Below are 57,671 nucleotides of genomic sequence, written 5' to 3' on the forward strand. Positions count from 1 at the left end.
CTGGTTAAGGAAGGTAAACTGGGTGGAACGAATGGCGTTCTTCCAGGTAGAAATGTGGGCCGTTACACCCGCCAAATGCAAAAACTGGCGATGCAGTCGCGGCTGAAGATTCCGTTGCTGTTCATGGGGGATGTCATCCACGGTTTCCAGACAGGTTTCCCGGTTCCGTTGGCGTTGGCTGCTTCGTGGGACCCCGACTTAACCCGAAAAACCGATAGTATTTCGGCCGTTGAGGCAACGGCATCGGGTGTGAGCTGGACGTTCAACCCGATGATTGACATAGCCCGCGATCCGCGTTGGGGCAGAATCGTAGAGGGTGCCGGCGAAGATCCGTATCTCGGTTCGTTAATGGCAGCGGCTGCAGTAAAAGGATACCAGGGTGAAAGTCTGGCTTCACCGCATACCATGATGGCTACTGCGAAGCATTTCGTGGGATATGGCGCAGTGCAAGCCGGCCGCGACTATAACACGGTGAATATGCCGGAACGCGAGCTTCGGGAAGTTTACCTGCCTCCGTTCGAAGCGGCTGTTAAAGCTGGAATTGGAGCCGTAATGCCAGCCTTTGTATCATTCAACGGTGTGCCTGTAACGGCCAACCACTTTTTGCTGCAGGATATTCTCCGCAAAGAACTAGGCTTTAATGGAATTGTAGTTTCGGATTACGATGCGGTGACAGAACTTCAGGAGCATGGTGTAGCGGCTTCTCCTGCAGCAGCCGACGAACTGGCGATGAAAGCGGGTGTAGATATGGATTTACACAGCGGTTCGTACCTGCAGAATTTGCCAAAGTTGGTAAAAGAAGGAAAAATACAGGAATCGGTGGTTGACGATGCAGTGCGAAAAGTGCTGACCATGAAGTTCGAACTGGGATTGTTCGATAATCCGTTCCGCTATAGCGACTCCACATTGGTGGCCAATAATGTTCTGCCGGCAAGCCATCGCGAAGCAGCGAGGAAAGTGGCTTGCAAGACATTTGTATTGCTGAAAAACGAAAAAAATATTTTACCGCTAAGCAAGAAACTTCAGTCTATTGCTGTGATTGGTCCCGCTGCTGATACTCAGGATAACTTATTAGGGCCGGTTCATGCACTGTCCCGGCCGGAAGATGTGGTGACCGTGCTGCAGGGAATTAAGAAAGCTGTTTCGCCATGGACGAAAGTGACTTATGCAAAAGGAACTGATTACAATACCAAATCGGAAAGCGGTTTCCAGGAAGCTGTTCGGGCAGCCCGAAACGCTGATGTGGTCGTGATGGTAATTGGCGAAAACAACAGCATGTGCGGAGAAGGCGACAGCCGGGCTTCGTTACACTTGCCCGGTAACCAGCTCGATTTGGTGAAAGCTGTCGTGAAAACCGGAAAACCAGTGGTGGCAGTATTGGTGAATGGAAGGCCATTGGCTGTAAACTGGCTGAATGACCATGTGCCGGGCATTCTGGAAACCTGGTTTCCGGGTACCGAAGGCGGAAATGCGATTGCTGACGTGCTGTTTGGCGATTACAATCCGTCAGGGAAATTGCCGGTTACTTTTCCGAGAAGTGTCGGGCAGGTGCCCATCTTTTACAGTTATCTGAATACCGGACGGCCGTTCAATCCGAATGATAAATACACGACTCGTTACGTGGACATGCCCAATACACCGCTTTATCCGTTTGGTTACGGATTGAGTTATACGAATTTTTCTATTTCGCCGGTAAAACTGAATACACAAAACCTGAATTGGAATGATACGCTTAAAGTATCGGTTTCTGTTATCAATACCGGAGAACGGGCAGGAACGGAAGTGGTACAGCTTTATACACATCAGCAGGTGGCCGATGTAAGTCTTCCTGTTAAGCAATTGAGGGCGTTCCGGCGTGTCCGGCTCGTTTCCGGAGAGGTTAAGGAAATTACTTTCCGGCTAACGCAAAAAGATTTGGCAATTCTGGATAAAGATATGAAGTGGAAGACCGAACCGGGTACATTCGACGTGATGGTAGGAAGCAGTTCCGAAGTGACCAATTCGGCCGGTTTTACACTGAAGAAGCCGTGATATTCCTGGTAAGTAGACAACGATACATTATGAACCTGAAATTAGAATAGTAGTGAAAAAGATGACACAAAAACTGACGATGTTACTGACTGCGGGAGCGGTTCTGTTCCTGTCGTCCTGTCAGCAGCCTGTTAATAATAAGGTTGCGAAAAAAGACGAAGCATCGAAGTATTTCGACGAGCCGGTGATTACGCACAAGGTCGACTCGGTACTATCGATGATGACGCTGGACGAGAAGATCGGACAGCTAACGCTGTACTCCAGCGGTTGGGACAAAACCGGGCCGAGCATGAACGAGAATTACATTAATGACATAAAAGCCGGAAAATGCGGAAATATCTTTAACGCTTTTTCGCCGGATTACAACCGGAAATTGCAGAAGATTGCGATGGAACAGACACGGATGAAAATTCCGTTGCTGTTTGGTTACGATGTTATCCACGGACAGAAAACCATCTTCCCGATTCCGTTGGGTGAAGCGGCTTCGTGGGATTTAAAATCGATTCAGAAAACGGCATCTGCCGCTGCCGCCGAAGCTGCTGCTGCCGGTATTCAGTGGACTTATGCCCCGATGTGTGACATTGCTCGTGACCCTCGCTGGGGACGCGTATCCGAAGGTGCTGGTGAAGATCCGTACCTCGGAAGTAAAATTGCTGCCGCGCGTGTGCATGGTTTCCAGGGAACTGATTTGGCGTCGGATACAACCGTTGTGGCTTGCGTGAAGCACTTTGCGGCTTATGGTGCCCCGGAAGCCGGTCGCGATTACAATACCGTTGATATGTCGGAACGGAAACTCCGGGATGTTTATCTGCCTCCTTACAAGGCCGCAGTTGATGCCGGTGCCGGTACAGTGATGACTTCGTTTAATGATTTGAACGGTGTTCCGGCGACGGCCAATCATTTCCTGATGACCGATATCCTGCGCAAGGAGTGGGGCTTTAATGGCTTCGTGGTAACAGACTATACGGCGATTAACGAGCTGGTGCCTCACGGCATTGCCAAAAATGAGAAAGATGCAGCTGCCTTGGCGATGAACGCCGGTGTAGACATGGATATGCAAGGCGGAACTTATTCCAAATACCTGAAAGAATTGCTGAAGGAAGGCAGCGTGACGCAGCAGGAAATTGACAATGCCGTTCGTCGTGTCCTTCGGATTAAATTCCGTTTGGGATTGTTCGCCGACCCGTATAAATATTTCAGCAACAAGCGTGAGAAGAAGCTGACTTATTCGAAATATCATATGTCGCTGGCCCGCCAGATGGCCCGTGAGTCAATGGTATTGCTGAAGAATGATAAGGAAACACTTCCGTTGAAAAAAGGTCAGCGAATTGCGTTGATTGGCCCGTTGGCTAATTCACAGCGCGACCTGCTGGGCTCGTGGCATGCAGCCGGCGACTGGAAAATCAACAAGACCGTGAAGGAAGCCATGGAAGACCAGTTTGGCAGGCAGAATATCCGGTATGCTAAGGGGTGTGAACTGCGTGGCGATAACCGTTCCGGATTTGCAGCTGCGGTTTCGGCTGCCCGTCATTCCGACGTGGTGGTGATGGTATTGGGCGAATCGGCCGAATGGAGCGGCGAAGCGGCGAGTCGCGCGCACATCAATCTGCCGCATATTCAGTCCGAATTGCTGGAAGCGATCCACAAAACCGGCAAGCCTGTAGTGGTCGTGCTGATGAGCGGTCGTCCGCTGGCGCTCGACAAAGAGGTGCCCATGACCGACGCGATGCTGGAAGCCTGGTTCCCGGGAACAGAAGGAGCGCCTGCTTTGGCCGATGTCCTTTCGGGAAAATATAACCCGTCGGGTAAACTGCCGATGACTTTCCCGCGGATTACCGGTCAGATTCCGATTTATTACAGCGCGAAAAATACCGGTCGTCCTTATACCAAAACAGGTAAAGAACAGAAATACCGCTCGCGCTACCTGTTTACACCGAATACGCCAGAGTTCGCTTTCGGTCACGGATTGAGCTATACGACGTTTAGTTATTCGGCACCGAAGTTGAGTACAACGAAACTGGAAATGGGCGATACGCTTCATGTGAGTGCTACGATTACCAACACCGGTAACTACGACGGAACCGAAGTGGCTCAGTTGTATATTCGCGACATGGTGGGCAGTGTCACTCGTCCTGTTAAAGAACTGAAGGGTTTCCGGAGAATATTCCTGAAAAAGGGTGAAAGCAAAACGGTCCATTTCGATTTGACGATGAACGATCTTTCTTTCCACCGTAAGGATATGACCTGGGGTACCGAGCCCGGCGACTTCAAGGTATTTGTCGGCGGTGCTTCGGACGATGTGAAGGAAACCGCTTTTACGTTAGTGAAATAGGTTGGATTTAATATCATAGACTACTAAACACCGAACCGGTTGGCGTTATGTCAGCCGGTTTTTTCGTATTACGAAGTTATTGTGTCGGCCATGTTTTTGCCGTAATCCGCTGAAAAAAAGCGAACAGATCCTCTGTCGGTGCATTCAGGAGGGCCAAAAAAGTTTTAAGCGTTCAATCTGTATTGCTCAGGGCTGCTTTCGTTATCTTCAGGACAACCTGAAATACCTTCAGGACGAAACGGCGAGAATTCAGGAGTAGTCAGAAACAGTTAAGAGTCCGTTATGATGCATTAAGGGCTGTTTTAGGATGGTTCAGGTGAACTTATCCAACTAACCTGAACCTGTCCTGAACACCTTGAGACATGTCCTGACGGTCTGCTTATCATCCCTTAAGACTTTTCATCTTTTCCTGAATACCTCATCGTCACTCCTGACGGCCGGTCTTTAATCCCTTACGACCTTCTTGCCTGTCCTTATTACTTTTGATGTTGCCCTGAAGAGCTATTAAGTTGTACTGACGGTTCCGGAAGTTGTCCTTAATGTTTCCGGGATAGTCCTGACGCGCCATGCCTGTTTGGTACAAGTTTAGGTAATACTTGAAGAATGTACTAAACACTCTTTCCATCCGGGAGACATCACAACCCATCCCTATATGCTGGTTCAACGACTGCGCCAAAGGTGCTCACCTTCTTATTTCGTATAAAATGTAAGGGGCGAAACAGGGCCTCTACCTGATGAGTAATCGAATAAAATGGAAGTTGGAAAAACAACGGGGTATGCAGTCTGAGATTAAAAACCGGTCAATAGTTGTAATTTTAGCATCAGCTAATCTACTTATCGGGTATTTACAGGGATATTATTAATCTGCTTATATATATGAGAAAACGCAATGTTGCTTACTTGTTTATTGGTGTGATGGTCATGGGACTGGCAGCGTGTCAGCCTAATGTATCCTCATCCAAAAGCGATGCCCTGGTGTCGCACATCGACTCGACCGTGAAGCCGGGCGATGACTTTTTTATGTTTGCCAACGGAAAGTGGTTCAAAGAGCACCCTATTCCGGCCAGCGAACAATACAACGGCATTTTCCAGATTATTCAGGATACCGTCAGTGCCCAGGTTCGTGATGTCTGCGAGTCGTCTGCGGCGATGACCAACGCAGAGAAAGGAAGTAACCGCCAAAAAATCGGCGATTTCTTCTATTCAGGAATGGATAGCGTGTCGCTGAACAAGAACGGAATCAAGCCACTTAAGGCCGATTTCGAACGCATTGACAACATCAGTAACGGCAAGGATTTGTTTAAAGAGCTGGCTTATATTCAAACGGTGGCCGGTTCGCCGATGTTTGGTTTTTACGTAGGCCAGGACGATAAAAATAGTAGCAAGAATGCCATCTTTATTTCGCAGGGCGGATTGAGTTTGCCTGATCGCGACTACTATTTTGCTACCGACGACCGGGCTAAAATGATCCGGGAGAAGTTCGTTGCTTATCTCGACAGCATGTATACCATCATGGGATATGATAAGGCCGAAGCGGCGAAAGCAGCTGACAATACGATGAAGCTGGAAACGGCGCTGGCTAAATCTTCGCGTAAGCGGGAAGATACCCGTGACCCGTTGAAGAATTACAATAAAATGTCGTTCGCACAGCTGAATCAGGATACACCGAATATTGACTGGCCCGTTTTCACGGAAGATATGGGCCTGGCGAAGGTCGATTCGGTGATTGTTGGTCAGCCGGAATTCCTGACAGCATTGAACGGCTATCTGAAGAGCTTCCCAATGAGCGTTTGGAAGGATTACCTGAAATTTCACTTACTGAATGGACTGGCTTCCTATTTGGATGACCATACTTATATGACGGCTTTCAATTTCTATTCGAAAACCTTACGGGGAATTCAGGAGCCGCGGCCTCGCTGGAAACGGGTGGTTGGCCGTACCAATCGTGCGTTGGGCGACCTGGTTGGACAGGTGTACGTAAAAGATTATCTACCGGCCGGAACCAAAGAAAAACTGCTGGAAATTGGTCACGCCATCAAGAAGGTATATGCCGAGCGCATCAAAAATCTGGACTGGATGACCGAAGGCACTAAAAAGAAAGCGCTGCACAAGCTGGACGTGATGATCATGAAAGTGGGTTATCCTGATAAGTGGAAAGACTTGAGCTCATTGCATGTCGATCGCACTTCCTACGTGCAGAATGTGATCAACGCCAACAAGTGGTACACGAATTACATGATCTCGAAATATGGTAAGCCGGTCGATCGGACAGAGTGGGGCATGGAACCGCAAACCTACAATGCTTATTACAATCCGTCGAACAACGAGATTGTGGTTCCGGGTTGTAACATCATGGTTCCGGGCTACGAGCGTAAAATGGCTGACGATGCGATTCTGTATGCTATCATCGGTGGTTCTACTTTTGGTCACGAGATGACGCACGGCTTCGATGACCAGGGGAGCAAGTACGATGCGCAGGGAAACCTGAATAACTGGTGGACGCCTGAAGACAGTGTGAAATTCTACGCCAAAACCCGGATGATTGTGAAGCAGTTCGATGGCTATGTAGCAGTTGATAGTCTACACATCAACGGTTCGATGACGCAGGGCGAGAATATTGCCGACCTGGGCGGTATCATGATGGGATATCAGGCTTTCCAGCAGACCAAACAGTATAAGGACAATGAAAAGATTGCAGGCTTAACGCCTGACCAGCGTTTCTTCCTGGGATATGCCATGGCCTGGATGCTGAACATGCGTCCGGAAGCAATTGCCAATCAGGTGAGAAGCGATGTGCATTCGCCAGCTAAATTCCGTGTGAACGGCCCGTTGTCGGATATGACTGCATTCTATAAAACTTTCAATGTGAAGGAAGGCGACGCTATGTGGCGGCCTGACAGTTTGCGCGTGCAAATCTGGTAAACACATTTCGGTAAAAAATGAAAGCCCGCTGGTAATTTCCGGCGGGCTTTGTTTTTGGGTTGCATTTTTTTCATCTTTTTCGCTATGTTTATGTTTTACAACATCGAATGTATCCAATGTGGCTAAAAAAGCGACTAGTAAGTTACTTTTGCTAAAATACATGTGCTTATTGGGGAAGCATGCGCATTTATTTTTGATTTCAGAAGAGGGGAATTTCATCTATTTCTAAAATAATATTTTTGGTTTTATGCAGCTGATTAAGGGCATACAAGAGAAAGATATTATCGAACGGTTACGGAGCGGGGACCGAACCGCTTTTGAACTGTTGTTTCAGTTTTATTATCCGGGTCTGGTTATCTATGCCACTCAGTTTGCTGTTGACAGGGGGCAAGCCGAAGATATTGTACAGAATATGTTTGTAAAGCTTTGGGAAAAGCGTCAACGTGTGCAATTGGTTGATTCGTTGAAAGGTTATTTTTTTACATCGGTACGGAATAGTTGCCTGAATTCATTGAAACATCAAAAGGTCGAGAGCAAATACATCGGGCAGCTGTACGAGATGTCGGAAAAGAGCCTGCTATACCAGCCCAACCTTTACATCGCATCGGAACTTCAGGACATTATTCGCCAGGCTATTGACGAACTACCGGAACGGTGCCGGGAAGTCTTTGTTTTGAGTCGCCTGGAGCAACTGAAGAATGATGAGATTGCTGAAAAGTTAAATCTATCCAAAAGGACAGTTGAGACGCATATCAGTCATGCGCTAAAAGCCCTCCGCGTAAAGCTCAAGGATTACCTGCCTTTGCTCATTCTACTTGGTTTTAGACTTTAGTTTCAATAATCCTCTTAAACTTTTTTTGTCTTTTATTACGTGTGCCCCCAGAGTTGATTGTATTTGATATAAACGATACAAGAAGAGGGAATCGCATTCGTATGCATATAGAAGATAAAAAGAAAGAAGTTGTTGCCTTGCTCGAAGAGCGTGAGCGCATGGATACGCTGGAGCAGGTGTCTGAGGCGGTCAATGTTATCGACCTGGTAGATCATGTCGATGTTTCAGGCGCTTTTGTCAAGGTTAACAATCGGTTGCCGGGGAACAGCAAGTGGAGACTTTATGTTGGGTACCTGAGCAAAGCTGCCGCAATTTTGTTTCTTCCGGTACTGTTATTTGCCCTTTGGCAATATTATTTTTCGCAGGGAGGAATTTCCGGAGACCAGATTTCAATGCAACAGATAACCAGTCCGCCCGGAACCCGTTCTCAAATTATTCTACCCGACGGTAGTAAAGTGTGGCTTAACGCCGAGAGTACCATTCGCTTTCCTATACCATTTTCCAGAAAAACACGAAATGTTTCGCTGATTGGACAAGCATTTTTCAGTGTGCAGAAAAACCCCGAAGTTCCTTTCATCGTAAAGGCAGACAATGTCCAGGTAAAAGTTCTGGGAACCCGGTTTGATGTGAACGCCTACCCGGACAGGGAAAAGGTTGGGGTTGTACTGGCCCGTGGGAAAATCAGTTTGACAACAGAAAATCAAGATCATACTTCGTCGAAGTCGGTAATTCTACATCCGGGTGAACGCGCTGTTGTCGATCGTCAGCAGGGCGATATTCAACTCTCAGAAGGAAATATTGAAAAATACATCGCCTGGCATAACGGTCGCCTGGTATTTGATGAAACGCCGATGAGGGAAGTCGCCCGGCAGTTGGAGTTATGGTATGGGGTAAAGGTCGTTATTGAAGATCCGGAAATTCTTAATTACCATTTTTCTACCACGTTCGAGAATGAATCGCTTTATCAGGTGCTTGAGTTGCTGAAGCTTTCTTCGCCTATTGAAATTGACTATCAACCTGCTCATTATGATGAGGGAGGTAAAAAAACATATTCAAAATCAATCGTCTATATCAAAAAGAAAACAAAATAGATTTTGCCAATGAGAAACAACTTGTAAAGAAGAAAGGAAGTGCGCCAACACTCCCTTTCATACCCGGTTAAGGGTTAAATTATTGAAAAGTAATAATCTAAAGGATTCAAATCTATGAAAAAAAAAGCTAACAAATTGCCGTTGTGGTATCACAGCTGCAAAAAACTTCTTGTTATCATGAGGCTTACAGCAGTAATACTATTGCTTACAACGTTGCAGACCTTTGCTCTTGAAGGTTATGCACAGTCAGCCCGTCTCTCTCTTGATATGAACAATGCTACTGTTAAGCAGGTATTGTCGGAAATTGAATCGCAGAGTGAGTTTTATTTCCTGTACAACAGCGATTTGATTAATGTCAACAGAAGGGTAAGTATTTCAGCCAGCAATGAGCGTATCGATCGGGTTTTGAACCAGCTGTTCAACGGGGAGAAAATTAATTATACCATTAAAGACCGGCACATTGTATTAAGTCCGGCAACAACCTCCGGCGTTCAGCAAGATATGAGCATAAAAGGTCACGTAGTCGACAAGACGGGTGGGCCGCTGCCCGGTGTGACCATTGTGATTAAAGGTACATCGAAAGGTACCATCACCGATGCGGATGGTAACTACGAGATGGATGATGTTCCGGCCAATGCAACGCTTGTTTTTTCCTTCGTTGGTATGAAACCACAGGAAATCAGCGTTCAGGGCAGGAACAATATCAATGTTACGATGGTAGAAGAATCGATTGGTGTGGGTGAAGTCGTTGTAACAGCACTTGGTATCAAGCGTGAAGAGAAAGCGCTGGGGTATTCAGTTCAGACTGTCCAGGGACAGAGCTTACAAAAAGTTTCCGGTGTCGATGTAGGAACATCGTTGACCGGTAAAGTAGCCGGGGTTTTGGTTCAAAACTCAACCGACTTTAACGTAGCACCTACCATCTCAGTCCGCGGTGAAAGTCCGTTGATTGTGATCGACGGGGTTGCTTACGCCAATAAATCCCTCAATGATATCGCAGCAGATGATATTCAGTCAATGAGCGTTCTGAAAGGAGCGACCGCTTCCGCTCTTTACGGTTTCCGTGGAGAAAACGGTGCGATTCTGATTACAACTAAAAATGGTAGCACCAATAATTTGGGAGTATCTGTTGATGTCTCCTCGAACACCATGTTTAGTGCCGGCTTCCTGGCCATTCCCGAAAAGCAGAGTGTGTATGGTCGTGGTACGGCTTATGTTTATAATATCAACTCCGATCAGTCCTGGGGAACCTTTATGGACGGAACCGTTAGAACACAATGGGATCCAATTGCTAAGGAATTCCGGGATTATCCATATCTGCCTGTTGGGAAAAACAATTTTAAAAACTTCCTGGAACCAGGTTATGTTACCAATAACAACGTAAGTGTCGCTTTTAAAACAGACAAAATAGCGTTGAGGAGTTCGTTGAACTGGACCCAGAATAAGGGTCAGTATCCTAATTCGATGTTGAATAAGTACACCTATACACTGGGTGGCGATATTACACTCGATAAGTTTAAATTTTCATCGAATATGTCGTATACCAAACGGGAAACGCCTAACATGGGTTCCAATGGTTATACTTCATACGACCCGATGTATACTCTGCTTATTTGGTCATCCGCCGATTTCAACATTCTCGACTATAAAAACAACTACTGGCTGATACCGGGCCAGCTTCAGAACAACCAGTTCGGATACCATTTTGATACCAATACCTACAGTGGTAAAAATCAAAACGATCCGTATTTTGACCGGTATCAACGTACCAATGAGCAATCGCGTGATATTTTCAACGCCGATCTGACGACAAGTTATGATATTGCCCCATGGTTGACTGCCACGCTCCGTGGAGGTCTCGATTTCTTTATTAACCGTGGGCAGTTGAGGATATCGCAGGGATCATATACTTCTTCAGGTAACACGGGTATTCCCGGAAACCCTTATACCTGGAACGGTAGCCGGACCGGAGCGTATTTGACAGGTCGGACGCAAGGATATAGTATCAACAGTGATTTCCTGTTGACTGGTAGCCGGACTTTCCTGGATAATTTCGATGTGGATTATTTGGCAGGGGGGACCATGTTCTACGACCGCAGCGACAACATCAACGCTGAGACCGTCGGTGGTATCTCAATACCGGAGTATTTCTCGCTGAACGCTTCTGTAAATCCGGCAGCTGTTGGTGAAAGCACCTCGCAGCGACAAGTCAATTCGCTGTTTGGGCGGGTCGCACTTTCGTGGAAGAAAATGCTCTTCGTGGATGTTACCGGTCGTAATGACTGGGTTTCCATGTTGGCCAATCCGAATGTACCGAAAGCGGACCGCTCATATTTCTATCCGTCCATTTCCGGTAGCTTTGTGGTATCTGAGCTTCTGCCGTCTACCAAAAGCTGGTTGGACCTGATGAAATTCAGAGGTTCCTGGACACAAGCCAAAACTCCACCGAATCCGTATGCCATTAACAGTGTTTTCTCGGTTAATCCGGGTACCTGGAATGCTTTGAACGGAGCAACAGCACCGAGTTCGTTATATCTGAATACATACAGCCCGAACTCTTACACCACAACAGAAGTTGGTTTTCAGGCGATGACGTTCAAGAAGCGTTTTACCGTGGATGTGACTTATTATGCGAAGCATATTTTTGATATCCTGAAGCTGGGTCCGTTGTCATCAGCTACCGGATATACCGGTATTTATCTGAATACCGATGAACAACGCTCCAACCGCGGATGGGAAGTCGCTGTTACGGCTACACCGCTGAAGACAAAAGACTGGCAGTGGGACGTCGGTGCCAACTGGTCGACCTATAAACAAGTTTATACGAAGCTCGATTCAACCTATACATCAAACTACGGAAAACCCTGGGTGAAGGTTGGAGAACGCACAGACGCTTTTACAACCAAAGATTACCTCCGCGTTCCTGACGGACCATATGCCGGACAGCTGATTTACAATACCAGCGGCCGGGTCGTGAGGAGCAGCTATACTACCTTGTACGGTTACAGCAACCCGGACTGGATTTGGGGTTTGAACTCCACTTTGCGGTACAAAAACGTAAGCTTGTATATGTCGTTTGATGGGGTTGTCGGTGGTTTAATGCCTACCCGGACCGAAAGTTATATGTGGCAAGCCGGGGTGCATCCCAATTCGGTAACTGAAGCACGCAAACTAGATGTTGAGGATCCGAGTAAGGGACACTACATCGGAGATGGTGTTCAGGTCATATCCGGGTCGGTTACTTATGATCCCAATGGTAATATTCTTACCGATAACCGCCAATATGCTCCCAATGATGTACCTGAAACATACAAGCAGGCAGTACAGGATTTCCATAACTCCAGTGCGTGGGGGGGAAGCGCCAATCCAAATGACATATATGCCAGGACCTTCCTGAAACTTCGCGAGGTGTCGCTGACTTACACCGTTCCGGATAGATTGCTGAATAATTGGGGACGAGGAATTATTAAAGGGGCATCGATTGGTTTTGTCGGACAGAATGTATTATTCTGGGCTAAGGATTTTAAATATTCTGATCCGGATGGCGGTAATGAAGACTTTTCAGACCCGTCAGTGAGATATCTTGGAGGTAATATTAAACTTACATTCTAATAGAACAGAACTATGAAAAATCTAACATATATTTTTCTATTGATCATTTCTCTTTTTACTGCGGTTTCCTGCAGTAACTTCGAGGAAATCAATACAGACCCAAATAAAACGAATCAGGTGACGTCCTCGATGCTTGCAACGCAGGTATTGAAAGATACATACCGGTTTTGGAACCCGAACCCTGCTGATTTTACTTCCGGTAACTTGTTTAACAAACACATTGCCATGCTGGAAACCAATCCCAACCCTGGCCAATATTATTATTCATATTGGCCTTACGGCAGTTTTGGGGCCTATTCCAGACTGACGGATCTCCAGTTTATGACCAAATATGCAGAGGGTTCAAAATTTGAATCATCGTATAAAGGATTGCAGTTGTTCATGAAAGCCTGGTTTGGATTCTCGGCCACGTTGGATATGGGGGATGTGCCGTATTCTGAAGCCGGAATGGCGACGGAAGGTATTACCCAACCAAAATATGACAAGCAGGCCGACGTATTTGCCGAAATCCTAAGTGACCTGCAGAAAGCAGAGGCTGACTTTGCACAAGGCACGAATTTCGATGGCGACATTATGTATGGTGGCGATGTAACCAAGTGGAGAAAGCTTTGTAACGCCATGCAGTTGAAGGTTATTCAAACCATGAGTAAGCAGGCAACTTCAGAACAGAAAGCAAGATTTGCTGCCATTGTCAACGCCGGGAATTTGATGACTGGTAACGACGATAACTTTAAACTAGTTTACTCTGACAATCCAAATGCTACATATCCGATGTATAACGGGGAAGAACGCAGGCAATATACAGGTGTTACGCAGTTGGTTGTTAATTCGCTGAAAAATCTCAACGATCGCCGCTTGTTCTATTTTGCAGAACCGGCACAGGCACAAATTGACGGTGGACTGACTGAGTCGGATTGGGACGCCTATGTAGGAGCTCCTTCATCCATGGCAGCGGAGCAACTCGCGTTGAACAATGCAGACGGTGACTATTCTTTGCTGAATAAACGTTACGTCGCTTTCATGGATAACGATCCGATGCTCTATTTCACTTACTCCGAACAGTGTTTCATTATTGCGGAAGCCATTGAAGAAGGTTGGGTTTCGGGTGATGCTCAGCAGTATTATCAAAACGGAGTGAAAGCCCAGTTGGAATATTACATGAACCTTCCTCACACGGCTGACTACGTGCACGGAATGGCTATCGATCAAAACTACATTGATAACTACTTCACGGGTGCTGCAGCTTATGCCACCAGTGGAACCAAAGAGGATCGCTTGCATCAAATATGGACACAGCGCTGGTTGATTGATTTCTTCCAGGGTAACGGAGGGAACTACCCGCAATTCCTGCGAACAGGCTACCCGGTTTACCCGTTGAATCCTTCGACAAGCCTGAACCCGGAAGATCCAACAGTGTATCCGAAGCGCTGGATGTATCCGACTGACGAACAAACGAAGAATCCGGTCAATTATCAAAAAGCCATTGACGAACAGTATAATGGATACGACGGAATCAACCAGGTTCCGTGGTATTTGAAGTAAAGGGTGAGTTTGATTAGTAAAAATGTGAATCAAATGGGGGAGAGCTAAGCCTCCCCCATTTTTTTACGGTACGTATAAATCATTGGCCGGATGACATTCTGGTACATCGGGTAAAACAAAACACCAAAAGCCATGAAACACAAAATAATATTCTTTTCAGTCATTTTATGTCTTGTTTCTTTCAGTGCATTTTCACAGTCTACTGAAGGCTACAAATTGGTTTGGCAAGACAATTTCGACGGGAATTCGCTCGACACAACATCCTGGAACAATCGGGTAATGAAACCCCGAACCGTGAACAACGAGTTGCAGCGTTACACCGACGGCAAAAACGTGGAAGTAAAAGATGGGAAGCTGATTATCGAAGCCCGGCATGAAAATAACGAATATACTTCCGGAAGAATCAACACGAAAGGCAAGCATACATTTACGTATGGCATTGTTAAAATGAGAGCCAAATTGCCGGCGGGTGTGGGCACATGGCCCGCATTGTGGATGCTGGGAGCAGATGTCAAAGAAGTAGGTTGGCCGGCTTGCGGAGAGCTGGATATCATGGAGCATGTGGGCAAACAACCGGGTTTCATTCATTCTTCCATTCACAATCCGTCGGGTTACGGAGCAACACCCTATACGGGAATTGTGGAAATAAAGGACCCTTACACTCAATTTCATATCTACAGTATGGAATGGACGAAAGATTTCATCACCTTTTACGTGGATGGGACAAAAATCTACCATTATCAGCCAAAGGAAAAAAACATGAAGAACTGGCCGTTTGATAAACCTTTCTACCTGATTTTTAATATCGCGATTGGTGGTAATATGGGAGGTTCGAAAGTCGATAATAGCTGCTTCCCAACCGATATGGTCGTTGACTGGGTGAAAGTATATCAGAAGTGATATCCCTGGGGAAGAAAAACTGAAAATAGTTAACAGAGAATAAGATATTAAAATGAAAAAGCTGTTTTTTCTGATTCTGGTGATAGGTTCTATTCAGGTAGTTCAGGCTCAAGACCTAAAATTAATGACGTACAATCTCCGCCTGGCACTGGCATCTGATGGATTGAATTACTGGGAACACCGGAAGGATTTTATGGTCGACCAGCTGACTTTCTATGCACCCGATATATTTGGAACACAGGAAGGATTACCGAATCAAATAGACTACCTGAATAAAGAATTGAAAGGTTATCAATCGATTGGTCAGGGGCGCGAAGGCGGCAGTAAAGGAGAGCATGTCGCTGTTTTCTACAATGCCAACCGCTTCCAGGTGTTGGTGCATCACACTTTCTGGTTGTCGGAAACCCCCGATAAAGTGTCGAAAGGTTGGGACGCTGCTTATCTGCGAATTTGCACGTATGGCCTTTTCTACGATAAGTTGACGCATGAATCATTCTGGGTTTTCAATACCCATTTGGACAACAAAGGTGAGCTAGCTCGTAAAAACGGTGTGGCTCTGGTGTTGAAAAAGATAAACGAAATCAACACCGCCAATCTGCCCGTGATTTTAATGGGCGACCTGAATTCAACGCCGGAAAGTGATGTTATTCAGGAAATCGACAAGAGCTTCAACCAATCCAAGTCGCTCAGCGAAACCAAGCCGTTTGGTCCTGATGCCACGTTCAATGGTTTTCAATGGGATGCAAAGCCGGCCAACCGCATCGATTACATCTTTATTAAGAAGGATGCGCCCATTGCTGTGAAGAAATATGCCGTATTGCGCGACAGCCGCGATCATCGATTTCCGTCCGACCATTTTCCGGTTTTTGTTGAGGTAGCCTTTACGAACAGTGATAAATAAAACCCGATAGTCGCGTTAGCGCCTTCAATTTTAATTCCCCCATGGAACGCATTATGGGGGATTTTTTTTGCCGGGAAACCCCGTTCTTGTTAAATTCAGACCTTTAATAAAATCAACTTAAATCATGAGCCGACGACTGCTAGGTCTAGCTTTTTTACTGTTTCTGAGCACTTCAATTTGGGCTGCTCCCATCATCAAAACCAGTTTGAACAGTGGCTGGTTTTTCCAACAAACCGATCATCCAGACAGTACAAAATGGGAACCGGTAAATATTCCTCATACCTGGAATGCAAAAGATGCCTTTGACGATCAGCGGGGCTATTACCGCGGAACGGGTTGGTACCGGCGAAATTTATACGTGGATGCGGTATGGAAAGGACAGAAGCTTTTTCTCGATTTTGAAGGAGTCAACAAAACAGCAACCGTCTTTATCAACGGACAGAAAGTTGGTGTACACAAAGGCGGTTACACTGCTTTTAGCTTCGATATTTCTCCGTATGTTCAATACGGTTCGGATAATGACTTGCGCGTAGAAGTGAGCAATGCGCCCGATCCGGAAATTCCCCCGCTGGAAGCTGATTTTACTTTCTATGGCGGCATTTACCGCGATGTGTGGCTCAAAGTGGAGAACCCCATTCATTTCGCTTTCGCGAAATATGCGACGCCCGCGGTTTATGTCAATACGCCGCAGGTTTCTGCTGAATCTGCCCAGGTGAAGGTTCGGGGAGCCGTCCGAAACGAAACCGGTAAAACTAATCGTCTGCTCATTCGTTCTGAGATTTTTTCTCCGGAAGGGAAGATGGTGGATGTATTGAATAAAGTATTCACGGTAAAACGAAACAGCTACCGTGATTTTGAAATACTTTCGAAACCGATTGCAAATCCGCAGCTTTGGTCGCCCGATGCCCCCAACTTATACACCGTAAAAACCACGTTGCAGTTTTACCGCAGCGATAGCGTTCTTGACCGGGTGGAGAGTCCGCTGGGATTCCGGGGGTTTAAAGCCGATCCGAATTTGGGCTTTTTCCTGAATGGAAAACCATTGAAATTGCATGGTCTGAACCGTCATCAGGATTATGCCGGGTTAGGAAATGCTTTGCCCAATGATTTACATAAGAAAGATTTTGAGCTGATAAAAAAGATGGGAGCCAACTTTGTCCGGTTAGCGCACTATCCTCAGGCACCGGAAGTGTATCGCGAATGTGACCGGCTGGGAATTCTTGTCTGGAGTGAAATTCCGGTGGTGAATAGAATTACCGAATCGAAAGAATTTACAGAGAACTGTTTGAATATGCAGCGGGAACAGATTCATCAAACCTACAATCATCCTTCGGTGGTGATGTATGGTTACATGAATGAGGTGTTTATCCGGTTGGCTTATGCTAAGCAACTTTCCGACAGTGTTCGTAACCGAAAAATAGAAAGTACCCTGAAACTGGCGAGAGAACTGGATTCGCTAACCCGAAGCGAGGCGCCCGACCGGCTAACCGTGATGGCCTTGCATCAGAATCCAATCTATAATAAAACGGGGATTGCAGATATTCCGCAGGTAATTGGCTGGAATCTATACATGGGTTGGTACGGCGGTAAATACACCGATTTGGGCGCTTTTCTCGACAAGGAGCATGCTGAACATCCCAACCGCTGCATCATGCTTTCGGAATACGGTCCCGGAAGCGATGTCAGGCTGCATACCGATCATCCTGAAGTGTGGGATTATTCGGAAGAATACCAATTCCTTTCCCATGCCAGCTATCGCTTTCAGGTTGACGAACGCCCATATGTGATGGGAATGGCTGCATGGATTTTTGCCGATTTTGGCTCCGAGGGACGTGCTGACGCTATTCCGCACATCAACCAGAAAGGGTTGGTTACGTATGACCGGAAACCCAAAGATGTTTATCATTACTACGAGGTGATGAATGATAAGATGCCGGATGTGGCTATTGCTGGAACCAATTATACCAACCGGACGTATGTGGCGGATGATAGCGGGAAATCGAAACATGAAGTTTGGATGTTCACCAACTCAGGCCAGGTGACGCTGTACCGAAACGGAGAATGGATCAATTCGCAGAAGCCGGTTGACGGCATCGTGAGGATGGAGGTTCCTTTTGTTTCAGGCCCCAACAAGCTTTTGGCTGTGACTGATATGGCGGAAGATTCGCTGGTGGTTGATGTAAAAATGATTTCGCGAAAGCTGACAACCGGCGAATTCCACACCATCCGGGTTAACGTGGGCAGCAATTGCAATTTCCATGATGAGCTGACCGGCGAAAACTGGATTCCCGACCAACCTTATCAGCCGGGAAGCTTTGGATACGTTGGCGGCGATATTTACCATTCCGTTTCCTGGAAAGCGTTGAGCACACAATCGAACATTAAAGGGACCGATGATGATCCGCTTTATCAAACGATGCGCGAAGGATTGAAGAGCTATCGGTTCGATGTGCCGGATGGCTGTTACAAAGTGACATTGTTGTTTGCCGAACCCAATTCCAAAGCAGGACAGCCGAAGTTGATTTATGATCTGAGCAACGAAGAGAACGAGCAAAAGACTAACGTCAGGAGTTTTGGAATTTCGATCAACGGAGAGAAAGAAATCGGTCATTTCAACCTGGCGCGCGATTATGGTGCTTTACGGGCGGTGCAGAAAACTTTCGTGGTGAGTGTGACCAAAGGAGAAGGTCTTGCAGTTGAGTTTCTGCCTGAGCAGGGAAAAACGCTGCTTAGCGGCATCCGTATCGAAAAACGTTGAATTCAATCATAAATCAGATAAAGTATCGAAGCATGAAGAGAAAAGTATTTGCACTATTGCTAACGTTGTTCATCGCTGTGGGAGTATCGGCACAAACCCGCTACAAAGATGATATCGCGAGTGGTTTTGTCAAGAAAACGTACACCTATGCCGTGAAAGACGGTCAGGATTTGAAAATGGACATCTACTTCCCGGAAGGGGATAAAGCGACTGACCGTGTAGCCTGGATTCATGTTCACGGTGGTGGATTTTCCGGGGGAACCCGGGATGCGAAAGCTGATGTGAACCTGTGTACTCATTTGGCGAAGAAGGGATATGTAACGGCTTCCATTTCGTACCGGTTAACCCGGAAAAAAGATGGCTTCGGTTGCAATGTCCCGGCTGATAAAAAGATGGATACATTCCGGAAAGCTGTAAGTGATTTGCGCAGTGCTACGGCTTTCATGCTGAAGAATCATACAGAATTTGGCATCGATACCAGTCGGATCATTATTTCCGGTAGCAGCGCCGGCGCGGAAACGGTTTTAAATGCGGCTTACCGTCCTGTAACGCAGTGGGTAGAAGGAAAACAGGAATTGCCCACCGGTTTCCGTTACGCCGGAGTCATTTCCTTTGCCGGAGCAATGGTGAATGCTGCCAACATCACTGCCGAGACTGCCATCCCGACGATGATGTTCCACGGAACAGCCGACAACCTGGTACCTTATGCTACGGCGCCTCACCATTATTGCGGCATCGACAGTCCCGGATACATGATGCTGGATGGCTCGTACACCATTGCTAACCGTTTGCGAAAGCTGGGAAAAACATACTGGCTGGAAACGCGTTGCGGTGCCGGTCACGAAATGTCGGGCTTACCTATGACACAATCGGTGGGTGACATCGTCGATTTTGCATACAATTACATTATTCTGGGCAAGAAGGCGCAAATTCACACCATCGACAAAAGTCCGAACTACAAAAAGGGTGATTCCCTTTATGATTTTTGCGACAATTAAGCAGACAAATAGCAAGGCATAAGCAAGGCAGTCTCTCGGAAACGGAGGCTGCTTTTTTTGTTTCTTTATTCGGAAACATTTTAAATAGCGGTCCGTAAACGCTTGTAGTATAAATTCTTAATTAACGCTTATGAAAAAACTGATTTTGTTGATAGCCCTTATTTTTACAGCATCTCTGTATGTTTCAGCGCAGGTCCGTTTACCGGATATGAAGGTTGGATCGAAAGCTGTTCTCACGGATGTGAAAATGAAGGCAGTTTCCGGCAGTGAATACAGCCTGAATGATTTGAAAAAGGCCAATGGTTTGGTCGTCATTTTCTCGTGTAATACCTGCCCGTTTGTGAAAATGTGGGAAGGTCGATACCCGGAAATTAAAAAATGGGCCGATGAACACCAGGTTGGGATGGTGTTGGTGAATTCCAACTATCAAAAGCGGGATGGCGTCGATTCCTTCGAAGCCATGAAGAAACACGCAAAGGAACATAACTACACCATGCCGTACGTGGTGGATAAAGACAGCCGGTTGGCCAACGCTTTTGATGCGAAGACCACACCGCATGTTTTTCTTTTTGACAAAGACTTCACGTTAGTGTATAAAGGCGCAATTGATGATAGCTATCAAAGTGCTGATAATGTGAAAAATCCATACCTGAAAAATGCGATCTCACAACTGGCCGCCGGAAAAATGGTGGCAAAAAATGAAACACCACCCGTTGGATGTAGTATAAAAAGAAAACTTGATTAGTCCACAAGTAGAAAATTGAGATGTTGAGAGAGGGAGAATTGCCATTGGGTAGTTCTTCCTTTTTTGTTTTACGGCATATCGATTTTAGTTTTTAAAGCATTATGAAAAATGGATGAAAACTGCGATCATTGTATGGTTTCCTAAACAAAAATCCATTTTATCATGCGAAAACTCCTGACTTACTTTCTTTTGCTTTTGCTGACCACACCGGTTTTCGGGCAGGAAAGCATGAATATCATTACCTACAATATCCGATATAATAATCCTGATGACGGAGTGAATGCCTGGCCCAACCGGAAAGCGGATGTCATTGCTCTTTTGAAATTCCATAAAGCTGATGTTTTCTGTGTACAGGAAGCATTGCATGACCAGATTGTCGGTTTGAAAGATGGAATGCAGACGTTCGATTATGTGGGCGTCGGTCGTGACGATGGCAAGGAGGCCGGAGAATATTCAGCTATTTTTTATGATACACGCCGATATCGTTTACAAGAGCAGGGGCATTTCTGGTTATCGGAAACTCCCGATAAGCCAGGTTTAGGCTGGGATGCAGCCTGTATGCGGATTTGTTCGTGGGCGAAGTTGAGAGATCAGGAGAACAATAAATCATTCTTCATTTTTACGACCCACTTCGATCACGTTGGGGTAAAAGCCCGCGAAGAGTCGGCAAAACTGATTTATAAGAAGGTGCAGGAGCTTGGAGGCGACCGGCTGCCGGTTTTCCTGACCGGCGATTTTAATCTGACACCCGAAGCGAATGCCATTGCTTTGATTCGTAGTCAGTGGAAAGACTCTCGTCTGGCGACACTTTCGCCACCTTACGGACCGGTTGGTACGTTTGAGGGATTTGATTTCAACTCTCCTTTGAAAAACAGGATTGACTACATTTTTGTCAACGATAAGTTGAGGGTGTTGCGCTATGGTGTTCTCTCCGATTCAAAGGATCAACGCTATCCTTCCGATCATCTTCCCGTACTGGTGGAAGCCAAATTTATTGATTGACGAGTTGATAAGAGATAACAAAAGAGCCGGAATTCCTGTCAAGATTCCGGCTCGTGATTGTTCTGGCTGTAGTTTGATTCGTTTTCGTTATGCCTGAAGCGATTCTAATGTCGCTTTCAGTTGTTTTTTCCCCTGGCCGGTATCGACATGTGCACTCGGTCCGGCGATACATCCGCCCTCGCAAGCCATCACCTCGATAAAGTTACCCGGCGCTTTTCCTCTGCTGTACGCTTTCAGCAAACCAATTGATTTCTTGTTGATGCCATTCACTTCGATGGCGCGAACATCAACGGCCAGGCCTTCGGCTTTTACTGCTTCAACCACGCCTCCCGATTGCGCAAATCCGCGACTTTCGGGTGTGCTGTAGGTCAGTTCAACCGGCTCACAGTTCTCAATGTCAATTTCAAATCCTTTGAAGAAGGAATCCAGTTCTTCAAACGTCATCACATAATCAACGTTGGGATCGTTCATCGCTTCTTTCCGCTTGGCGATACATGGCCCGATAAACACCAGTTTGGCATCGGGATACTTTTCCCGGGCCAATTCTGCCGCATAGTACATCGGTGTTTCGGTATGCGAAACGTATGATTTCATATTAGGAACATGTTTTTCGACCGCTTGCATGTATCCCGGACAGCAGGAAGTGGTCATGAACGACTGGCCGCTTTCCAGCTTCTCTTTTAGCTCGACTGCCTCGTTGGCTGTGGTTATCATTGCTCCCTGGGCGACTTCCATTACGTCATGAAAGCCCAGTTTTTTGATGGCAGCAAATACTTTTCCTGCTTCATAATTATACTGTCCAAATATGGACGGAGCCGGCAGTGCAATTACTTTTTCTCCGGACTGAATGGCCTTGAAAATATCGATGATGTGTGAAATTTCGAAAATCGAACCGAACGGGCAGGCATTCAGGCATTTTCCGCAGTAGATGCATTTTTCGTCGTCGATGTGCTCAACACCTTGTTCGTCTTTGGAAATGGCGCCAACCGGGCAGGCTTCTTCGCACGGAACGGGCACGTGTACGATGGAGTGATACGGGCAGGCATTCTTACAAATACCGCAGTTGACACATTTTTTTGGGTCAATCTGAGCTTGTCCGTTGCAGTTGAAGGTAATGGCATTCTTGGGACAGTTCATCTTACAAGGACTGGCCACACATCCACGGCAAAGATTGGAAACCACATAATTCACCTTTACACATGCTGTGCAGGCTTCGTCCACTACCGTGAGGATTTCCTTGCGGGGAGCTGTGCGTTGACGTGCCTCGTTCGCATAATCGGCGAGTGGCATCAGTTCATCCGTTTCTTCTTCCGGAAGGAGACCCAGAATCGGCATCAGTTTGTATTTCAAAACTGCACGCTCTTTATAGATACAGCAACGACGCTGGGCTCCCCGTTCCCGTGGTGACATTTCTACCGGGATCCGGTCAATCTGGTTCTCTAACTGGTCTTCTTTGATAAGTCCCGCCAATCGGGAAAGGAGCTCCCGCCTGACGATCATGGTGTTGTTGACGTATGCCATTGAGTAAAGCCTGATTAAAGTTTGATTTCGGCGGCAAAAATATACTTTTTCTCAGGCTTGTATGTTTTATAACATATAAATCTATGTTAAGGCACTAATTCAAAATGAGTTTAAAGAAGGGGTTGATTTTTAGATAGATGAATTGATATATCTAGATGTTTTGTACGCTCTGTTTTCTTTTGATAACCTGTTACAACTTCAAGCCATGAAAGTGGGCTAATCCTCCTTCCGATGTCTCTTTGTAGAGATGAGGCAAATCGTGGCCGGTTTGTTTCATCGTCTGCACCACCTTATCAAAACTGATGAGATGACGTCCGTCGGAAAGTAAAGCGTAGTTTTTATGGTTCAACGCACGGGCAGCCGCGAAAGCGTTTCGCTCGATGCAGGGAACCTGTACCAGGCCGGCAATCGGATCGCATGTGAGGCCGAGATGATGTTCCAGTCCCATTTCTGCTGCATATTCAATCTGGAAAATGCTACCACCGCTCAGTTGTGTCACAGCAGCCGATGCCATGGCGCAGGCTGTCCCCACTTCGCCCTGGCACCCCACTTCAGCACCGGAAATGGAGGCGTTGGTTTTCACCAGCGTGCCGATTAATCCGGCGGTAGCCAGTGCATGCAGAATTTTTTGCTCCGAACTCTTGTGGTATTTTTTCATGTAATAAAGAACGGCCGGCAAAACACCACTGGCGCCGCACGTCGGAGCGGTGACAATCTCTCCGCCGGCAGCATTCTCTTCCGAAACAGCTAAGGCATAAGCATACAGCAACGAACGTTTCTTGATAGCTGGTTTGAAATTTCTCGCTTTTGCGTAATAACCGGCGGCTTTTCGCGGATACTTCAGCACACCGGGAAGTGTTCCTTCGGTATCGAGCCCTCTTTTAACAGCGGCTTCCATTATATGCCAGACGTGTGCCAGGTAATCCCAGATTTCCGGTCCTTCGTTGACTTCCACGTATTCCCAAATGCTTTTCCCGTTTTCGTAGCACCACCCGAGAATGCTGTCCATGGTGGAATCGGGGTAAACGGAAACGGTTTCCAGCTCAGTTTGGTCATCTACAATGGCACCGCCGCCAACCGAGTATGCGGTCCAGCTGTCGGTGACTTTTCCGTCACTGTCGAGAGCTTCCAGCTTTAGCGCGTTTGGATGGCGTTTTAAAAACGTTTCCCGCTCCCACAATATGGTGACACGGTCTGGGCCTAATGTATTTTGAATGGCGACGTCGGTTAAGTGGCCTCTGCCCGTGGCAGCGAGACTTCCGTATAACGTGACCCGATAGCTCGATGCATTGGGGGTTTGAGCCAGAAAACGTTCGGCCGCTTTCTTCGGTCCCATCGTGTGACTGGACGACGGGCCGTTACCAATTCGGAAAATTTCTTTGATGGACTCCATTTGAGGAAATATTTGTTGCGAAATAACGGTTTTTCCGGATATCAATCATGAAAGTTACCTCTTTTTTTATGCTATTTCAGCAAACTGGTTTCGTTCAGCGGGCTTAAATTTCATCGATGGACAGAGCGAAAAGCAACCAGATGAAAGATGCCGATTTTTTGAGATGAATTTGTCTGTTATTGTCGAATATTTTTAACTTTGCCACCGCTTTTGGAGAGTTGCCGGAGTGGTCGAACGGGGCAGACTCGAAATCTGTTGTACCCTTCGGGGTACCGGGGGTTCGAATCCCTCACTCTCCGCATTGATTACCGGAATAAGCCTCGCATTTATGCAGGGCTTTCTTGTTTTAAGAGCGGCTGTTTAAACTCTTCCTATATTCCATCCCTGTTACTGAAAAGAATACTCAGAATATAGTTTTTTGGCAAAATGCTATATTTGTGCTGATAAACGATTTAACTTGACATGACACTGGATATTGATAAGAAGGATATTGCCAAATTTATCCTGGTGGGAGATCGGGTATTGGTAAAGCCCAAGAATCCGAATACACAGACGAAATCCGGGTTATATCTTCCCCCCGCAGCAGTAGAGAAAGAAAAAGTACAGACCGGCTATGTTATTAAGGTTGGTCCGGGATTTCCTATTCCGGCCATGACGGATGAAGATGAACCGTGGAAGGATAAGCATGAAGAGGTGAAGTATGTTCCGCTTCAGGCGCAAGCCGGTGATTTGGCCATTTACCTTAGTCAATCAGGTTACGAAATCGAATTTAACCAGGAAAAGTACGTGATTCTTCCGCACTCAGCAATTTTAATGCTGGTGAGAGATGAAGGACTTTTCGAATAACCAGCTTGAAGAACCCGTTTGCAGAAGCGGGAATGATGGGAGGCTTATGATGGATAGAAAGATAGTATCCGTTTTTTTTATATTACTTTTATTTTTAGGTGAATCGCTTCAGGGAGCGATAAAGAGCATTGGTCTGCCCGTCATCAAAAATTTCACCAAGCAAGATTATAGCGCCGGCACGCAAAGCTGGGCTATCGCTCAGGGGAGGGATGACAAACTGTATTTTGCCAATAATAACGGACTCTTACAGTTCGATGGCGTCAATTGGAACACCTACCCACTACCTAATTCATCCATTGTACGTTCGTTGTTGGTGGGCGATGAAAACCGGATCTACGTTGGTGGATTCAACGAATTTGGTTATTTCCATCCCGATCAACAGGGACGTATGGTCTATCATTCTCTGTCTTCTCATCTTCCGGACGACGAAAAAAACTTCGGTGAGATTTGGCGTATTTACAAATTTAAAGGGCAACTGGTTTTTCAGTCATATACCAGCCTAATGCTGTGGGATGGCAAAACGTTCCGGATTTTGCATCCTGGGAAAGATGAGCTGTTCCATTTTTCATTTAAAGTGAATGACCGACTGTGGATAGACAATCGCGCTGAGGGACTACAGGAGCTGGTTAACGGGAGACTGGTTACACTTCCGGGTACGGAGAAAATACGTGGACAGGAAATCTGGGGAATATTACCGTTTCCGGGAAACCGGTTTATGATTGCGACACAGAACAAAGGCGTATTTCTGTATGATGGCAAAGAGATGGTGGCATGGGATAATGAAGCTGACCAGCTTTTGAAAGCAAATCGTGTGATGGGGATTGCTCAGATTGATGGTGACCATTATGCGTTTGGAACCATTTCTCACGGAGTTGTTATTACCGATTCGAAAGGCAATGTTGTTCAGAATATCAGTCGTGAAGAAGGATTGCAAAACAATACGGTTCTGTCGGTTTTCGTCGATAATGATCACAATCTCTGGCTTGGACTCGATAATGGTATTTCACAGATAAAAATAAACTCTCCGCTTTCGCTCATCGGGTTTAATAATGGCGTCGGGGCGACTTATTCTGCGGCAATTTATAAAGGGAAAATATATCTTGCTACTAACCAGGGAGTGGTGTACCACAGCTGGGATCCAGATAAGAAAATTAAGCGTTTGGGACGATTTACCATGCTGAACGCGACTCGTGGCCAGGCCTGGTCGTTGGAAGTGTTCGATAATATTTTGCTTGTTGGGCATAATGCAGGTGCGTTTCAAATAATTAACGGAAAGCCGCAGCAGATTTCTTCTGTTATCGGATATTGGGGGTTCAGGCAAGTGCCGGGACATCCTGACCTGCTGATTGGAGGACATTATAATGGTTTGTCGCTTTTTAAAAGAGGTCCGAAAGGCTGGAAATATATACGCGAAATTGAGGGGTTTAAAGAGTCATCGCGGCAGTTCGAGTTTGATGACAAGGGAAATATCTGGATGGAACACGGTTATCGCGGGGTTTTCCGGATAGAAATCAGCGAGGATTACACGCATGTCATTCGTACCGAACTATACGGAAAGAAAGAAGGTTTGCCTCAGGCCATGAATGTGGGGATTTACCGCTTGAAAGGCAGACTGGTTTTTCTGACTACCGATGGCGTATACCAATATTTCCCAAGTACCAATAGTTTCCGTAAAAGTCAGACCTATTCCGAGCTGTTCGGGAAATTGAAGGGATTAAGCTATATCAGGGAAGACAAAAGAGGTAATATCTGGTATTTCCGGAATAATCAGGCCGGAGTGATGCAGAAGCAACCCGATGGAACGTACCGTAGTGTTGAGATGCCTTTTCGGAGTTTGTCCGGGAGGTTTCTTCCTACGTTCGAATTTGTTTTGCCCGTCGATGAGCAGGATGTTTTTATAGGTTATGACGACGGCGTGGCTCATTACGACCCGACCTTCATTAAATCGTGGAACAACAACTTTTATACGTTGATCAGCAAAGTGTCGGTTATTAAAACCGATTCGGTGATTTTTTATGGCAACGGGTCGCAAAAGCAGGTTCCTTCTATTCCTTACCGGGAAAACGACCTTCGTTTTTATTTTGCTGCTGCCGATATGGAAAACATCGGGCATGTGACTTACCAATTGAAGTTAGAGGGATTTGATGACGACTGGAATAATTGGTCGGGGCGTACCATGCGTGATTATACCAACCTGCCGGAGGGGGACTATACCTTCATGGTAAGAGGAATCAACCGTTACGGAGTTGAGAGTGCTCCGGCTACCTATCGGTTTACCATATTGCCTCCTTGGTACCGGAGTGTGTGGGCATATCTTGTTTATGGCTTTTTGTTCTTACTGCTCGTGTGGGGAATTTATTATTTCATTCGCTGGAAAATGAAACGTTCCAAAGAGAAGGAAGCTAACCGGCAACGGGAACTCTATGCCCGGCGGGAAGAAGAACTGGGACGAAAACAGTTGGAAGCTGATAAAGAAATTATTCGTTTACGGAACGATAAGTTGCGCAATGAGATGGTTCATAAAGAGAAAGAGTTGGCAAATGCTTCGATGGAGATGATCCAGAAGAACAAGATGCTCAACAAAATCAAAAACGATCTCAAGAAAGCGACGGAGAATATAACTGACGAAAGTTTACAGGCCCGGCTGAGGAGCATTCTGAGACGAATCGACCGCCAGGTAGACAACGAAAAGCAATGGCAGATATTCGAAACACATTTCGAAACTGTTCATGAAGATTTTCTGACACGGATAAAAGAGCAGTTTCCAGAGCTTTCACCCAAAGAACTGAAGTTGTGTGCCTATCTGCGAATGAATATTTCCAGTAAGGAAATTGCTGCCTTGATGAATATCTCCGTCAGAGGAGTCGAAATAAGTCGATACCGGTTGCGTAAAAAACTGGGCCTGCAACGTCACGATAATCTCACCGACTTTATTCTTCGTTTTTAGAATCGTACCAGAAAAATCTGCCTCTTTCTTTTTATTTCTTTCTCACTGTAAGACAATACATTTCTTTCCTACTCTATACGCTTTATCCGGATTAGCTGTTGGAGAGAATCTTACTTGTGTTTTGAACAAAAAGCCAGCGTTTCCTACAATCCTGGTAGTTCACATTTGCTTAATATTGGTCATACCTCTGTCAACCTTCCCCATTTTTTAATTTGATGTAGTCAAAATCAGTGTGAGATATTGCAATTTTTTAGTTTTTTAAATTTTATTGTATTGAAAATGAGTAAATAAGAAATTGAATGATGAAAAAATGATGTATTGTTAAAAAGTGTTTGATGAGTTTTTGTTGGGTGGTGAAATTCTTCTGAACACTATATGAAGACTTCTTTTGTGACTGTATTTGTAAAGTCAATGTTAAATCGATGTTGTTTTAAACTTTGATCCTACTCTATGAAAAAAGTCTTCATTTTAACGTTTCTGGTTCTGGTGGCAACACTGGGATTTGCTCAGGAACGGAATGTACAAGGAACGGTAACCAGCGCTGAAGATGGTTCGCCGATTCCGGGCGTTAGTATTTCGGTAAAAGGTACCACAACAGGAACCATTACCGATGTTAACGGTAACTATTTAATTAAGGTGGGCGATAACGCCACCCTGGTGTTTTCGTTTATTGGATTGAAAACGCAGGAAGTTCCGGTTCAGGGACAATCGCAAATCAACGTCAGCATGCAAAGCGAGACCATGGGCGTTGACGAAGTAGTGGTTGTTGGTTACGGTACACAAAAGAAAAGTGTTGTAACCGGTTCCATTGCCAAAGTAAACTCTTCTGATATCAATAAAACAGCTAATCTTCGGACCGAACAAGCCCTTCAGGGACGTACTGCCGGTGTGACTATCACCAGCAACTCTGGTCAACCCGGTGCCGGACTGGACGTGAAAGTTCGCGGTACTTCATCCATCAACTCGGGTACACAGCCGTTGTATGTTGTCGATGGTGTTCCGGTTGACGGTGGAATTGACTACCTGAACCCCGGTGATATCGCATCCATCGAAGTGCTGAAAGATGCTGCTTCTGCTGCTATCTATGGTTCTCGTGGTGCGAATGGTGTTGTGCTGATTACCACCAAGAATGGTAAAGCCGGCAAAATGACCGTCTCATACGATGGTTATTATGGTGTTCAGAATCCGTGGAAGAAGCTGTCGGTGTTAGATGCAACGCAGTATGCGGTGATTATGAACGAAGCCTCTGTGAATGGTGGTGGCCAGCCGATTTTCTCTGACCCATATTCTTATGGAAAAGGAACTGACTGGCAGGATGAGGTCTTTAACTACGATGCACCGATTCAGAATCACCAGGTAACTATTTCCGGTGGAAACGAGAAGTCGAAGTATCTGACTTCTATCTCATACTTCAATCAGCAGGGTATTGTTGCCAAGGGACATTCAAATTATGAGCGTATGACCCTTCGTTTCAATGCCGATCACAACGTTTCCAAGATTTTCAAATTTGGTCACAACTTTGGTTACTCGCGTACCAAAAGCGAAGGCGTTGATGAAAATACGGAATGGGGTTCTCCGCTGGGCCGTGCACTGAACATGGACCCGATTACGCCGGTCGTAGTAACCGATTCAACTGCCGCTGCAGCCTTGCTGTCGAACTATCCTAATGCAGTGACCAACGCCAAAGGACAACCTTACGGAATTTCTCCTTACGTGACTTCCGAGATTGTGAATCCGGTGGCTGCACTGGCCATTCTGCACAATAAAGGTTATTCCGATAAATTCGTAGGAAACCTCTATGCTGAATTGACGATTCTGAAGAATATCAAGTTGCGTTCGACCTTTGGTGCTGATATCGCTTTCTGGGGAAATGATGGTTCATCACCGGTTCATTATCTGAATGCAACCAATTACCAGGATTACAACAGTATGCACCGTGAAACCAGTAAGGCGTTGAACTTTAACTGGGAGAACACGATTACTTACCATAACCTATGGAATGATACGCACGATTTCACGTTCCTGTTGGGTAATACCATTTACAAAGCCGAAGGAAACACCATGGGCGGTTCAAAGCAGGGAATGCCCTTCTACGATCCGTCGATGAACTATTTCGACTATGCACAGAACGAAGAGAGTGAAAATCTGTACGGTTACGCATGGCACTCATCGTTGCTGTCGTACTTTGGCCGTATGAACTACAGCTACAAAGACAAGTACCTGTTTACCGGTACGGTTCGTATGGATGGTTCATCGAAGTTCGGACCGAACAATCGTTATGCAATATTCCCTTCATTCTCTGCTGGGTGGGTGCTTTCGCAGGAAGATTTCATGGCTGGAAGCAGTGTTGTGAATTTCCTGAAGATTCGTGCCAGCTGGGGACAAAACGGTAACCAGCAGATCGACGATTATGCGTATACTTCGTTGATTGGTAGCGGTAGTCGTTACACTTTCGGTGTTGATCAGACACTGACTCCAGGGGCAAGTCCTACGAAAATTTCGAACCCCGACCTGAAATGGGAAACTGTTGAGCAGACTGACATTGGTATGGATATCGGTTTGCTGAAAAATAAATTCCGTTTTGCACTCGACTATTATCATAAGTTAACCCGCGATATGTTGGTGACTGCACCGATTCCTGCACTTGTAGGTAATGCTGCTCCGCTGACTAACCTGGGAGATATGTTGAACACTGGTTTTGACGGTGAATTCAGCTACAAAGCCAAGATTGGTGAAGTGAGTCTGGACACCCGACTGACAGTTTCATACCTGAAGAATGAGGTTCAGAAAATCGGTAACGAATCTGGTTATATTACTGGTGCAACCTGGGGACCGGAAGGTATGCAGATTACCCGCATCGAAGAAGGTAAGCCAATGAACTATTTCTACGGCTACAAAACCGACGGTATCCTGCAAAACCAGGCAGAAGCTGATGCTTATAACTCAACCTATGGCCAAAGTGCTGTCCCGGGCGATGTTCGTTTTGTAGACGTCAACAACGATGGAACTATCAGCGATTTGGACCGCACCATGATTGGTGATCCGACTCCAAGTTGGACATATGGACTGAACGTTGGACTTAATTATCGCCAGTGGGATTTCAACCTCTTCTTGCAGGGCGTCACCGGAAACGATATCTACGATGCTTCTCACCGTTATGATTTGGCGAATGCCAATTACACCACTGAAGTATTGGATCGTTGGACCGGCGAGGGAACTTCTACAACCCACGCTCGTGTTACCCTGAACGATACTAACCGTAACTACCGTTCTTCAGATCTGTACGTTCATAGCGGAAACTATGTGCGCATCAAGAACCTACAGATTGGATACTCCTTGCCGAAGGGAGCTACTAACTGGTTGCATATCTCAAGACTGAGAATCTATGGTTCAGCACAGAACCTCTACACCATTACAGGCTACAAAGGTTTTGACCCGGAAATCAACGGAGGTATTGACCGCGGTATCTATCCGCAGCCGCGTACCTACATGATGGGTGTAAACCTTACTTTCTAATGCTTAACAGGAAAATGACAAGAAAGATGAAAATTCAAAATATTCTCAAAGTTGCCCTTTTCTCCCTGGTGATCCTGTTCTCTACGTCATGTTCCGATTACCTGGACATGAAGCCACTCAACACACGGGTTGAAGAGAACTTTTACCAGAATCAACAGGACATGTATGATGCAATGGTCGCTGTATACGACGTATTGCAATGGGGCGGTTACCAGGGCTATATCCCTGAAGAAACACTCGCAAATGTTGCTTCTGACGACGCGTATGCCGGCGGTGCCAACGCCGGTGACCAGCCTGCCTGGGTGGCGTTGGATAATTTCAGCCTGACCCCAACATTGGGTCCGCAGGCGAGTATCTGGGGACGCTATTACAGCGGTATTTATCGTGCTAACCTTTTCTTGGAAAGGCTTCCCGGAGCAACCGTTTCTGATGATTTTGCCAAGCGTTCGACTGCTGAGGTTAAATTCCTGAGAGCTTTCTATTACTTCCAGCTGGAGCGTTGGTTTGGAAATATTCCGTTGATTCTGAAAACGTTGAAGCCATCGGAATATGACTATCCGCAGAGCGCGCCCGCAGATATTTATGCTCAGATTGAAAAAGATTTGACTGAAGCGATTCCTGATCTTCCTTTAACGGTATCGGATAGCGAGAAAGGACGTATCACCAAAGGTGCTGCCGAATCGTTGCTGGCCCGCGTTATCTTATTCGAAAACGATGACGCCCGCATGGGTGAGGTAGCGAAACTGATTGACGATGTTGTGAACTCAGGTGTATACGATTTAGTGCCGGATTATGGCCAGATCTTCACCAATGCCGGACGTAACAACGTGGAATCGGTATTCGAAATTCAGCACTCATACAACTCCAAATGGGGTGATTGGGGCTGGCTGCCAGGCGGCGAAGGAAACATCGCTACTGTAATGATTGGTATGCGCGACTACAACGGACCTACTTTCCAGGCTGGTTGGGGATTCTCTCCTGTTACCGAAAAACTGGCTAACGATATGAAAGGCGACCCGCGTTTCCAATACTCTGTTATCGATGTATCGGACGGTACCATGGATGAAACCGGCATGATGAACGCAACACTTGACGGTGGTGAGCAGATTAAGTACAAGCCGGGTTATCAGAACACCGGGTACTTTGTCCGGAAAAATGCGCCGCTGAAGGAAAATGTTGCTCCTGACGGTGAACCGATGATTAACTACCCGAACAACGTTCGTGTCATCCGGTACTCGGATGTGCTGCTGATGGGAGCGGAAGCTTATGCTCGCAGTGGCAACGACGGCAAAGCTCAGGGATACCTGAACGAAGTTCGTGCTCGCGTAGGACTGGGGGCTGTAACAGCAACCGGAACTGATTTGGTACAAGCTATCTGGAAAGAGCGTCGCTTCGAATTGGCATTCGAAGGTCAGCGTTACTGGGACCTGGTTCGTACCGGACGTGCATCATCTGTACTGGGCGATCGTAACTGGCAATCGGGCCGTAACGAGTATCTGCCTATTCCGCAGTCTGAAATTGACAACACCAATAGAACCCTGGAACAGAATCCGGGCTACTAAGCAGTGTTCTGATTTATCGATTCTGATTTGAAATATTAATACTGATTTGAAATGAAAATCAATAAGATATTCAATTATATATTAATCCTGGGCGGTTTGGCACTGGCTTTTTCATCGTGCGATCCTCAGGTTGTAGACGGTCCGCAGCTCGGGCCCAAGCCCTCGGCTGATCAGCTGTCTTTCTCGATTGCCCAGGGAGCGGATGAATTTCATCCGGTGATTACCAATACCTCTTCTATTACCGGAATTGCCAAATGGGATTTTGGTAATGGAAATAAGGGAACGGGAGAATCTGTTACTCCGTATTATCCGCTATCGGGAAAATATACGGTTACCATGACGCTTTATACGTCGGGTGGTTCTGCATCTGTAACAAAAGAATACTCGCAGGATGTAACCGATTATTCATACTTCCAGGATCCCGCTATCATTGCTCTTTCCGGAGGTGTTGATAACCTGAACGGTAAAACGTGGGTAGCCGATTCTCTGTCTCAGGGCCACTATGGTGTAGGTCCTGCCGGAAGCGACGGTACGGCATGGTGGAGTGCAGCTCCTATGGATAAAAGTGGTTTTGGTGCCTATGACGATGAGCTGAATTTCAAACTCAACGGATTTGTGGTTACTTATACCAACCATGGAAAGTCCTTTGTTAAAAGCTATCAGTCGGACGTCTCATTCTATTCAAACCCTGTTGATGCGGGTGGCGATTTGACTGTTGATTACACTCCCGAGCCGGGTAGCTGGTCTATTTCTACCGAGAATGGAAAGCAGTACCTGATTTTGAGCGGTCCTACTCCGATTTTCCCAACCTTCGACGTAGGTGCGGTAGATGGAAAATATGAAATTCTCAGTATTTCAGAAAATAAGCTTGAGTTGGTTACCACAGGAGGCGATGGTAATGCTTGGCACTATCTGCTGATTCCCAAAGGTTATGTAAAACCAACCGTTAAGTGGGATTTAAGTGTTGCAGCCGGAGCGGATGCCAATACCTTTGATATTTCTTTGGCTAACGTGGATATTCCTTCAGGAATCAGCATCAGCCAGGTAACTTACGACTTTGGTGACGGAAGCGATCCGGCAACTGTATCTGATTACACGCAGGCGGTTTCGCATACCTATATGCGCAAAGGTACCTATCAGGTAACAGCAACAGTTGAAGCTAATGAGCAGCAAGTGAAAACGGCTTCTGTTGTTGTAGACCAGAACTCCCCGGATTATGTTCCGTTCCAGCCGAATGAAATGGTGATGTACAACGATTTCAGTGAAGTACAGATGGAACCGGTTCTGGGACAGGATTGCTCGGTTGAGGTGGTTGCTAACCCATCAAAAATCTACCCGAACAAGTCAGCTTATGTAGCACACTACAGTAAATCGAATCAGCAGTGGGCCAATGCTTACATGCAGTTGCCTGCCGGTTATCGTTTCGACTTACGCACGGTTCACACCTTCTCGTTAATGGTTTATGGAAAGGCCGGAGACGTTGTTCTGCTGAAACTTGAGAATACTGATCTCGGCGGTAATGCATGGACAACTGGTGTTGAGGCTCCAACTTACACCATTCAAAATGATAACACCTGGGAGAAAGTTACATTCGAGTTTGCCGGAGCTGGTACAGCTCAAGGTCAGACAGGTGATGTAACAACTGACCCAACATATAGCAACGACTACTACAACGTTGTTCGTATTATGTTGAATCCGGGAAATGATGGCGGCGATTTCGATTTCTATCTCGATGAGTTACAAGGCCCATCAGTAGAGGGAATTAAATCTGCTCAATTTTAACATTTGGATTTGTGATTAATAATATCCGGAGGTGTCATCGCACATCTCCGGATTTCTAAAATTTTGGAACCTTTTTATACGCAATTTTTAAGTGGTTTAAATTTTTAAGGATATTGGCTATGAGATTTAAGTGGTTGTTGGTGATTTTGTTGTTTGTGCTGGGTGGGCTGAATTCGATTCAGGCACAGCAATATGTACCTGCTGCGCAGAAAGTAGATCCGAAAGTGGAGGCTAAAGTCGACAAGTTGTTGTCGAAAATGACCCTGGAGGAAAAAGTGGGGCAGATGTGTCAGGTTACACTTGATGTAATCACCAAAGGTCCCAATCAATTCTCGTCCGACGAACCTTTGCAACTGGACACAAGCCTGGTTCGTAAAGCATTGGTCGATTACAAAGTTGGTTCCATTTTAAATACGGCAAACAACCGCGCCCGCACTCCACAAAAGTGGAACGAAATTATCTCTCAACTGCAAGAGGTAGCTACCAAAGAAACCCGCCTGGGTATTCCGATTATTTACGGAATTGATGGAATTCATGGAGCTACGTATACCGCCGGGGCAACCATTTTTCCTCAGGAAATTGCCATGGCTGCTACCCGCAACCGCACGCTCGTGCGCAAAGAAGCTGAAGTAAGTGCTTACGAAACCCGCGCATGCGGTATTCCGTGGACTTTTTCTCCGGTCCTCGACTTAGGCATCGATCCCCGCTGGCCCCGCATGTGGGAAACTTTTGGCGAAGATCCGTACCTGGTGGCCCAGATGGGATACCAGATGATTAAGGGTTATGAAGGAGAAAACAACGATATTGATAATCCGGTGCACGTGGCTTCGTGTATGAAGCATTTCCTGGGCTACTCAGCAGCCAAATCAGGAAAGGATCGCACACCGGCCTGGCTTCCGGAAATTGATTTACGGGAGCGTCACCTGGTTTCGTTTAAGAAAGCGATTAATGCAGGTGCTCACACGGTTATGATTAATTCGGGCATTATCAACGGTGTTCCGGTGCATGCCAGCTATGATATTATTACCAAACTGCTGAAACAGGAATTAGGGTTCAACGGCCTCGTAGTAACGGATTGGGCTGATATCGAAAACCTGCACAACCGCGATAAAGTAGCCAAAACGCAAAAAGAGGCAGTAAAGATGGCCATCAATGCCGGAATCGACATGTCGATGGTTCCTTACAACTTCGATTTTTGCGACTACCTGACCGAGTTGGTGAAAGAAGGCGAAGTTCCTATGTCGCGCATCGACGATGCTGTACGGCGTATTTTGCGTGTGAAATATGAGTTGGGACTCTTCAAAACGCCGGTTACCCGAATGGCCGATTATCCGGATTTTGCTTCAAAGAAATTTGAAAATGATGCTTATGAGGCTGCTGCCGAGGCCATCACCTTATTGCGCAATAACAACCATGTGCTTCCGCTTTCCGCGAATGCGAAAATTTTGGTGACTGGCCCAAATGCAAACTCGATGCGTACCCTGAATGGCGGCTGGACTTACAGCTGGCAGGGCGAAAAAGTGGAAGAGTTTGCCGGTAAATACAATACCATTCTCGAGGCTATCCGGAATCATGCAGGCGATAAGAATGTTACTTATGTCCCCGGCGTGGAATATAAAATGGACGGTACCTACAACGAAGAGCAGAATGTGGATATCGATGCAGCAGTGAAAGCAGCTGCTAACGTTGATGCCATTATTCTTTGTTTGGGCGAAAATACATACACCGAAAAGCCTGGTGACCTGAACGATTTGTACATTTCGGATAACCAGACTGCTTTGGCAAAAGCCCTGGCTGCTACAGGAAAACCGGTGATTCTGGTGCTGAATGAAGGTCGTCCGCGGTTGATTAGCAAATTTGCCGACCAAATGCAGGCTATCCTGCAAATTTACCTTCCGGGAAATTTTGGTGGCGATGCACTGGCCGATGTACTGTACGGAAAGGAAAATCCCAGCGGAAAATTGCCTTACACCTATCCTCGCTATCCGAACTCCCTTGTGGTGTACAATCACAAACCTTCCGAGGCACAGAAGAAGATGGAAGGAATGTATAACTACGAAGGCGATGTTGTTTCGCAATTTCCCTTTGGTGCCGGCTTAAGTTATACGGATTTCTCTTATTCAGATTTGAAGATTAACAAGTCGGAGCTGGACGGAAAGGACGATTTTACCATTTCGGTAACCGTGAAGAATACAGGCGACCGGGAAGGAAAGGAAGCGGTTCAACTATACATTTCCGATTTGTATGCGTCGATTACGCCTGACGTAAAACGCTTGCGTGGATTCGAAAAAGTAGACCTGAAACCAGGCGAAGAAAAGACGGTTACTTTCCATCTGAATACCCGTGATTTGGCATTTGTCAATCATCAGTTGAAATATGTGGTGGAAGAAGGAAAATTTGTCGCTTCGGTAGCGAATCTGACGGTGCCGTTTTCAGTGAATAAAACACAAACTTTCGATCGTTAAACGATATTATTTTTAAAGGAAAATGAAAAGGATTTTTTCAGGAGTTCTCTTGCTGTTAGTCGTTGTCGCTTGCCAAACAACAACTAAAAAAGCTGAAACCAAAGCGGATGTTGTTCCGCAAAAAAAAGGTGACTGGAACCTGGTTTGGGATGATGAATTTAATTACGACGGTTTACCTGATTCGACGAAATGGAGTTTCGATACTCAGGGCAATGAGACCGGCTGGGGAAACCACGAAGCGGAATTTTATACCGACAAGCGATTGGCGAATGCGCAGGTGGCTAACGGAATGTTGACCATCACCGCCCGTAAGGAAGATTTTGGTGGGAAAAGATACACTTCGGCCCGTATTCGGACCATTCACAAAGGTGATTGGTTAGGGGGCCGCATCGAAGTGAAAGCTCGTCTGCCAAAAGGCAAAGGCTTGTGGCCCGCAATCTGGATGTTGTCTTCCGACTGGAAATATGGAGGCTGGCCCGAAAGCGGTGAGATCGATATTATGGAGAATGTAGGCTATGATCCGGATTCCATCCACGGAACTGTTCATACCAAAGCGTATAATCATGTTATCGGGACACAGGTGGGGAAAACCATTTCCGTACCCGATTGCCATGATAAGTTCCATGTTTATGCTCTCGAATGGGATAACGAAAAGATGAGCATGTTTGTTGACGATCAGAAATACTTTACCTTTAATAACGAGCATACTGGCTTCGAAGCCTGGCCGTTTGATCAGCCGTTCCATCTTATTTTAAATGTCGCGGTTGGTGGTGACTGGGGCGGAAAATACGGAATTGACGATTCAGTATTTCCGCAATCAATGGACGTAGACTACGTGAGAGTCTACCAGAAAAGTAAATAACAGAGAGAAACAAGATGATGAAGTACCTGTTCGGCTTAATCGTTTTATTAGCGTGGTTTCCAACTAATATTGCAGCTCAGGGGTGTGAGCAGTTGGTTTGGAGCGACGAGTTCAACTATACCGGTACTCCCGATCAGCAAAAGTGGAGTTTCGAAACCGGTGCCGGTGGATGGGGAAATAACGAACTTCAGTATTACACCGACCGGCTTTCCAATGCTGAGGTAAAGGATGGCAATTTGGTCATTACTGCCCGGAAAGAGAGCTATCAGGGGAGCGATTATACATCGGCCCGACTGATTACGTACGAAACAGGTGGGTATTGGACCTACGGACGTATCGAAGCGCGGATGAAATTGCCGTATGGACAGGGGATCTGGCCTGCATTCTGGATGCTGGGCAAGAGTTTCTTCGAGGGCACTTCGTGGCCAGCCTGCGGTGAGTTGGACATCATGGAGATGATTGGTGGCGGTGATAATGACAATACGGTTTACGGAACAGCACACTGGTATAACAATGGTAATGCAGATTATGGTTTGTCGTACACCAATCCGGATAAACTGGCGAATGCTTTCCACGTTTACGCTATCGAATGGGACAGCCAGTCGATTAAGTGGTACTTCGATGATAATTTGTATTGTACGCTGGATATTACACCAGCCTCGTTGTCTGCCTTCCATAATCCGTTTTTTATTATTCTGAATATTGCTGTGGGCGGTAACTGGCCGGGTAATCCCGATGCGACAACTGTTTTCCCGCAAACCATGGAAGTCGATTATGTGCGGGTGTACAGTGGGACTCCTCCCAATCCAACGGTAACGGGGCCGTCAACCGCTACTGCAGATGATACCGTTCAGTTCTCGACCCAGGATATTCCCAATGCAACTTATACCTGGACGATTCCTGCGGATGCAACGATTGTTTCCGGTGACGGAACAAACAGCATTTCTGTTCAGTGGGGAAATACTTCGGGAGATGTTTCTGTTTCGGTAACGACTAGTTGTGGGACGTATGATTCGAATAAGCTGAATGTGGCTGTTGTTAAATTGCCACCCAGCGATCCGTGGTATGTTCCGCACACGGTTGGTGGGAACGTCAACTGGGAGGTTGTTCAGACCAATAACAATACGATATCGCTTTCGATGGCCGGCGAGGATTTGGAAGTGGATTATGACGTGCAGAATCCGAGTGCTTCGCCGGCGATTTATTATCCATTCGATGGAATTTACGATTTGACAACTTCGTCGACAGCTGTGCTGGAGTTGAAAACCGAGGCGGGAAATGCGCCTTCGAACATGCGTTTCGAATTGGTGGATGTAAACGACAATGTGAATACAGCTGACTTGCTGAAGATTGATTCGCCCAATGATGATGGTGCGTATCATATTCATGCCCATATTTTTGGTCAGAATCCGGATAATATCTTCAAGCTCGACCAGATTAAGGGAATGCGCCTTTATTTCAATTATGGAGTGTTGGGAACTGTTGGTGCAGGAAAATTCTGGCTTAAGCCGGTAGAACTGACCAGTGAAGATATAACAACAGGCATTACTGACCTGAAAAGTCATCGGCTTACGCTGTTTCCAAACCCGGTAAAAGATATTTTATCGGTTCAACTGCCTCAGGAAAGCTATGGCGCTTCTATTCTTAGCATTCACGATATGAATGGCCGTCTGTTGAGACGATTCAATACCGAATCGTTGGGCGGACCTTTGCAATTGAATCTTAGCGATTTTGCTTCCGGTGTTTATTTCCTGACGATTCAGGTGGGGAATGAACGGTTTGCCGGGCAATTTATCAAAAGATAGATTTTTTCATAGGATTGTTTTAGCTAGCCCCGGCCTGTATGGTCGGGGTTTTTTATTCCCTTCATGTTCATTGCGTTATTCACCAAATAATTGGTATTTTCATTCCCATAAACTAACTAAATAACAGAACCATGAAAAAGGCTTTTTTGATGGTGCTTTTTTGCGCCCTGACTTTCTCATTGTATGCTCAAAACCTTCCGGTGAAAATGGAAGAGATGACCGCTCCCCAATATGTCAATGCGGTTGACCAGTCGAATGCTACCTGTATTATCCCGATAGGCGTGTTGGAAAAACATGGTCCGCACCTTCCTCTGGGAACCGATTTGATTGATGTGCGTGAAGTGGTTTTACGTGCTGCCGCGAAAGAGTATGCGATTGTTTTTCCGCCCTATTACTTTTCCCAGATTTTTGAGGCACGGCATCAGCCGGGAACCATTGCTTACAGTCAGAAGCTGATTTGGAATATGCTGCAGGAAACCTGTGACGAATTAGGTCGGAATGGCATTAAAAAAATTGTGTTAGTAAGCGGACATGGTGGCAACAGCAGCTTCCTCCCATTTTTTTGCCAAAGCCAGTTGGCATCGAAAAAGGATTATGCTGTCGTGTTATTTCAGCCTACTAGAAACGCAGAGGCATATAAAGAAATAAACAAGCAATTGGTCCCTGGTGGTTCGGGACATGCGGGGCAGTCCGAAACGTCGGTGATGTTGGCTCATCGTCCCGATTTGGTGCACATGGACAAAGCGACATCTCAATCGGGGAAAGACCAGGATCGGATTAAAGGAATCGACTCCGATTACGAAGGAATTTGGTGGTACGCCAAATATCCGAATCACTATTGCGGTGATGGCTCGCTGGCCACAAAGGAGCTAGGTGAAAAGATTCTGAATGCACAAGTGGATGAATTGGTTATCATGCTGAAGCAAGTGAAGGCGGACAACACGATTCTTGAAATGCAGAACAAATTCTACGAGCAGGCAAAACACCCGATGGACACGAAACAGTAAAAAAGAAAAAGGATGTCCGGGCGGACATCCTTTAACCTGCTTAACCTAACCTAATCTAACTAACTAGTCCTATGAAAAAAACTTGCTCCTTGTTTTCATTACAAAGATGCACCGAAATTGTGTTAGCTCGTTTTAAGCGAGGTTAAAGAGTTTTAATAATCTATCTGTTTATAGCCAATGTGCGTTAAAAAGTATAAAATGGCGGATTTTTCGACGTTTTTTGAACTCAACAGCACATCAAATTATTTTACACGGAGGACCATTAAAAAAGGGAGAATCATCGGATTCTCCCTTTCAGCTTTACCTAACCTAATCAATCATTCCTATGAAAAAAACAACTCTTATCTCGCCTTCAAAGGTGCGTCATTATTGTGTTAGCTTATTATAACCGAAGTTAAGGAAATTGAAATCGTCGGATTTTGTGCCTTCGATGGGGGAGAATAAAAAAGAGACAGCTTTTTTCAAACTGCCTCTTTTCCCTGTTTTCACTAATCCAACTAATCCTATGAAATTGTCCCTGTTGTTTGCAAGATAGTAACCGATAGCGTTAACTCGTTGTAAGGTGTGCTAATAAAAACTAAAACGATTTTCGGCAGTCCTTTTTCTTTTCCGGGACACCGTGAAATAAAAATGAGAAAGGATGCCAAAACTGACATCCTTCCCCTTTACGATTCAATCTAACCAAACCTACATTTATGAAAAAAATTGTTTCTGCTTTTCACTTGTAAAGGTGGCACCTTTTTGTGTGAACTCGTTTTAAGCGAGGTTAAATAAGTTTAATAGATAGTTATCAGTACTATCTTGCCTGATGTTTGTTTTTAAAAAGAAAAAAGGATGCATGGTGCGTGCATCCTTTTTCTGCTTAACCTAACTAACCTAATTCTATGAAAAAAACTTGCTCTTGTTACACTACAAATATGCGGCGGATTTTGGTTAAGCCGAATTAATGGAAGTTAAAGAAGATTAATGAATTAGAGCGTTTGTGATCCGCATTGTTAAAAACAGCAATAAAGCAGTCCGAAATACAAAATTCTGCTAAAGAAACGGTGAGGGAATAAAAAAAGCTGCCCCCAAAACGGGAACAGCTTTCATCGAAAATATGGAGTTCTTGACGTTTGTGTTAAACAACGATTGTTGTTTGCAGATTGATGTTGATTTGGTTGATAAAGCTCAAGAGCTGCAGTAACGTCTTATTTGGTATTACCCCTATTAGTGATTTGACAGGTAAGAAGCAACGCTGTCAGCTGATTCTTTCATTGCATCCTGACCTTCGGTCCAGTTAGCCGGGCATACTTCGCCGTACTGCTGGAAGTGGTGCAATGCATCAACCATACGCAGTGTTTCGTCTACGTTACGGCCAAGTGGCATGTCGTTAATTACTTCGTGACGAACAACGCCTTCCTTGTCAATCAGGAACAGTCCGCGATAAGCTACCGGCTCACCTTTGAATACTGAATTTCCTTCTTCGTCCAGGTCGTATTCTCCGGCCAGTACACCATATGCTTCAGAAATGGTTTTCGACAAGTCGGCTACGATAGGATATTTTACACCTTTAATACCACCGTTGTTCTTTTCAGTGTTTAACCATGCCCAGTGTGAGAATTCTGAATCGATAGAGCAGGCAACTACTTCAACGTCGCGTTTTTTGAATTCATCGATTTTAGCCTGGAAAGCGTGAAGCTCGGTGGGGCAAACGAAAGTAAAGTCGAGTGGATAGAAGAAAAATACAACGTCTTTCTTACCAACGAATTGCTCCAGTGAGAAATTTTCTACAATGTCATTTCCGTTTACTACGGCTTTTGCATTGAATACAGGTGCTTTTTTTCCTACTAAACTCATAATGTTCTTTTTTTATGTGTATAAACTGTTTTTCAAAATTTGTAACGATTACAAAATTATGTATAAATTTTAAATTTGAAAGGAGATTTTTATGAATAATATTGATGGGGTAATAGAGATAATTTATATGTAGAAATCCGCATATTTTGTTGGAAATAAGTTCGTGATTGTTTTCCTTCTGTTGTCGAGAAAGATAGGCGTGATAGTATGTAAATAAAAATATTTAAATTTGTAATTATTTCAGAAATTATGATTGACGACACAAAAATAAAATCTTTCCTGGGGCAAAACGGAATCAGTCCGTTACCCAAACGGGTGAAGATTATGCAGTATCTCATCGAGAAGCATAACCATCCGACTGTGGATATGATTTATTCCGAGCTGTTGCACGAAATCCCGGGATTATCGAAGACGACCGTTTACAACACGTTGAAATTGTTTACGAGCAAACGTGTCGCTGTGGCCCTGAATATTGAGGATAACGAAATCAGGTATGATGCTGATACGGCTACTCACGGTCACTTTAAATGCCGCGTTTGCGACGGTGTATTTGATTTTTCGTTGGATCGTGACCAGTTACCGGAGATACCATTAAACGGATTTTCCGTTGATGAGTACCATTATTATTTGAAAGGTGTTTGTTCATCCTGCCGTGAAAAAGGTTTGGGTTAAGAATATCGACACAACTTGAAAAAACGGACTTTGACGTTAATTTTGTACCCAAACAGTGTGCAATCATGGATGAAAAATTTCGGAAACTGAAAACAACTCTACTGGAGCAGGAAAAGTGGCCTTTGCTTTACTTCTTCAAGTTCATCGTCCCGAATGACTCGGATAAAATAGAGCAAGTAAAAGAACTTCTTCCTACTCGGGACAACCTGTCATTTCGAACGAGTCGCGATATCCGCTACATTGCTATCAGCAGTAAGGAAGTGATGCCGGACGCCGATTCCATCATCGATGTGTACGAAAAAGCGGCCGAGATCAAAGGTGTGATTGCGCTGTAAAACTCTCTTCTTATTTGAATTCGCTGAAGAAGAGGTCGAGTGCGGTGTGCATGCCGGCTCCTACACTATCCAGGAAATACCGAAGATTGGGGTAAGCAGGCGATAAATGAGTCCGGTGGTTAAATAATTGGTTGAAACCTTCGGCAAACTCCGGCCTCATATCAAACGTCTGGTTCATGGTTTCCCAAAGTAACCGGAACAGATTTTTCTCCCCGTACAGTGTTTGGTCATCTATCGAGATTACTTTCAGCATTTGAAGGAGCAACTGGCGATCCTTTGCCTCAATGGCAACGGCCATGCCCATGAAAAAATGCCGGAATAGAATTACCAACTCATTTTTATCGTTGTACTGAGGAATCGGAACCGGCAGAAAATTCATCTTCTTCAATAGGCTGACGCCTTCGCTGGTTTGTTGGTTCAGCCCTTTCAGAAAAGCGGTCAGTCCTGCTACGGTTATTTGCTGAAAGATTTTGTCCTTTCCTGCCGGAACATTCACCATCGCCTTGTCCAGCGTTTTTTCACATTTCAGAGAAATATCTGACGCTTCATCGGCTGATGGGGTAGTGAGCAAATGCCACAGCAGCATGGAGCCCTGTTGGAGAAGGAATTCCCATTTTCGGGCTTGCGGGGCATAGGGCACAGTCAATTGGTATTCCCGTGAAGCTTTCAGGTAGTGTCCAAACAAAGTGAATGCTTTCGCGCGAAGCGAACGTAAATGCAGATATTCAGTGTGCTGCCCGCGAAAATCGATGATGCGGTCATCGTTCAGAAAAGATCGCAGAACCTCCGCATTCCGCTTCGATTTTCCCTGTTCAAACTTTTCACAAAGTTCTTTGTAAACATCTCTCGATTCAATATCTTGCTTTTCCATGACTGACCAAATTGGGCGTAAAATTAAGATATTCGGCTTAGCCTGAAAAATCTTCTTTCATCGCGGATTTTTTGTTGAAAAAGAGGTGACATTGGTTAAGGCAAACTAAATTTTATCCTTGTATGAGCTCGACTCCAAATTCTCAATCGGCCAACAGGAAAGGCTTCGGCACAGCTCCTGTTTTTATTACGGCTATTTGTACCATTCTTGGCGCTATCCTGTTTCTCCGTTTCGGGTATGCCGTCGGAACGGTTGGTTTCTTCGGTGTTATCGGTATTATCATTATCGGGCACCTGGTAACCATTCCTACGGCGCTCTCTTTATCCGAGATTGCGACCAACCGGAAAGTAGAAGGAGGAGGCGAGTATTTCATTATTTCAAGAAGTTTCGGACTCAATATCGGCGCAACCATCGGACTGGCGCTTTACTCATCGCAGGCCATTTCCGTCGCATTCTATGTCATTGCTTTTACTGAGGCTTTTTCGCCGTTTTTCGATTGGTGGCAAAGCCATTTTGGCTGGGTATTACCGCGTCAGGCTATCAGTTTACCGGTGATGGCAATTCTGGGAATTGCAATTATAAAAAGAGGGGCCAATATTGGTATGAAGGCCCTTTATATCGTAGCTGCCATTCTTTTTATCGCAATAGGGCTCTTCTTTGCCGGGAAAACGGAATATTTTTCTACCGGTGTTTTTCACCAGATTCCGATGTCAATTAAGAACGTCAACCAGTTCTACATCGTTTTTGCTATCATTTTTCCGGCATTTACCGGAATGACGGCGGGAGTTGGACTCTCGGGTGATTTGCGAAATCCCAAAAAGTCTATCCCGATAGGAACACTAACGGCGACGGTTTTGGGCATGATTGTATATGTATTCATTGCCTGGAAATTGTACGTGTCAGCCAGTCCTGATTTACTATTGAACGACCAGCTGGTAATGGGAAAAATTGCCCTTGGAGGCGCATTGGTTGTGCCCATTGGTTTAGCAGCGTCGACATTGTCTTCAGCACTCGGCTCTGTGCTTGTGGCGCCCCGAACATTGCAGGCGATTGCGCAGGACCACTCTTTCCCTTCCGGGAAGATTAACCGTTTTCTTTCGCGAAATGATGCCCGGCACGAACCGGCCAACGCTTCGATCGTGACGGTTGTTATTGCCTTGGTTTTTGTTGCGTTGGGTAATGTGAATATCGTTGCACAGATTATTTCGATGTTCTTCATGGTAACCTACGGTTCGCTTAACCTGATTTCGTTCCTGAACCATTTTGGCGCCGATCCGTCGTATCGTCCCACGTTCCGCTCGCGTTGGTACATCTCGTTACTGGGATTTTTGATGAGCCTCTGGCTGATGTTCAAAATGAGTTCGGTTTATGCGTTTGTGGCTATCCTGGTCATTTTTATACTGTACCAGGCGATACAGCGTTATCAGCGAAAGCGCAGAGGAATGGCCTTCCTCTTCCGGAATGCATTCTTTCAGTTGAACAGAAGGTTGCAGGTCTTTCTGCAAAAGTCGCGGCGGCCGGTGCGAACGGAACTGTGGCGACCATCGGTGATTAGTGTTTCGCGTACTTCATTTACGCAGTTGAGGACATTCGAGTTGGTTAGCTGGATTTCCTACCGGTTTGGCTTTGGCACTTACATTCATCTGGTTGACGGATATTACTCCAAAGAAACAACGGCAGAAGCACAGAAAAAGCAGGAAGAGCTGATTCAGATGACGACGCAAATTCCCAACCTGGTTTATCTGTATACCATGGTGTCACCTTCCTACACTTCGGCGGTGGCCCAGGTGGTGCAACTTCCCGGTGTTTCCGGAATGGAAAACAATACGTTTGTATTTGAATATGACCGGAAAGATCCGGCCCAGTTGAAGCTCATCCGTGACAATTTTAACCTTGTCAGGGCCGGTGGGTTCGATATTCTTGTGCTGACGACGAATCACATGCCGCCGAACTACAAAGGGGGAATTCATGTCTGGATACAGACGACCGATGTGGAGAATGCCAACCTGATGATTTTGCTGAGCTACATCATCACCAGTCATCCATCGTGGAGTAAATCACCTATCAAGATATTTACGATTAGTCCGAAAGATGAAATGGTGGAAGTCAGGAACACCCTCGAAAAGTTGTTGAAAGAAGGCCGTTTGCCTATTTCCCCGTTTAACATCGAAATTATTCCGCATGATAAAGATACCGGGCTTCGAAAACTGGTGGTCGATCGGTCGCACGATGCCGGATTGACGATGATTGGCTTTGAATCGTCGCAGATTAAACATGACGATGACTTATTTCAGGGTTATGAAAATCCCGGAGACATCCTGTTTGTGAACTCGAGATTTACTAAATCGCTGGAGTAATCATCCAACTGGAATGAATATAAAATGGACTCATTCTGAGGGAAGTTATGTCGGAATGCGCAAAAAAATTGATATCTTGAGAGAAACTAACCACAACCAAACTAAAGACCTTGAAAGGCATTATTTTCGATATCAAGCGCTTTGCTGTGCACGATGGTCCCGGCATTCGAACGACCGTTTTTCTGCAGGGATGTCCGCTTCGTTGCTGGTGGTGCCATAATCCGGAGAGTCAATCACTGGTTTGTTCCACCTGGCAAAAACATGTAGCCGTGAGTGGAAAAATCTTTCAGCAATCAAAAAAATCCGGCTACGAAATCGACTCAACTGAACTGTTCCTGGAAATTCAGCGTGATGAAGTTTTTATGAACGAATCGGATGGTGGCGTGACCTTCTCCGGAGGTGAACCATTGTATCAACCCGAGTTTCTGTTCGAGGTAATGAAGTTGTGCCGGGAAGCTGGAATTCATACGGTTTTGGATACTTCCGGAGTGGCGTCGGAAAAGGTATTGGATGATTCCATGCCGTTGACCGATTTGTATTATTTCGATATCAAACACCCCGATCCGACTTTGCATATGCACTACACCAATGTGCCGCTGGATCCTATTCTTCGAAACCTTGATCGGTTACTGGAAGCCGGAAAGAAAGTGCAGATTCGGGTTCCGGTTATTCCCGGAATAAATAATCATCCGGAACAGGTTGATAAATTGAAAGAGTTAGTGGCGCCGCGATTGGAAAAAATAGAAGGAATCGACTTTTTGCCGTATCATGCAACCGGAAGTCATAAATATCAGGCACTACAGATGGAAAACCGGATGAATGGAATTCCGACCGTGAAGAAGGAGGAGCTATACGATTTGGCAGAGGTATTTCGGATTATGGGGGCAAAAGTGTCAGTTGGAGGATAAGAGGTGTTGGAATTAAATCAACAACAAGAGTTTCTATTCAAAAATGAACGAACGAATCAAACGACTTCGCCAGGCATCGCTTGATGCGCCCAATTGTCTTTCGGCAGAACGGGCTTTGCTGATTACCGAATTTTATAAGAGCGACGCAGCCCATGGTGTTTCTTCGCCGCTGATGCGAGCGATGGCTTTCCGCTACATTTTGTCCAACAAATTTATTTGTGTCAATCCCGACGAATTGATTGTGGGTGAACGAGGACCGGCTCCCAAAGCGACTCCTACTTATCCCGAAATCAATTTGCATTCGATGAAGGACCTGGAAATTCTGCATTCGAGGGAGAAGGTCTCTTTTGATGTTGATGAAGAGTTTCGAAAGGTTTATTCGGAAAAAGTAATTCCGTTTTGGAGCGGGAAAACCAACCGGGAACGAATCTTTGGTAACATGACTCCGGAATGGCTGGCTGCATACGATGCTGGTATATTTACGGAGTTTCAGGAGCAACGGGCTCCGGGGCATACGGTTGCCGGAGCAAAGATCTTCCGCAAGGGGATGCTCGATATTATCGATGACATTTATCTGGCTAAGAAGGAACTGGATTTCATGAACGATCCGGCAGCCTATGATAAGCGCGAGGAGTTGCGTGCCATGGAAATTGCTGCCCGGGCTTTGATTGATTTTGCCGAACGGTATGCAGTAAAGCTTGACCGAATGACTCAGATGGAAACAGATTTAGTCCGGAAATCTGAATTGCATCAAATGGCTGAGATTTGCCGTCGGGTTCCGGCTCATGCGCCGCAAACCTTTCATGAAGCGTTGCAACATTATTGGTTTGTGCATGTGGGAGTGATTACGGAGTTGAATCCGTGGGACTCGTTCAATCCCGGTCGCCTCGATCAGCATTTGTATCCTTTCTTCCGGAAGGAAATTGACGAAGGAACGCTTACAAAAGAGAAAGCCACTGAACTGTTGCAGTCTTTCTGGGTAAAGTTTAATAATCACCCGTCGCCGCCCAAGGTGGGGGTTACAGCTTTGGAAAGCAACACCTACACCGATTTTGCTTTGATTAACCTGGGAGGAGTGAAGCCCGATGGTTCGGATGCGGTGAACGAACTTTCTTATTTGCTGCTCGATGTGATTGAAGAGATGCGGATTCTTCAGCCTAGTTCCATGGTGCAGGTCAGCAAAAAGAATCCGGAAAGATTTTTGCGAAGAGCCGTCAACATTGTGAAAACCGGTTTTGGTCAGCCTTCGCTTTTCAATACCGACGCGATTATTCAGGAATTGGTTCGACAAGGAAAATCGCTTGTCGATGCGCGAAATGGTGGCGCGAGCGGCTGTGTGGAAACAGGAGCATTTGGAACAGAAGCTTATTTTCTGACCGGATATTTCAATCTTCCCAAAATATTGGAGCTGACATTGCATAACGGTCGCGATCCCCACTCAGGAAGACAACTGGGCCTGCAGACCGGCGACCCCGGCCAGTTTAATGCTTACGAGGATTTGTTGGAAGCATTCCAGCGACAGCTGACTTATTTTATCGATTTAAAAATCAGGGGAAATAATACGATTGAACGCATTTACGCCATTCACATGCCGGTGCCTTTTTTGTCTCTCATCATTGATGATTGTGTCGCAAGAGGTATCGATTACGTCGCGGGCGGCGCCCGGTACAATACCAGTTACATTCAGGGAGTTGGTCTGGGGTCTATCACCGATTCACTGACAGCGCTCCGAACGCACGTTTTTGAGAAAAAGGATATTGCCATGGAGCAGTTGTTGGAAGCAATGGGACGTAACTTCGAGGGATACGAAGATTTGCGCTACCGTTTGCTTTATGAAACTCCGAAGTTCGGGAATGATGACGATGTTGCAGACGAACAGGCAGTGCAGGTGTTCGAACGATTCTTTAAAACAGTTGACGGTAAGCCAAATACTCGTGGAGGCGTTCATCGCATTAATTTACTGCCGACTACCAGCCATGTGTACTTTGGAAGTGTGATGGGAGCGATGCCGGATGGGAGACAAGCCGGATTGCCCCTTTCAGAAGGAATATCGCCGGTACAGGGAGCTGATGTTCATGGGCCGACGGCTGTGGTGAAATCGGTGGCGAAAATAGATCATCTGCGAACGGGAGGTACATTGCTAAACCAAAAATTCTCGCCCGATTTCTTCGCTGATGAAACCGCTATCGCGAAGGTTGCCGCGTTGGTTCGTGCTTATTTCCGTCTCGACGGTCATCACATACAATTCAACGTGGTGTCAGCAGACACGCTACGTAAAGCGCAGGAAACTCCGGAAGACTACCGAGATCTGATTGTTCGCGTGGCCGGATACAGCGATTATTTCAACGACCTGGGAAAAGATCTGCAGGATGAAATTATCCGCCGGACGGAACATTCGGAAGTTACCAGCTAGTTTTTTGGGGGAAGAAAAATTCGTCTGCCTTTGTGACAATTTGATTGCAAACTTCACGTTAGCATTGTATCTTTCGACTTCTTGCATGTGATACTGACTACTTATTGTTTACCGGATGAATGAAGGGCTGAGTAATGTGCGGTGGCAGCCGCCTGAGAACTGGTTGCAGGTCGATACCATTGATATGCATACAGGAGGAGAACCTTTGCGAATTATTGTTGATGGGCTTCCTGAAATTCCCGGACAAACCGTCCTGGAAAAACGTCGTTATTTCCGAAAACATTTGGATCATATCCGGAAGGCCCTGATGTGGGAACCACGCGGGCATGCCGATATGTACGGAGCTGTTTTGACGACTCCGGTAACGCCCGATGGCCATTTCGGGGTATTCTTTATGCACAACGAAGGGTATTCCACTATGTGCGGCCATGCGATTATAGCGTTGGTGAAATTTGCCCTCGAAACCGGTTTGGTACAGTATCCGAAAGATGGGTTGATTCGCATCGATGCACCGCCCGGACGGATTGACGCTTTCGCGGAAATGAAAGGCAACAAGGTCGTGAAATCGTCATTTCACAACGTTCCTTCGTTTGTCTTGTTGCAGGATAAGACAGTAGATGTTCCGGGTTTTGGCAATATCCGGTTCGATGTGGCTTACGGCGGAACATTTTATGCATTTGTCGATGCCGATGAAATTGGCTTGGAATTGGTACCGCAGCAAATTAGCCGGATAATTGATTTGGGCAGAAAGATAAAAAAAGCGGTGGTCCGGAATTTTGACATTCTCCATCCGTTTGAGGCAGATCTCAGCTTTTTGTACGGAACCATATTCACGGGGAAACCGAAAGATAGAAAACATCATAGCCGGAATGTTTGCGTTTTCGCTAATGGCGAAGTCGACCGTTCGGCGACAGGTTCAGGCGTGAGCGCCCGGGCCGCACTTCATGCCGTGAAAGATGGTTTGGAAACGGGGGAAAAGCTGATTATCGAAAGCTTGATTGATACAACGATGGATGTGGAAATAGCCGATGTTACTTCATTCGGGCCTTATTCTGCCGTTGTTCCCAATGTAGCCGGAACCGCATTTTTTACAGGACAGCATCGCTTTTTGATTGATCCGGATGACCCGTTGAAAGAAGGATTTTTAATTAGATAAACAGGTTTCTAACCTCCCAATTTGGTTGATATGATTCGTTTACGTTCGCTCTTACTTCTCAGTTTACTGCTCGTTTTTCAGGCGGTACAGGCTCAAACATTAACACTCGAACAACGACTGAAAGCGCTTCCCGATGTCTATTCGGTGAAGCCGATGGAGAGCAATGAGTTCTTCAAGCAAGCGTGGGTGGTTATGGTGGCGCAGCCACTCGATCACCAGCATCCCGATAAAGGCTTTTTTACGCAACGAGTGATTGTATCTCATCTCGGTTACGATAAGCCGGTGGTTTTTATTACGGAAGGCTATGCCGGCGATTATGCTGCCACTCCAAAGTATTTGAACGAACTGAGTTTGGTCCTCGATGCCAACCAGATTTTTGTGGAACACCGGTTTTTCGGTAAGTCGGTTCCCGATTCGATTGATACCAAATGGAAATACCTTACGGTAGAAAATGCTGCAGCCGATGATCATCACCTGGTGCAGATGTTCAAGAAGATTTATCATGACAAATGGATAAGTACGGGAATTAGTAAAGGTGGTGAGACCTGTTTGTATCATCGGGCACTTTACCCGAAAGATGTTGATATTTCGGTTCCTTATGTGGCTCCGTTGAACTTCTCCCGGGAAGAGCGCCGTGAGCCGGCTTTTATCGAGCACATCACGGGAACGAAAGAAGGACGAGCGAAAGTAGCAGCTTTCCAACGTCAGGTGCTGGAGCGGCGGGACCAGTTGTTTCCAATGTTTCAGACACTTTGTGACGAGAAGAAATATACCTTCCGAATTCCCTTGGAGGCAGTTTATGATTACTGCGTACTGGAATATTCTTTTTCGTTCTGGCAATGGGGACACGACATTGATGAAATTCCCGCTCCTGATGCTCCGGACCAGGAAATTTTCGATCACTTTGTTCAGGTTAGCTCACCCGAATATTTCAGTATCGAAGGCAGCAAAGGATTTCTTCCTTTCTTCGTTCAGGCTGCACGTCAGTTGGGATATTATGCATATGATATGAAGCCTTTTGCCGATTTGATGACCATTAAAAGCACGGAAGGTTATCTTAGTAGGATTTGGTTACCCAAAGAGGCCCGTTTTCCTTTCTCATCGGCAATGAGTGAGAAGGTAGATAAATATCTTCGCTCCGACGCAAAACATGTCTTGCTGATTTACGGCGGCTGGGATCCATGGTCGGCTTCGGCTGCTGAAGCAGGGAAAAACAAGGGCGTGATGAAAATCGTGAAACCGGAAGGCAGTCACCGTACCCGCATCATGAATTTGCCAGACAACTTACGTCAGCAAGCCATCGACACCCTGAAAGTTTGGTTGAGCGAATAGTTGCTAAGCCGTTTCTTCCTTTAAGCGGGCGAAATAACGCCTGGCTTCTTTCATCACTTTCGGCGAAAGCAGAAGAGCGGACACCATTGTGGGAATAGCCATTAGCGCAAACGCTCCGTCAATGAGGCTAATGATAACCGTCAAAGTGGAAGTGGCCCCGACCAGGATGGAAGCAGTGTAAATCACGTGATAGACTTTTACCCAACGCGTACCGAACAGGTAAGTGACGCATTTTCCTCCGTAATACGGGAATGCGAATAGACTGGTTATTGCAAAAATCAGGATGCTGACAATTAATATGTAAGGGCCGTAAACCGGTATCCCTTTCTCGAACGCTTCCGCGGTCAGCGTAATTCCGTTCACATCGGGGTGTTGCCACATTCCGGTTAAGATAATGGTTAGCGCTGTCAGACTACAAACCACTATGGTATCGATAATTGGTCCAAGCATCGCTACGAGGCCTTCCCTCACAGGTTCGCTCGTTTTGGCGGCTCCGTGAGCCAGCGGTGCCGTTCCCAGTCCGGCTTCGTTGGAGAATGCGGCCCGTCGCACACCGGTTATCAAAACAGCTCCCATCGCTCCTCCGGCAACAGCTTTCCCCGAAAAGGCATCGGAAATGATTAGCTGAAAGCCTGATAAAATATTTCCCGGATGACTGAAAAGAATGTAGAAAACGGCAACAAGGTAAACAACCACCATGAGCGGTACCAGCCGGCCCGCTGCCCGTCCGATTCGTTTGACACCACCAATAACAACCAGCGCTACAATTCCGGCAATAACCAATCCTGTACCGAGGTTGGTGAGGAATCCGGTTTTCACTCCGTTGGGAATCAAAATAACATCGCGGATAACCTGGGTTAGCTGGTTCGTCTGGAACAAAGGACTTACCCCGATCAGACAAACCACACTGTAAAACACGGCCAATGGTTTCCAGTTTTTTCCCAAACCTTCCGTAATAAAATACATGGGGCCTCCCTGTATTTGTCCGCGGTCGTCCCGGCCACGGTACATAATCGCCAGCGTATTGGTGAAAAACTTGGTGGCGACGCCAAGCAGGGCGGAAACCCACATCCAGAAAATAGCGCCCGGCCCTCCGGTAACGATGGCCACCGCCACACCACTAATATTTCCCATTCCAATGGTGGATGCGAGCGCTGTTGACAAAGCCTGATAATGGTTTAACTGGCCCGGTTCGTCGGGGTTATCGTAGCGCCCTGTCAAAATGTTGACAGCATGACGCAGATAACGAAAAGGGATAAAACGTGAATAGATGAGAAACCAGCTTCCACCGCCGAGTAAAAGGATGAGAAGAGGGGTGCCCCAGGCAATGTTGCTGAATTTGATGATGAATTGTCCGATATTTTCCAAAGGAAGTGGTTGATTTGGTTCAGGATCAAAGATAGGAATTTCGGGGAACGACCAAAATTTGAGACAGAGCAGCCATAGCTTGTGTGAAGGAAGTCACTTTCCCGGATACGGAAATTTCGTTATTTTACCCACATGAAGAAGTATCTGAAAAGACAATGGGAGCAGTTTAAAAAGCAATCGCTCCTGGGAAAAATATTCGATGTTGTTATCCTGGTCATTTTGATTGGACTGGTATTCCCGCCTACGCGGAAACCGGTAGCATCGTTGCTGATTCGCACCACGTTGATGGCACCGGGCAAAGACGATCACAGCATCAAGTTATCGAATGAAGATTACCAGTTCGGATTATACGACCTGAATGGAGGAGAACACAGTTTTGCTGAGTTTAAAGGCAAGCCGGTGTTTTTTAACCAATGGGCAACCTGGTGTCCTCCGTGTGTGGCGGAATTGCCAACCATCCAAAAGTTATACGATGACTATGGAAATAAAGTGGCTTTCGTTATAGCCACGCATGAATCTCCGGCTAAAGTCAAACAGTTTATCAGTGATAATGGCTATACCTTTCCGGTTTATATCGTTCGCAGCCAGGTTCCGGGTGTTTTTCAGACACGTAGCATTCCGGCGTCGTATGTTATATCACCCGATGATAAATTGGTGTTACGAAAAAAAGGAGCCGCCGATTGGAACAGTTCAAGGGTGAGGAAGATGTTTGATGATATGATAAAATAGGCATGTTTTTGATTTGAATGATATTTTAATGCCATAACAGAACAGGCTGCCCCGGTTATCCGGAAAGCAACCTGTTTTTATTTTGTCTTTTATGAGAAAGCTCGCTATTTGTCTTTCTCTTCCATCTTTTTATAAAATTTCTGAAGGACGAAGAAGGCTTTCTTCTTGGTGCCGTTTTGCCCAATCAGACCTTTGCGGTTCCAACCGTCCTGAATAACCGGGAGAACACGTTTCGGTGAACGGAAATCACACAAAATCCACGGAGTGACGCCACGGAACTGTGGTATTTTCATCAACATAGGAAGTGTATGTTTGTAAATGCTTTCCTGGTATTCTTCCGACCAGCGGGTGAGTGAGTCGCCGTGTAATCCCTGCAGTGCTCCACCTCCAAATTCACTGACCATTACCGGTTTGTTGTATTTGATGATCCAGTTGATGCTGTCGCATTTTTCGGGCAAACCGTCATACCAGCCTACATATTCGTTGAAGTTGACAATGTCGACATACTGTGCGAAAGGATCTTCTACAATGCGGTCGTAGCGATTGTTGTTCCCATGAACCTCCAGCGCTGCCGATATCAATCGGGTGTTGTCCATGCTGCGGGCATGTTGCACCAATTTGTGCAGGAAGTTGGTCCGCGCATCGCTGACCGGCGTTTCGTTGGCCATCGACCAAATGATAACGGACGCCCGGTTTTTGTCTCGGGTAATCAAATCAGTAAGCTGATGTTCTGCATTTTTATATGTGCCGGGGTTGCTCCAGTCAATGGTCCAGTACACCGGATTTTCTTCCCAAACCAAAATGCCCATTTTATCGGCCAGCCGGATCATATTTTCAGCGTGTGGATAATGTGCCAGGCGAACATAGTTACAGCCCAGTTCTTTCGCCCAGTTGAGTAACGTTCGTGCATCCGATTCGGTATACGCCCGTCCGCCTCTCATCGGCATCTCTTCGTGAATGCAAATACCTCGCAGGAACATTGATTTTCCGTTGAGCAGAATGTCTGTTCCTTTGGTTTCGATGCTTCGGAAACCGATGGGCTCGGAAACACTTTGACCTGCATTGGAAACGGTAACCTTATAGAGTTTGGGATGCTTCGGTGACCAGAGCTCCGCTTTCTTCAACTGAAAATCAACAGCAGCTTTCCCATTTTCGTCGGTCGTGAAGGTTTTATTGATTTTCAGTTCGGGGATGCTGACCTGAACCGTTTGATTGGCAGCATTCGGACCGTTTAGCTTCACATAGCCAGCCACATTTTTTTGAGAACCTTTTTTGAGCTGAATGTAGTAATCGGAAATAAAGGTTTGCGGAACTTCTACCACGTCTACATCGCGGGTAATGCCGCCATAATTCCACCAGTCGGTGTTCAGCGTGGGAACGCCCTCTTTGTGACGCTTGTTGTCGACCTTAAGCACCAACGAATTCTTTCCGTCCTTTTTCAGTAAATCAGTGATTTCGTAATTGAACGGAGTGAAGCCACCAATGTGCTTACCTAATTTTTTCCCGTTCAGATAAACATCGGATTCGTAATTGACTGCTCCGAAATGAATGAAAACGCGGTCGTTGGGATTGCTCTTCTTGTAGTCGAACAGCCGGCGATACCAGATAGAGCCTTCATAGTAGAGCAATTTCTCATCCTGAGAATTCCAGTCGCCGGGAACCCAAAGTGTCGGACTTTTGTCGAAATTATATTCGATGAGCTGTGTTTTGTTCGTTTGATGCTGATCGAGAAAAAAACCTCCGGTTGGATGCGGATTCTCATCGTATGGTTTGTAACGATAATCGTAATATCCGGTTTCGTACGGATCGATGATGTAATGCCATTTCCCGTTAAGGGTAAATGTGTTGCGGCCGGGGATATTGGTGATGACAGTTTGAGCGTGTACCTGTCCGACCCAAATCAGGCAAAGCAGCAATGTTAACTTTTTCATAGTGTGAATATTATTGGTTTACTTCGAGTTTCGTCGAGAATTCTATTTAGCAAAAAACAGGGCCCGTTTGCGTTACCGGTAAAACTAATTGTTTTTTCAGAAAGAACATAGAAAACCGGCAAGCCAAGTGAGGAATTTAAATGAACTCTTTGGCAGGAAGTATTTTCCTCGTTAGATTTTTATGATCCAATAAACCGAAACGCCACTTGAAGGGTTTACGAAAAGAAATTCTTTAGAATCGTTCTATTAAAAGTATATTTGCTCTCTTGTAATCTAAAACTGATACATTATGTCGTTAATAGCCCCCGGAGATCATCTGGTCTTGTTTTCCCTTATAACCGGGGCTGCAGCCTTAGGGATGTGGTCGGAACATAAAAAGTGGTTTGGT

General features: G+C 45.9%; 38 protein-coding genes and 1 tRNA gene (2 of these 39 running past the window's edge). 32 read left to right on the forward strand and 7 right to left on the reverse strand.

What is annotated here, in order from left to right; genetic code table 11:
- A protein-coding gene (gene bglX / locus AC060N_RS02970) for a beta-glucosidase BglX (protein WP_479525812.1) crosses the window boundary here: on the forward strand, nucleotides 1-2,031 show its 3' portion. 255 nt of this gene lie to the left of the window's left edge; the window shows 2,031 of its 2,286 coding nt (coding positions 256-2,286); its start codon lies beyond the left edge, outside the window; it ends in the stop codon at nucleotides 2,029-2,031.
- 61 nt (nucleotides 2,032-2,092) lie between these two features.
- Entirely contained in the window at nucleotides 2,093-4,363 is a 2,271-nt protein-coding gene (locus AC060N_RS02975; RefSeq protein WP_479526985.1) for a glycoside hydrolase family 3 N-terminal domain-containing protein, read from the forward strand.
- A 424-nt stretch (nucleotides 4,364-4,787) separates the two neighbouring features.
- Here the strand turns inward: AC060N_RS02975 and AC060N_RS02980 are convergent, their stop codons facing one another.
- Nucleotides 4,788-4,988, reverse strand: a complete 201-nt coding sequence (locus tag AC060N_RS02980) for a hypothetical protein (RefSeq protein ID WP_479525813.1) — start codon at nucleotides 4,986-4,988, stop codon at nucleotides 4,788-4,790.
- A gap of 251 nt (nucleotides 4,989-5,239) precedes the next feature.
- On the opposite strand from AC060N_RS02980, the gene AC060N_RS02985 reads away from it, so the two are divergent.
- From AC060N_RS02985 to AC060N_RS03035, 11 genes are all read left to right on the forward strand, one after another.
- Nucleotides 5,240-7,285, forward strand: a complete 2,046-nt coding sequence (locus AC060N_RS02985; protein WP_479525814.1) for a M13 family metallopeptidase — start codon at nucleotides 5,240-5,242, stop codon at nucleotides 7,283-7,285.
- A gap of 247 nt (nucleotides 7,286-7,532) precedes the next feature.
- Entirely contained in the window at nucleotides 7,533-8,117 is a 585-nt protein-coding gene (locus tag AC060N_RS02990) for an RNA polymerase sigma-70 factor (protein ID WP_479525815.1), read from the forward strand.
- Nucleotides 8,118-8,218: 101 nt separating this feature from the next.
- Nucleotides 8,219-9,208 carry a FecR family protein gene (locus tag AC060N_RS02995; protein WP_479525816.1) on the forward strand — a complete coding sequence of 330 codons (990 nt, stop codon included), beginning with the start codon at nucleotides 8,219-8,221 and terminating at the stop codon, nucleotides 9,206-9,208.
- 177 nt (nucleotides 9,209-9,385) lie between these two features.
- Nucleotides 9,386-12,820, forward strand: a complete 3,435-nt coding sequence (locus tag AC060N_RS03000; protein ID WP_479525817.1) for a SusC/RagA family TonB-linked outer membrane protein — start codon at nucleotides 9,386-9,388, stop codon at nucleotides 12,818-12,820.
- 12 nt (nucleotides 12,821-12,832) lie between these two features.
- Nucleotides 12,833-14,362 carry a SusD/RagB family nutrient-binding outer membrane lipoprotein gene (locus AC060N_RS03005; protein WP_479525818.1) on the forward strand — a complete coding sequence of 510 codons (1,530 nt, stop codon included), beginning with the start codon at nucleotides 12,833-12,835 and terminating at the stop codon, nucleotides 14,360-14,362.
- A 132-nt stretch (nucleotides 14,363-14,494) separates the two neighbouring features.
- Nucleotides 14,495-15,262: a glycoside hydrolase family 16 protein gene (locus tag AC060N_RS03010; RefSeq protein WP_479525819.1), complete on the forward strand. Its 768-nt coding sequence runs from the start codon at nucleotides 14,495-14,497 to the stop codon at nucleotides 15,260-15,262.
- Nucleotides 15,263-15,314: 52 nt separating this feature from the next.
- On the forward strand, nucleotides 15,315-16,163 hold the full coding sequence (locus AC060N_RS03015; protein ID WP_479525820.1) for an endonuclease/exonuclease/phosphatase family protein: 849 nt from the start codon (nucleotides 15,315-15,317) through the stop codon (nucleotides 16,161-16,163).
- Nucleotides 16,164-16,287: 124 nt separating this feature from the next.
- Entirely contained in the window at nucleotides 16,288-18,921 is a 2,634-nt protein-coding gene (locus tag AC060N_RS03020) for a glycoside hydrolase family 2 TIM barrel-domain containing protein (RefSeq protein ID WP_479525821.1), read from the forward strand.
- A 32-nt stretch (nucleotides 18,922-18,953) separates the two neighbouring features.
- The gene (locus tag AC060N_RS03025; protein ID WP_479525822.1) at nucleotides 18,954-19,919 is read left to right on the forward strand and encodes an alpha/beta hydrolase; all 966 of its coding nucleotides are present in this window, start codon (nucleotides 18,954-18,956) and stop codon (nucleotides 19,917-19,919) included.
- 130 nt (nucleotides 19,920-20,049) lie between these two features.
- A complete protein-coding gene (locus tag AC060N_RS03030) occupies nucleotides 20,050-20,664 on the forward strand; it encodes a thioredoxin family protein (RefSeq protein ID WP_479525823.1) in 615 nt (204 codons plus the stop codon).
- A 162-nt stretch (nucleotides 20,665-20,826) separates the two neighbouring features.
- Nucleotides 20,827-21,666: an endonuclease/exonuclease/phosphatase family protein gene (locus AC060N_RS03035; protein WP_479525824.1), complete on the forward strand. Its 840-nt coding sequence runs from the start codon at nucleotides 20,827-20,829 to the stop codon at nucleotides 21,664-21,666.
- 87 nt (nucleotides 21,667-21,753) lie between these two features.
- Here the strand turns inward: AC060N_RS03035 and AC060N_RS03040 are convergent, their stop codons facing one another.
- Both AC060N_RS03040 and AC060N_RS03045 read right to left on the reverse strand, forming a co-directional pair.
- Nucleotides 21,754-23,187, reverse strand: a complete 1,434-nt coding sequence (locus tag AC060N_RS03040) for a monomeric [FeFe] hydrogenase (protein ID WP_479525825.1) — start codon at nucleotides 23,185-23,187, stop codon at nucleotides 21,754-21,756.
- Nucleotides 23,188-23,377: 190 nt separating this feature from the next.
- Nucleotides 23,378-24,580 carry an L-serine ammonia-lyase gene (locus AC060N_RS03045; RefSeq protein WP_479525826.1) on the reverse strand — a complete coding sequence of 401 codons (1,203 nt, stop codon included), beginning with the start codon at nucleotides 24,578-24,580 and terminating at the stop codon, nucleotides 23,378-23,380.
- A 212-nt stretch (nucleotides 24,581-24,792) separates the two neighbouring features.
- Between AC060N_RS03045 and AC060N_RS03050 the strand changes: the two genes are divergently transcribed.
- The 10 genes from AC060N_RS03050 to AC060N_RS03095 all read left to right on the forward strand — a co-directional run bounded on the left by AC060N_RS03050 (nucleotide 24,793) and on the right by AC060N_RS03095 (nucleotide 41,372).
- Nucleotides 24,793-24,879: transfer RNA gene (locus tag AC060N_RS03050), tRNA-Ser, on the forward strand.
- 163 nt (nucleotides 24,880-25,042) lie between these two features.
- Nucleotides 25,043-25,426, forward strand: a complete 384-nt coding sequence (locus AC060N_RS03055; RefSeq protein WP_106542933.1) for a co-chaperone GroES — start codon at nucleotides 25,043-25,045, stop codon at nucleotides 25,424-25,426.
- A 46-nt stretch (nucleotides 25,427-25,472) separates the two neighbouring features.
- On the forward strand, nucleotides 25,473-28,373 hold the full coding sequence (locus AC060N_RS03060; RefSeq protein WP_479525827.1) for a ligand-binding sensor domain-containing protein: 2,901 nt from the start codon (nucleotides 25,473-25,475) through the stop codon (nucleotides 28,371-28,373).
- A gap of 450 nt (nucleotides 28,374-28,823) precedes the next feature.
- Nucleotides 28,824-31,889 carry a SusC/RagA family TonB-linked outer membrane protein gene (locus tag AC060N_RS03065; protein WP_479525828.1) on the forward strand — a complete coding sequence of 1,022 codons (3,066 nt, stop codon included), beginning with the start codon at nucleotides 28,824-28,826 and terminating at the stop codon, nucleotides 31,887-31,889.
- A gap of 26 nt (nucleotides 31,890-31,915) precedes the next feature.
- Complete coding sequence (locus tag AC060N_RS03070; RefSeq protein WP_479525829.1) at nucleotides 31,916-33,451, forward strand: RagB/SusD family nutrient uptake outer membrane protein; 1,536 nt, start codon at nucleotides 31,916-31,918, stop codon at nucleotides 33,449-33,451.
- A 51-nt stretch (nucleotides 33,452-33,502) separates the two neighbouring features.
- Nucleotides 33,503-35,233: a PKD domain-containing protein gene (locus tag AC060N_RS03075; protein ID WP_479525830.1), complete on the forward strand. Its 1,731-nt coding sequence runs from the start codon at nucleotides 33,503-33,505 to the stop codon at nucleotides 35,231-35,233.
- A 119-nt stretch (nucleotides 35,234-35,352) separates the two neighbouring features.
- On the forward strand, nucleotides 35,353-37,698 hold the full coding sequence (locus AC060N_RS03080) for a glycoside hydrolase family 3 N-terminal domain-containing protein (protein WP_479525831.1): 2,346 nt from the start codon (nucleotides 35,353-35,355) through the stop codon (nucleotides 37,696-37,698).
- Between the two features lie 22 nt (nucleotides 37,699-37,720).
- Entirely contained in the window at nucleotides 37,721-38,560 is an 840-nt protein-coding gene (locus AC060N_RS03085; RefSeq protein ID WP_479525832.1) for a glycoside hydrolase family 16 protein, read from the forward strand.
- 14 nt (nucleotides 38,561-38,574) lie between these two features.
- A complete protein-coding gene (locus tag AC060N_RS03090) occupies nucleotides 38,575-40,365 on the forward strand; it encodes a family 16 glycosylhydrolase (RefSeq protein WP_479525833.1) in 1,791 nt (596 codons plus the stop codon).
- Nucleotides 40,366-40,496: 131 nt separating this feature from the next.
- Nucleotides 40,497-41,372: a creatininase family protein gene (locus tag AC060N_RS03095; protein WP_479525834.1), complete on the forward strand. Its 876-nt coding sequence runs from the start codon at nucleotides 40,497-40,499 to the stop codon at nucleotides 41,370-41,372.
- 1,209 nt (nucleotides 41,373-42,581) lie between these two features.
- Here the strand turns inward: AC060N_RS03095 and AC060N_RS03100 are convergent.
- Nucleotides 42,582-43,211, reverse strand: a complete 630-nt coding sequence (locus tag AC060N_RS03100; RefSeq protein WP_228491784.1) for a peroxiredoxin — start codon at nucleotides 43,209-43,211, stop codon at nucleotides 42,582-42,584.
- Between the two features lie 249 nt (nucleotides 43,212-43,460).
- Between AC060N_RS03100 and AC060N_RS03105 the strand changes: the two genes are divergently transcribed.
- On the forward strand, nucleotides 43,461-43,883 hold the full coding sequence (locus AC060N_RS03105) for a Fur family transcriptional regulator (protein WP_106542942.1): 423 nt from the start codon (nucleotides 43,461-43,463) through the stop codon (nucleotides 43,881-43,883).
- A 65-nt stretch (nucleotides 43,884-43,948) separates the two neighbouring features.
- Nucleotides 43,949-44,218 (forward strand): hypothetical protein, encoded by a 270-nt coding sequence (locus tag AC060N_RS03110; RefSeq protein ID WP_479525835.1) that lies wholly within the window; start codon nucleotides 43,949-43,951, stop codon nucleotides 44,216-44,218.
- A gap of 10 nt (nucleotides 44,219-44,228) precedes the next feature.
- Here the strand turns inward: AC060N_RS03110 and AC060N_RS03115 are convergent, their stop codons facing one another.
- A complete protein-coding gene (locus AC060N_RS03115) occupies nucleotides 44,229-45,089 on the reverse strand; it encodes a hypothetical protein (RefSeq protein ID WP_479525836.1) in 861 nt (286 codons plus the stop codon).
- A gap of 122 nt (nucleotides 45,090-45,211) precedes the next feature.
- On the opposite strand from AC060N_RS03115, the gene AC060N_RS03120 reads away from it, so the two are divergent.
- From AC060N_RS03120 to AC060N_RS03140, 5 genes are all read left to right on the forward strand, one after another.
- A complete protein-coding gene (locus AC060N_RS03120; RefSeq protein WP_479525837.1) occupies nucleotides 45,212-47,446 on the forward strand; it encodes an APC family permease in 2,235 nt (744 codons plus the stop codon).
- Between the two features lie 110 nt (nucleotides 47,447-47,556).
- Entirely contained in the window at nucleotides 47,557-48,354 is a 798-nt protein-coding gene (locus AC060N_RS03125; protein WP_479525838.1) for a glycyl-radical enzyme activating protein, read from the forward strand.
- Nucleotides 48,355-48,397: 43 nt separating this feature from the next.
- Nucleotides 48,398-50,767: a trans-4-hydroxy-L-proline dehydratase gene (gene hypD, locus AC060N_RS03130; RefSeq protein ID WP_479525839.1), complete on the forward strand. Its 2,370-nt coding sequence runs from the start codon at nucleotides 48,398-48,400 to the stop codon at nucleotides 50,765-50,767.
- Between the two features lie 115 nt (nucleotides 50,768-50,882).
- Nucleotides 50,883-51,923, forward strand: a complete 1,041-nt coding sequence (locus AC060N_RS03135) for a proline racemase family protein (protein WP_479525840.1) — start codon at nucleotides 50,883-50,885, stop codon at nucleotides 51,921-51,923.
- 30 nt (nucleotides 51,924-51,953) lie between these two features.
- The gene (locus tag AC060N_RS03140) at nucleotides 51,954-53,255 is read left to right on the forward strand and encodes a S28 family serine protease (protein ID WP_479525841.1); all 1,302 of its coding nucleotides are present in this window, start codon (nucleotides 51,954-51,956) and stop codon (nucleotides 53,253-53,255) included.
- A gap of 3 nt (nucleotides 53,256-53,258) precedes the next feature.
- On the opposite strand, the gene AC060N_RS03145 is transcribed toward AC060N_RS03140, so the two are convergent.
- Nucleotides 53,259-54,623, reverse strand: coding sequence for an alanine/glycine:cation symporter family protein (locus AC060N_RS03145; RefSeq protein ID WP_479525842.1), 1,365 nt, complete (start codon nucleotides 54,621-54,623; stop codon nucleotides 53,259-53,261).
- Nucleotides 54,624-54,755: 132 nt separating this feature from the next.
- Between AC060N_RS03145 and AC060N_RS03150 the strand changes: the two genes are divergently transcribed.
- The gene (locus tag AC060N_RS03150; RefSeq protein WP_479525843.1) at nucleotides 54,756-55,352 is read left to right on the forward strand and encodes a TlpA family protein disulfide reductase; all 597 of its coding nucleotides are present in this window, start codon (nucleotides 54,756-54,758) and stop codon (nucleotides 55,350-55,352) included.
- A gap of 104 nt (nucleotides 55,353-55,456) precedes the next feature.
- Here AC060N_RS03150 and AC060N_RS03155 read toward each other — a convergent pair whose 3' ends face one another.
- Nucleotides 55,457-57,283 (reverse strand): glycoside hydrolase family 2 protein, encoded by a 1,827-nt coding sequence (locus tag AC060N_RS03155; RefSeq protein ID WP_479525844.1) that lies wholly within the window; start codon nucleotides 57,281-57,283, stop codon nucleotides 55,457-55,459.
- 289 nt (nucleotides 57,284-57,572) lie between these two features.
- Here AC060N_RS03155 and AC060N_RS03160 point away from each other — a divergent pair, with 289 nt between their 5' ends.
- A protein-coding gene (locus AC060N_RS03160; RefSeq protein WP_479525845.1) for a DUF819 family protein crosses the window boundary here: on the forward strand, nucleotides 57,573-57,671 show its 5' end (the start). It continues 1,068 nt past the right edge of the window; only the first 99 of its 1,167 coding nucleotides appear in the window; the start codon lies at nucleotides 57,573-57,575; the stop codon falls past the right edge of the window.

It is taken from the genome of Prolixibacter sp. DSM 2831 (assembly GCF_056493735.1).

Bases quoted from the DNA above. Each gene is read 5' to 3' on its own strand.
- AC060N_RS03150 (WP_479525843.1), top strand. From the start codon at position 54,756: ATGAAGAAGTATCTGAAAAGACAATGGGAGCAGTTTAAAAAGCAATCG.
- hypD (WP_479525839.1), top strand. From the start codon at position 48,398: ATGAACGAACGAATCAAACGACTTCGCCAGGCATCGCTTGATGCGCCC.
- AC060N_RS02995 (WP_479525816.1), top strand. From the start codon at position 8,219: ATGCATATAGAAGATAAAAAGAAAGAAGTTGTTGCCTTGCTCGAAGAG.
- AC060N_RS03070 (WP_479525829.1), top strand. From the start codon at position 31,916: ATGAAAATTCAAAATATTCTCAAAGTTGCCCTTTTCTCCCTGGTGATC.
- AC060N_RS03080 (WP_479525831.1), top strand. From the start codon at position 35,353: ATGAGATTTAAGTGGTTGTTGGTGATTTTGTTGTTTGTGCTGGGTGGG.
- AC060N_RS03060 (WP_479525827.1), top strand. From the start codon at position 25,473: ATGATGGATAGAAAGATAGTATCCGTTTTTTTTATATTACTTTTATTT.
- AC060N_RS03100 (WP_228491784.1), bottom strand. From the start codon at position 43,211: ATGAGTTTAGTAGGAAAAAAAGCACCTGTATTCAATGCAAAAGCCGTA.
- AC060N_RS03010 (WP_479525819.1), top strand. From the start codon at position 14,495: ATGAAACACAAAATAATATTCTTTTCAGTCATTTTATGTCTTGTTTCT.
- AC060N_RS03030 (WP_479525823.1), top strand. From the start codon at position 20,050: ATGAAAAAACTGATTTTGTTGATAGCCCTTATTTTTACAGCATCTCTG.
- AC060N_RS03090 (WP_479525833.1), top strand. From the start codon at position 38,575: ATGATGAAGTACCTGTTCGGCTTAATCGTTTTATTAGCGTGGTTTCCA.
- AC060N_RS03055 (WP_106542933.1), top strand. From the start codon at position 25,043: ATGACACTGGATATTGATAAGAAGGATATTGCCAAATTTATCCTGGTG.
- AC060N_RS02975 (WP_479526985.1), top strand. From the start codon at position 2,093: ATGACACAAAAACTGACGATGTTACTGACTGCGGGAGCGGTTCTGTTC.
- AC060N_RS03105 (WP_106542942.1), top strand. From the start codon at position 43,461: ATGATTGACGACACAAAAATAAAATCTTTCCTGGGGCAAAACGGAATC.
- AC060N_RS03040 (WP_479525825.1), bottom strand. From the start codon at position 23,187: ATGGCATACGTCAACAACACCATGATCGTCAGGCGGGAGCTCCTTTCC.
- AC060N_RS03095 (WP_479525834.1), top strand. From the start codon at position 40,497: ATGAAAAAGGCTTTTTTGATGGTGCTTTTTTGCGCCCTGACTTTCTCA.
- AC060N_RS03115 (WP_479525836.1), bottom strand. From the start codon at position 45,089: ATGGAAAAGCAAGATATTGAATCGAGAGATGTTTACAAAGAACTTTGT.
- AC060N_RS02985 (WP_479525814.1), top strand. From the start codon at position 5,240: ATGAGAAAACGCAATGTTGCTTACTTGTTTATTGGTGTGATGGTCATG.
- AC060N_RS03005 (WP_479525818.1), top strand. From the start codon at position 12,833: ATGAAAAATCTAACATATATTTTTCTATTGATCATTTCTCTTTTTACT.
- AC060N_RS03085 (WP_479525832.1), top strand. From the start codon at position 37,721: ATGAAAAGGATTTTTTCAGGAGTTCTCTTGCTGTTAGTCGTTGTCGCT.
- AC060N_RS03110 (WP_479525835.1), top strand. From the start codon at position 43,949: ATGGATGAAAAATTTCGGAAACTGAAAACAACTCTACTGGAGCAGGAA.
- AC060N_RS02990 (WP_479525815.1), top strand. From the start codon at position 7,533: ATGCAGCTGATTAAGGGCATACAAGAGAAAGATATTATCGAACGGTTA.
- AC060N_RS03075 (WP_479525830.1), top strand. From the start codon at position 33,503: ATGAAAATCAATAAGATATTCAATTATATATTAATCCTGGGCGGTTTG.
- AC060N_RS03065 (WP_479525828.1), top strand. From the start codon at position 28,824: ATGAAAAAAGTCTTCATTTTAACGTTTCTGGTTCTGGTGGCAACACTG.
- AC060N_RS03035 (WP_479525824.1), top strand. From the start codon at position 20,827: ATGCGAAAACTCCTGACTTACTTTCTTTTGCTTTTGCTGACCACACCG.
- AC060N_RS02980 (WP_479525813.1), bottom strand. From the start codon at position 4,988: ATGGAAAGAGTGTTTAGTACATTCTTCAAGTATTACCTAAACTTGTAC.
- AC060N_RS03155 (WP_479525844.1), bottom strand. From the start codon at position 57,283: ATGAAAAAGTTAACATTGCTGCTTTGCCTGATTTGGGTCGGACAGGTA.
- AC060N_RS03000 (WP_479525817.1), top strand. From the start codon at position 9,386: ATGAGGCTTACAGCAGTAATACTATTGCTTACAACGTTGCAGACCTTT.
- AC060N_RS03120 (WP_479525837.1), top strand. From the start codon at position 45,212: ATGAGCTCGACTCCAAATTCTCAATCGGCCAACAGGAAAGGCTTCGGC.
- AC060N_RS03020 (WP_479525821.1), top strand. From the start codon at position 16,288: ATGAGCCGACGACTGCTAGGTCTAGCTTTTTTACTGTTTCTGAGCACT.
- AC060N_RS03135 (WP_479525840.1), top strand. From the start codon at position 50,883: ATGAATGAAGGGCTGAGTAATGTGCGGTGGCAGCCGCCTGAGAACTGG.
- AC060N_RS03025 (WP_479525822.1), top strand. From the start codon at position 18,954: ATGAAGAGAAAAGTATTTGCACTATTGCTAACGTTGTTCATCGCTGTG.
- AC060N_RS03140 (WP_479525841.1), top strand. From the start codon at position 51,954: ATGATTCGTTTACGTTCGCTCTTACTTCTCAGTTTACTGCTCGTTTTT.
- AC060N_RS03015 (WP_479525820.1), top strand. From the start codon at position 15,315: ATGAAAAAGCTGTTTTTTCTGATTCTGGTGATAGGTTCTATTCAGGTA.
- AC060N_RS03045 (WP_479525826.1), bottom strand. From the start codon at position 24,580: ATGGAGTCCATCAAAGAAATTTTCCGAATTGGTAACGGCCCGTCGTCC.